The organism is Rhizobium sp. WYCCWR 11146 (assembly GCF_013591995.1).
In the GTDB taxonomy this organism is placed as follows: domain Bacteria; phylum Pseudomonadota; class Alphaproteobacteria; order Rhizobiales; family Rhizobiaceae; genus Rhizobium; species Rhizobium indicum.
In genome coordinates this window covers 129,136-171,672 of record NZ_JACCEY010000039.1, presented here as the reverse complement: position 1 = coordinate 171,672, position 42,537 = coordinate 129,136, and the positions used below count along the sequence as shown (strand labels likewise).

Sequence of the window (42,537 nt, the reverse complement as noted above, 5' to 3'; positions counted from 1 at the left end):
TTCGGAGGCCGATGAGACGCCTGCAAAAACAAAAACCGCGGTTGCCAGGGCAACCGCGGTTCAGAAGCAAATTCTGATCTTTAAATCAGGCGGCGGGGGCAACGATCGCGGGTTTGCGATAGGCCGGCTCGCCGGTGATTCCGAGAAGGAAATTGATCTGCGGACGCGCCTTGACGAGGTCGTCAATGGAGTATTCCGAAAGCACTGCAAAGAAGGCGTTGAGCGCCTTGCGCAGCGCCGAATTCAAACCGCAGCTGTCGACCAGCGGGCACTCGACCTCACCGTCATCCTCGAAGCATTCGGCCATGGCGAAGCTGTCTTCCGTCACCCGAACGACGTCGAAAAGACTAATGTCGGCGGCCGGTTTGCCCAAGCGCACGCCGCCGTTGCGACCGCGCACGGTTTCGACCAGACCCGCCTTGTTGAGCGGCTGGAGGATCTTGAAAAGAAAGAGCTCGGAAACGCCATAGGCCCTGGCGATTTCCGGAATCCGGCTCAAGTGTCCGTCGTTGGCAGCACAATACATCAACATGCGAACCGCATAGTTGGTCTGCTTCGTCAACCGCATGCCATTCTCCTGACTCGTCTGTTCAGACCTATATAGGCGGTTTGCTAGTTTTGAACAATTCCAAAATATGAAATTCGCATTCAGCTTATGAGGCCATTTGCCGCGACGTCAATCCCGCTTCAGGATCTCGACGTAATCCAGAATCGCCTGCTTGCGCTCGGGCGTGCCTGGATGAGTGGACAGCATGCTGGTGCGGGAGTGGTCGCCGAGCTTGGTCTCCAGCAGATCGAAAAATCTGGCGATCGCGACGGGATCCATGCCGGCCTTGCGCATCAGTTCGACCGAGCGCCGGTCGGCCTCAGCCTCGGCACCGCGAGAATAGGACAATGCGAGCAGGCCGCCGCCTTGCGTCAGGATGTCCTCGACGCCGGAGCCGATATCGCCGGCAATCAGCATGACGAGACCGGCGACGCCCGCGGCCCGATAGAGCTGCCTGAGGCTGTGCTTGTATTCGACATGGCCGATCTCGTGGGCGAGAACGCCTGTTATCATCTCGTCGTCGCCACCCGCCAATTCGATCAACTGGTCGGTGAGGACGATATTGCCGTCGGGAAGCGCGAAGGCATTGGGACCGATCAAACCGCCATTGCGAAAATTCAGGACATAGCGGTCGGCGCCGCCTTCGGCATTGGCCGCCACCTTTCGGAAGCGATCGGCGATTTCGGCCTGCCGGATCTCCTTTATGTGGCTTGGAGACAGCGCCGTCGTATCAAGCGTGTTGAGAGCGCCATAGGACATCATCTCAGAGACGACAGGCGGCGTCACGAAGATGGCGACTTCGACGAGCGCCGGCAGCGCATAACGATAGATTCCGACGGCAAGCAGAACGACCGCGACCGCGAAAACGAAGATGCGGGGATGAAACTCTTCAAGCCGATGCACCCATCCGCTTTTGCCGCCAGCGCGAAGAAAGGCATCGATTGCGTCATTGTCGGCGCTCTCGAAGACCGAACCGTCGGTAAAGACCGCACGCCGGGGGATCGATCCGACGCGCGCCGTAAAGGAGACCTTTCCGATGGCGCCATCGGAAAGAGCCGCATCTTCCGCGGTCACGGCGATGAGGCGCCCGCCCCGCGACAGCAGGCGGGCGGGAACGGCGGCGCTCGAATGCGGCGGATACCATTCCCCCGTCGCGATGGTTTCTCCGTCAGAAACCAAAATCAAGCCCTTCCATGCTGATATATTCCGAACCGACGGCAGTGCCGCTGGCTTCAAACTGCGCAAAGACCTCGCCGATCTCGCCTTCGATGCGGATCGCTGTGTGCTCGGTGACATAACGCGCCAGCCGAACCGCCGCCCAGGGGCGCATCAGGCCGAGGGTAAGCACCGTCACCACGACGTTCGATATGGCGATCCAGGCATAGCGTGCACGGGAAAGATCGCTCCGCAAGACATGCCGGCCGTCGATCCGTGTCGACGACCAGACGATGTTGTGGACAGCCGCCCGATAGATGAGACCGGCAAGGCCGTAGATGATGATGAGGCCGAAGACGACCAGATACATTCCCGACACCACCATGAAGATAAGTGGATCACTCTCAACCGAGCTGGCATCAGAAGCCTGTATCCCGACGACTATGATCGCAATCAAGGCAGAGAGCACGACCGCGCCCAGCACGACCATCACGGCCGGGATGACAAGCGCGCCGTAAAGCGCGCCGAGCTTGGGATCGGTATCGAAAGGCCGGTTGCCGTAGCGGAGATTGTTGAAAATGTAGCGGTTGAGCCAGCGGCTGGCGAAGGGCGCAAGCAAACCCAGCGACAGGACGGCGACGAGGCTTCCGAGCATGACGGAGACGAAGGCGCCGCCGGCGGAGCCGGTGAAATCAAATCGGACGTTGCGGTAGCTGGTCACGCGGGCGTTGAAACGAATGCCTCTTACGATCAGCCAGGGAAGTGCGATGAGCACAAGGATCGTGGTCACAAGCGAGAACAGCGGATGGATCGCCGCCAGAATGTTGACCACGACAAGGAAGGCGAAGACGATCAGGCGGCCGATGAATATCTGCATGCCGGTGGCGTGATATTCGAAACTGCGGTCGAGCAGGACGGTGTTGCCGTAGAAATAACGATTGCGCCGCACCTTCGCCCAGGCCGAATAGATGCCAAGCGTTACGATCGTCAGAAGAACGTTGACGATCCAGATGCCGAAATATTCCGATGCCGTGCCGGTGAACCTTGCACGCTCGAATGCGTTCGCCGCGGCGCCCGCGGACACTCGATTATCCATATTTTTGCTTCCCCCAAGCATAACAAGCCCACCGGCTCATGACGGGAATCACGCGACCGGCAGCTCATCTGAAAGCAAATCTGGCAAAAATCAACAACCTGGAATCGAAAAATCCGGGGGCTGAAAGGCCCCCGGATTGCAGATTGAAGATTGGAAACTTGTGAAGATTACTTCATCGTCGGCATGACGAATTCCGCGCCGCTCTTGATGCCGGAGGGCCAGCGGGCGGTGACGGTCTTGGTCTTCGTCCAGAACTTGATCGAATCCGTCCCGTGCTGGTTGAGGTCGCCGAAGCTCGATGCCTTCCAGCCGCCGAAGGAGTGGTAGGCGAGTGGAACCGGGATCGGAACGTTGATGCCGATCATGCCGATATTGATGCGCGAGGCAAAATCGCGGGCGGCATCGCCATCGCGGGTGTAGATCGCAACGCCGTTGCCGTATTCGTGCTTCATCGGCAACGACAGCGCTTCCTCATAGTTGTTGGCGCGAACGACGGAGAGGACAGGTCCGAAGATCTCGGTCTTGTAGATATCCATCTCAGGCGTGACGTGATCGAACAGGCAACCGCCGACGAAGTAGCCGTCTTCATAGCCCTGGAGTTTGAAATCGCGGCCGTCGACGACGAGCTTGGCGCCTTCCTCGATGCCGCGGTCGATCAGGCCGCGAACACGGGTATAGGCTTCCTTGGTGACGAGCGGGCCCATGTCGGCCTTGTCGTCGGTATAGGGGCCGATGCGCAGGGATTCAATCTTCGGCGCCAGCTTCTCGACGAGGCGGTTGGCGGTTTCTTCGCCGACCGGAACGGCAACCGAGATTGCCATGCAGCGCTCGCCGGCCGAACCGTAGCCTGCGCCCATCAGCGCATTGACGGCCTGATCCAGGTCTGCATCCGGCATGATGATCATGTGGTTCTTGGCGCCGCCGAAGCACTGGGCGCGCTTGCCGTTCATCGCCGCGGTGCCATAGACGTAGCGGGCGATCGGCGTCGAGCCGACGAAGGAGACGGCGCCGATATCGGGATCGGTGAGGATCGCGTCGACGGCGCCCTTGTCACCATTGACGACGTTGAGGATGCCGGCGGGCAGGCCGGCCTCGATCATCAGTTCGGCGAGGCGTATCGGCAGAGAGGGATCACGCTCGGAGGGCTTCAGGATGAAGGCGTTGCCGCAGGCGATTGCCGGTGCAAACATCCACATCGGGATCATGCCGGGGAAATTGAAGGGGGTAATGCCGGCGCCGATGCCGACCGGCTGGCGGATCGAATACATGTCGATCGCCGGGCCTGCGCCCTCGGTGAACTCGCCCTTGGCAAGATGGGGAATGCCGCAGACGAATTCGCAGACTTCGAGGCCGCGGATGACGTCGCCTTTGGCATCCTCGATCGTCTTGCCGTGTTCCTTGGAGAGGATTTCGGCAAGCTCGTCCATGTGCTTGTTCAGGAGTTCGACGAACTTGAAGAAGACGCGGGCGCGGCGCTGCGGATTGGTGGCAGCCCATTTCGGCTGCGCAGCCTTGGCGTTTTCGACGGCGGCACGCAGTTCCTCGACGCTTGCGAGTGCTACCGTCGCCTGCACTTCGCCCGTCGCCGGATTGAAGACGTTGCTTACGCGGCCGCTGGTGCCGGCAACCTGCTTGCCGCCGATGAAATGACCGATCTCACGCATGGGTGTTCCTCCTGTTTTTGGATGGCCGACAATCGCACTTCAATTTGCACAAATCAATGCGCTGATATAAGCAACCGTTGTGCGTAAATTATAGCCCTATCGTAGCATCAGGCGCTGCCGCTGCTTTCAAACTTGGTACGGCACGCCAACAAGTCAAACCCCAAGAGGAGGTCAAACCGATGAGCCGGAAACCCGTGGTCCGAATGGCGGAACTGGAGATCGATCCGGACACGCTTGAAACCTATCGCGCATTGCTCACGGAAGAAATCGAAGCATCCGTCGCGCTGGAAGACGGCGTCCTTTCCCTGAGCGCTGTTTCCATCAGGGACAACCCGAACCGGATCCGCATTCTTGAAGTCTATGCCGACCGGGAAGCATACGAGGCCCATCTGCAGACACCGCATTTCCTCAAATACAAGAACCAGACGGCGGGCATGGTGACATCGCTGACGCTTATCGAGGTCGATCCGATCGCCATGCGTGCCAAGCCATGAACTGGGACGATGTTCGTATTTTCCTCGCCGTCGCCCGCACCGGGCAGATCCTTGCCGCCTCGAAGCGTCTGGGGCTCAATCACGCAACGCTCTCGCGGCGACTGACTTCGCTCGAAGAGGCGCTGAAGACGCGGCTTTTCATCCGCCGCACGAATGGCTGCGAGCTGACGGCCGAAGGCGAAGTGTTCCTGGCATCCGCAGAGCGGATGGAAACGGAAATGCTCGCAGTACAGGCGAGCCTCGGCCACACCGATACGGCAATTGCCGGGACTGTGCGCGTCGGCGCGCCCGATGGGTTCGGCGTTTCCTTTCTTGCGCCGCGCATGGGCAGGTTGATCGAGCGCCATCCGGAACTGAAGATCCAACTCGTGCCGGTGCCCCGCTCTTTCTCGCTCTCGCTGCGCGAGGCCGATATCGCCATCACGCTGGAGCGGCCAGAGCAAGGTCGGCTCGTCTCCTCCAAGCTCACCGACTACACGCTCGGCCTTTATGCCTCGCGGGATTATCTGGCGTCACAGGGAGCACCTGCCGATATCGACGCGCTCAAGGCGCATCGCCGCATCGGCTATGTCGAAGACCTGATCTTCACCGCGTCACTGAATTTTTCGGGCGCAGTCATGCGAAGCTGGGATGCAGGCTTCGAGATTTCGACGGCGATCGGACAGACGGAGGCGGTACGAACAGGCGCCGGCATCGGCATCCTGCACGACTATATCGCCAGGCAGTATCCGGAACTCCAGCGCATTCTGCCGGAGGTTTCGATCCGGCGCGCCTATTGGACGACCTATCACGAAACGGCGCGCGACCTGCTACGCGTCCGGAGTGTCGCCGATTTCCTCCAGGAACTCGTCAGCGCCGAACGGAATATTTTTCTTTAGGTCTCGAAAGTGTGTTTTGCCGGTTCGTCGTTCTCGTCGGGATTGGGAACGGGTGCCTCGTCGGGCAGCCGGTCAGGCTCCGGTTCCTTGATCGGCGGCACCGGCTTCCAGCCGGGCCCGGGCATCGGCGGCTGGTCTGGAATGGGTTCGTTGGGCACGGACATGACCGCCTCCCTTTCGTGATTTCAGTTTACGTGACGTTCGGGGCTATTTGTCCGGCTTCAGCGATTCGGCAGCACGCATCGGCATGCTGTCGATGATGGCGAAGAGCTCGCCATCGGTAATTGGCTCGCTGGCCTTGAGCTTCACGGTGCCGTCCTTGCCAAGCAGGAAAGCGGCGAATTCGCCGACCTCCGGCGCATCGAGATCGCGGCGGATCGCTTCGCCGTCGAGGCCGTCAACCGCACCGAAGAGTGGCCGAACGCCAGCGCCGGAAACCTTGAGCACCACCAGATCACGCTCATCGAGCGCTGAGCGGTCGGCCAGCAGGTGATTTTCCTGCCGGGCGGCGCGGGAATTATCCCTGTCGGCGAAAACAACGAAGACGCGGTTCTTCCACTGGAACTGGGCGAGGCTTTCGACCGGCGCATAAGCGCTGTTGGTCTCGTCGATCTTCGTCGCGCCGTAGAGCAGGGTTTTCGACATGCATATTCTCCCGTTAATATGGAGAACGACCCGGTGCGGCATGGGTTCCATCGAAACGATAGGACCAGGTTTTCATTTTTGACGTGGGGGAGATGGTACGGTTGGGGGGTCTCGAACCTCCGACCTCAGGTGCCACAAACCTGCGCTCTAACCAACTGAGCTACAACCGCATAAATCGCGCTTGGCGCGACGGGGGTCACATACGAGGACTTGGAGATGAATTCAAGCCCCATTCCTCGTCAATATACAAAAAGGCTGGACGCGAGGTCCAGCCTTTTATCTCCGATCGGTAAGGACCGATCACGCAACCTTGAAGGAAGCCATGGCCTTTTCGGCGGCGTCCTTGGAGGGCTTTGCGAGCTTTTCGGCCACCTGCTTGGTGGTTTCCTGGATCGACTTCGCCTGCTCGACGGTGAGTTCGGCCTGCTTGCGGATGAACGAGGTCTGCAGCTCGAAGAATTCGGCCGGCGACTTGACGCCGAGCAGCGCTTCGAAGTGCGACAGCGAGTTCTCGGAATTGATGCGCAGGATGTCGATCGCCTTCAGGCCGATCTCGACGCTGCCGGCCTGTGCCGTCTGGACGGTGGCTTCGAGCGTCTTGCCGGCTTCCTCGCCAGCGGTCTTCAGCTTGGCATAGGCATCCTTCGACTGCTGAGCGCCCTTTTCGGCGAATTCACGGAAAGATTCCGTGAACTTGGATGGGTCGAAAGAAGCAATTGAAAAAACGTCGTCGGTCTTTATGGTAGCCATGGGTCGCATCCTTTGGGTTGAGGCAGCCGCTGCCTGCGATAGTTGGATGATGCTTATATAAGACATTTCATTGTGCATTGCAACAATTATTGTGCAGCGCACAAGACGTTAACCTTTCCGGCCGAAAACCCCCTCCTCTTCTGGACCGGCATGCGCCCCGCAGTTATTAATAAGCCGTTAATTTAAGAAGGCCGACAGCGACAAGGTTCGAACATGCCCGCAGTCCAATATCCGTTCATCGATATCGCCGTGCATGCACGGGTGCGGGAACGCTTTTCACGCGGCGAGGCCATGGTGCTGTTTTCGGCCGATCTTGCCCGCCTGCTCTGGGCGAATGGTGCAGGTGCGGAGCTTTTCGGCCATTCGGCAGTCTATGACCTGCTCGATCAGGGGGTCGACCGCACCGACATCACCTTCCGCCAGCTGGAAACCGCCGCGCGCCAGCTGACCGATATCGGTGACAACAGAAGCCTGATGATCCGCATCGCCAAGGGCTTCCAGCGTGCACAGGTGCAGGCGGCGGCCGAACTGATCCGCCTTTCCCAGGGCGAAAAGGCCATCCTGTTTTCGGTGCCGGTCTCGGCAAAGCCACTCGCGGCCGGCGCATCGGCCGCTCAGATGCTACAGGGACTTGATGATCCCGACACGCATATGGCGGTGATCGGCGCCAATGGCGAGGTCATCGCGGCTTCGCCGGGCTTTGCCTCGCTCGGGATCTCCGAGCAGACGGCAAAGACCTTGATCAACCTTGCCGGCGCGCATCCCGACCGATTGGTGAAACGACCTGTCGCCACCGCCAGAGGCAATCTTCCGGCCGCGGTCGGCAAGCTCAGCGACGATCCGGCGCTCAATCTGCTGTTTGCGGTGGAGACCGCGATCGGTCATCTCGACCCGCTGGACGCGCCCGCGCTCGATCCAGTCGATGCGCCCACGCTCGAGCCGGTCGATACGTCCGCACAGGAAGAAAGCGTGCCGCCGGCCGAAGTGCTTCAGGACGAACCTGTCGCCGCCGCAGGCTTCACCGAAATCATCGACGCGGTCTCGGGGATCGAAGAGGTCGAGGAGGCTATCGAGGAGATCGCCGGCGAAAGCGAACAGCCAGCCGAGACAGTCGCGGCATCCGCAGACGAGGCGATTGAAGAGACGAATCCTGCCGCGGATGCGGAGCCGGAGAGCGACGGCGGCATGATCGATCGCAGCGCGGATGAGACCACTGAGCCCGTCACGGTCGTCGAGGACGATTTGACCTCCATTGCGGAGACGGTGGAAACGGCGACGACGACGGAACCGCCTGTTGAAGCCAGCGAAACGCCGATCGAAGACGCGCCGGAAGTGGTCCACGAAGAGCCTGCCATCGAAACGCCTGTGGTCGCCGATGCCACCCCCGCCCCTCAACTTGAGGCTGAGCCCGGCTTCGTCTTCAGGCCGAACAGCCGCGCCACTCGCTTCGTCTGGAAGATCGACGCCGAAGGCCGGTTCAACGAAGTCAGCCACGAATTTGCCGAGGCCGTCGGTCCGCATGCGTCCGACATCATCGGCTCTGCCTTCGGCGATGTCGCCGCCCTCTTCAATCTCGATCCTGACGGCAAGCTTTCCGAGGCGCTCGCCCGCCGCGACACATGGTCGGGCAAGACGATCCTTTGGCCGGTCGAAGGCACCAGCCTCGTCGTTCCGGTCGATCTGGCGGCGCTGCCCACCTATACCCGCAACCGCGACTTCGATGGTTTCCGCGGCTTCGGTGTCGTGCGGCTTTCCGATGCGCAGGAAGATCCGCTGGCGCTCGGCCTGACGCTCGGCCCTGATGGTATCGGCCATGATGCAGCGAGCCTCGGCCCACCCGCCGAGACCAATGCCGAGGTGGTACGCGAAGCGGAGACAGCGCTCGAAAATCCCCTGATCGAACCCGCGCTGACGCAAGAGGTCGAGGATCAGCCGTCGCAGACGGAGCCAGCGCCGCAAGAGCCAGCGCCGGAAGAGCCAGCGCCGGAAGAGATTGCCACCGAGCAGGCGACCATCGGGACACCTGCCCAGGAAATTGCTGCAGAAAAAGTGGAAGGCAGCGCCGATGCCGGCGACGTTTCCGCCGCCGAGCCGGTAGCGGAACTTCCGCAAGAACCGCCGGCACTTCGCATTTCGGAAACGCCCAATCGCCGCTTCTCCGACAAGATCGTTCAGCTCCACAACAGCGGTGCCGGGCTGACGGCCGCCGAACACGCCAATTTCCGCGAGATCGCCAAACGCCTCGAAGCCTTCGGCGCCAACAAGAACGAGCCTGCCGCCCCGGCGCCGACGGAACCCAACGCCACCGAAACCTCCAGTTTCGAAGAGGCATCCGGACCCGAAGCGTTCGAGACCGAAACACCCACCACCGACCAGGCGGACATACCGTCGGTCGAGGAGATCGCGTCGCAGGAGGCGATCTTCGAGAATGCCGTCGAGGCGGAGCGCGAAGATGATGACGCCGCCGAAGAACCGGCTGTCATCGCCGAGGACGACGCAACGGAAGGGCTTGAGGAGACGGCCAGCCAGATCGAGGTTCTCACCAGCTTCATCCCGCCGCGCATCAAGATGACGGACGGGCTTTCGGTGGGAACGGTCGACCAACTGCCTGTTGCCGTGCTCATCCATATCGGCGATGCGCTGATCCATGCCAATCCGGAATTCATGCGGCTGACGGGCTACGGCACGCTCGACGCATTGCGCGAAGTGGGCGGCATCGAAGCCCTGCTTCAGCGTCGCGAACTCGAGGAGAAGGCCGCAGGCTCCGGCACCATGATGCTCGTCAAGGCCGATGATACGCTGGCGCCGGTGACCGCGCGGCTGCAATCGGTGCGCTGGGAAGACGCCAACGCCCTGATGCTGGCGCTGATGCCGGTGGAAGGCAAGGAAGATGGCCGCGGCGACGCAAACCGGTCCGATGGCCGATCCGAGGGCCGTTCCGAAGGCCGTTCCGAAGGCCGCCCCGAGCGGATGGTCGAGAAGGTCGCTAAACTCCAGGTCGAAGTGGAAGAATTGCGCTCGATCCTGGAAACGGCGACCGACGGCGTCGTCGTCATCGGCACGGAGGGCGACATCCGCTCGATGAACCGGTCGGCTAGCGCGCTTTTCAATTACGACGAACAGGAGACGCGCGGCAAACCCTTCGTCATGCTCTTTGCCCATGAGAGCCAGAAGGCAGTCATCGACTATCTGAACGGCCTCTCCGACCATGGCGTGGCAAGCGTGTTGAATGACGGGCGCGAAGTGATCGGCCGCGAGGCCGCCGGCGGTTTCGTGCCGCTGTTCATGACGATGGGCCAGCTCACCTCCTCCAATGGCTATTGCGCCGTCATCCGCGATATCACCCAATGGAAGCGCACCGAGGACGAGCTGCGCAACGCCAAGGGTGCGGCCGAAACCGCCAACGCCCACAAGACCGATTTCCTCGCCCGTGTCAGCCACGAGATCCGCACGCCCCTCAACGCCATCATCGGCTTTTCCGACATGATGGCCGGCGAGCGCTTCGGGCCGATCGGCCATCCGCGTTATATCGAATATGCCAACGACATCGGCCGCTCCGGCCGGCACGTGCTCGATATCGTCAACGACCTGCTCGACATTTCGAAGATCGAGGCGGGCGAGATGGATCTCGATTTTGCTGCCGTCGGCCTCAATGAGGCGGTCTCCGAGGCCGTGGCTCTGGTACAGCCGCAGGCGAACGGCCAGCGCGTCATCATCCGCACGGCGCTGTCGCATGCAGTGCCCGAGGTCGTGGCGGATCTGCGCTCGATCAAGCAGATCGCGCTCAACATCCTGTCGAACGCTATCCGCTTCACCCCGTCAGGCGGGCAGATCGTCGTTTCGACGTCCTATGAGGCGAATGGCAGCGTTGTGTTGAGGGTCCGCGATACCGGCATCGGCATGACGCGCAACGAGCTGGACCAGGCGATGAAGCCGTTCCGGCAGGTCTCCTCGACCCAATCGCGTCACCGCGGCGACGGCACCGGGCTCGGCCTGCCGCTGACCAAGGCGATGGTGGATGCCAACCGGGCGGTTTTCTCGATCAATTCGGCGCCGAACGAAGGCACGCTCGTCGAGATCACCTTCCCGTCGCAGCGGGTGCTGGCCGGTTGATAAAGAAAAGGCAGCCAGGAGGCCGCCTTTGAATTTGGTGCTGTTCAACAAGAGCTCAGTCGATCAACGTCATGTTTCGGAGGCCGGAAGGCCCCAGGCCGCATCGTTCATGTGCGGCCCCCAAGTTAGCTTCACCTTTGACAAACCTTTCTTAACGAAAGGTTTCCATGACAGGAAATTGATGAAGGGTGAAAGCTTGTAATCTACGATCGCTGTCAATCCTTCAGCTCGCTTAGCCCGGCGAAAAGCCCCAGCGCCTCTGGATTGGCAAGCGCTTCCTGGTTCTTCACCGGCCGGCCGTGAACGACCTCGCGCACGGCAAGCTCGACGATCTTGCCGGATTTGGTGCGGGGAATATCGGCAACCGCGATGATCTTCGCCGGCACGTGCCGCGGCGAGGCGCCGGTGCGGATGCGGGTCTTGATCGCCTTGATGAGATCCTCGGTCAACGTCACATCCGGGGCAAGGCGAACGAAGAGGATGACGCGCACGTCGTCGTCCCAGTCCTGGCCGATGCAGAGCGCCTCGACCACCTCCTCCATTTGCTCCACCTGATTGTAGATCTCGGCCGTGCCGATGCGAACGCCGCCAGGATTGAGCGTCGCATCCGAGCGGCCGTGGATGACAAGGCCGCCATGCTCCGTCCATTCGGCGAAATCGCCGTGGCACCAGACATTGTCGAACCGGTCGAAATAGGCGGCGCGATATTTGGCGCCATCGGGGTCGTTCCAGAACATCACCGGCATCGAGGGGAAGGCCTTGGTGCAGACCAGTTCACCCTTCTCTCCGCGCACCGGCTTGCCGTCATCGTTCCAGACGTCGACCGCAAGGCCGAGGCCGGCCCCCTGGATCTCGCCGCGCCAGACCGGCTGCAGCGGATTGCCGAGCACGAAGCAGGAGACGATATCGGTGCCGCCTGAGATCGAGGCGAGCTGTACGTCTTCCTTGATGCCCTCGTAGACGAAGGTGAACCCTTCCGGCGACAGCGGCGAACCGGTGGACGTCATCAGCCGCAGGCTGGAGAGATCGTGGCTGACGCGCGGCGTCAGCCCGCCTTTGCGCACCGCGTCGATATATTTCGCCGAGGTGCCGAAGATGGCGAATTTCTCGGCCTCGGCATAGTCGAACAGCACGTTGCCATCGGGGGCGAAGGGCGAGCCGTCGAACAGGCAGAGCGTCGCGCCGCTGGCGAGACCGCTGACCAGCCAGTTCCACATCATCCAGCCGCAGGTGGTGAAATAGAACAGCTTCTCGCCCGCCTGCAGGCCGCAATGCAGCCGTTGCTCCTTGAGGTGCTGCAGCAGCGTGCCGCCGGCCGAATGCACGATGCATTTCGGCACGCCTGTCGTGCCCGACGAAAAGAGAATGTAGAGCGGGTGCGAAAAGCCAAGCTGCGTGAACTCGACCTCCCTTGCCTCATAGGGCGCGACAAAGGCCTCAAGCGTTAAAGCCCCCGGCGTCTTACGCGCCACGGCCTCCGCGTCGCCGGCATAGTGGACGATGACCGTGGGCACACCCAGATTTTTTGCGACCGTGGCGACCTTGGCGCCGACATCCTGCAGCTTGCCGGAATACCAATAGGCATCGCAGGCGATGAACAGCCTTGGTTCAATCTGGCCGAAGCGGTCGAGCACACCCTGCTCGCCGAAATCAGGCGAACAGGACGACCAGATGGCGCCGATCGAGGCGGCGGCGAGCATGGCGGCGACAGTCTCCGGCATGTTCGGCATCATCGCGGCGACACGGTCGCCTTTGCCGATGCCGAGTGCTGCGAAGGCCTGCTGCAGCTTCGAGACCAGCACGCGCAGCCGGTCCCAAGACCAGCGGTCCTCGGCCTTGTCCTCGCCGCGGAAGATGATCGCATCGCCCTCACCGCGGCCCGACAGCAGGTTTTCGGCGAAGTTCAGCGTCGCATCGGGAAAGAAGCGGGCTTCCAGCATGCGGTCGCCATTGGCAAGCACCTCTGCGCCACGCTCTCCCTTGACGCCGCAGAAATCCCAGACGGTCGACCAGAAATTCTCCCGCTCGGCCACCGACCATGCATGCAGATCCTCAAAGCCTGAAAGAGAAAGCCCGAAATCGGCATTGCAGCGCTCCATGAAGGCATGGATCGGGCTTTTTGCAACGGCATCCGCCGAGGGCACCCAAAGTGGTCTGTTATCCTGCATTCAATCCTCCTCCCCAATGCCGTCCTTATATCATGCTGCATTGCATTATAAAGCGCGGAACCGACGCGATCCGACGCCCAGAGTATGATGTCGAAAAGTGTGAGCGATTTTCGGACGACATCATGCTCCAACTAGTTAATTGAAAGTGTTACAGCGTCCTTTGCGCGTCTGAAAAGACGCGCGGCGCTGTAGGGATTTGCATATGCCTGATATTTCCTATATCCGGCGAAATCAGCGCATAACGGGATGACCGGCTGAATTTGCCGGCGGAGATCATGAGCACGTCAAGACATCGCAGGTGGCGCAGGAAGATCGGACCCGTTTCGCGCTGGCTTCCGGCCTTCGCCCGCCTGTCGACGGTGTTCCTGCTGATCGCGCTGGCGCTTTTCGTGGCGCTCAGAGTTGCCGCCCCCTATCTCATCTCGACCGGTTTCGTGCGCTCCGGCATCGAGGACACGCTGTCCAAATGGACCGGCTACCATGCCGAGATCAAGGGAAGTCCGGTTCTCGAATTCTGGCCGACGCCACGCATCACGCTGAACCAGATCACCATCCGCCAACCGCGCGAAAGCGGTGACAAGCTGCTCGGCAGCATTGAAAGCCTGTCGGCCGATTTCAGCCTCATCGACGCGTTGAGAGGCCGGACAAGCTTCCACGAATTCCATTTGGTGCGCCCCAACCTGGCGCTGACGCGCGACGAGAAAGGCCTGATCGACTGGAGTTATGCCGGCCTGCTCGCACGGGCGATCAGCGGCGTACGTTACGAAAACGGAGCTGAGGTGCTCGATCCCGATCTCGATGCCGAGATCGGCGCGGTGACCGTCGAGGACGGCACGCTTGTGGTCACCGACATCAAGTCCGCCACGAACTATCATTTCGACAGCGTCACCGCCGATATCGCCTGGCCGAGACTATCCGGCGCGATCTCGGCGGTGGTCATCGCCCGTATCAACGGCGAGGACCTGAAGGTCGATTTCGCCTCGCGCCAGCCGCTGCTCGCCTTTGCCGGCAGGAATGCCGAGACACGGACGTCGCTCACATCAAACCTTTTGACCGCCCACTTCCAGGGCATTGCCAGCATCGCCAGCCTTTCGGCCTTTTCCGGCAATGTCACAGCCAGCATTCCCGATGTGCCCGCACTTCTGACATGGTCGGGCAGATCGATCCCCGGCATCGCAACCCTGAAGAGCGCCTCGCTGGAATCCGACATCATGTCGTCGGGCAACGGGCTGCGCTTCAACAATCTCAGCCTCTCGCTGAACGAAGCGAGCGCCACCGGGGTGATGGACCTTTTCACCCAACCCGGCAAACGACCGAAAATCGGCGGCACGCTCGCCTTCGATCAGATGAACCTCAAGCCCTTCCTCGACGCCTTCGCGCTCAGGCTCGCAGCCGGCGAGGCGGAGGAAATCTCCGCCGGCATAAGCGGACCGCTGCGGGTGCTGGATGTCGACGTCAGGCTTTCGGCGCGGCGCGCGCAGATGGGTCTCTTCGAGCTCTCCGATGTCGGCGCCAGCATGATCGTTGCCGGCGGCGAGGCGAAATTCGATATTGGCGACAGCCAGTTCGAAGGCGGTGAAATGACCGCGCATCTGGAAGCGACGCAGCGCGACTTCGACGGCGGCGGCAAGCTGCAGCTGTCGATCCGCAATGCCGATTTCGCAGCCCTTGCCGAGCGCCTGCAGCTGAAGGGTCCGCTGCCGCTTGCAACCGGATCGCTCGATCTCGACCTGCAGTCGCCGAAGGCGATCTGGACGACCGGTCTTGCCGATGTCACCGGCAGGCTGCACTTCTGGACGGGGGAAGGCACGATTCCCGGCATCGATGCCGCAGCACTTCGGACGCAGGCGGCCGAAAAGCCGTTCTTTCCGCTGAGCGCGGCAGCAGGCGGCGCCTTCGCCTTCAACCAGCTCAACCTTCAGGCCGATTTCGCCAATGGCTCGGCCGAGATGCACGACGCCCATATCGCCGGCGCCACACAGACGTTGACACTTTCCGGCGTCATCACCTATCAGTCGAACGGGCTGGCGCTTTCCGGATCGCTGGAGGCGACCGATCCGGCCAAGGCAGCGGAGCTGCCGCTTCTGCCGTTCTTCATCGGCGGCTCATGGCCAAACCCGGTGATCTCGCCGGTTCCGCTTTTCGGCAATACGCCCCGCGCGCAATAAAGCATGTCGCGCAATAATGTGCCGCGGCGCTTTAGGCTCAGGCGCCGGCGGCTGCCGCGCGTTCGTCCCGCTGGCGCTGGATTTCACGGCGCTTGGTGACGATCGAGGCGCAGATGACACCAACGGTGACGATCGCGATCAGGATCGTGCACACCGCATTGATCTCAGGCGTCACGCCGAGGCGCACCTGGCTGTAGATCCTCATCGGCAGCGTGGTGGCGCCCGGCCCCGATGTGAAACTGGCGATCACCAGATCGTCAAGCGACAGGGTGAAGGCAAGGATCCAGCCGGAGAGCACAGCCGGCGCGATGATCGGCAGGGTGATCTCGAAGAAAGTCCGCACCGGCGGCGCGCCGAGATCCTGCGCCGCTTCCTCGATCGATTGATCGAAGCTCAACAGGCGCGACTGCACGACGACGGCGACGAAGCACATGGTCAGCGTCGTATGCGCGAGCGTGATCGTCCAGAAGCCGCGGTCGAAGCCGATCGCGACGAAGAGCAACAGCAGCGACAGGCCGGTGATGACATCAGGCATGACGAGCGGCGCGTAGATCATGCCCGAAAACAGCATGCGACCGCGAAAGCGCGTGTAGCGCACCAGAGTCAGCGCCGCCATCGTGCCGAGGATGGTTGCGGCCGTTGCCGACAGCAGGCCGACACGGATCGTCACCCAGGCGGCGTCGAGCAGGCCCTGGTTCGAGAGCAGCGAGACATACCACTTGGTGGAGAAGCCGCCCCAGACGGTGACGAGCTTCGATTCGTTGAAGGAGAAGATCACCAGGAGCACGATCGGCAGGTAGAGAAAGGCAAAGCCGAGCGTGACGGAGATGATGTTGAAACGGGTCCATCTCAGCATGACTTATTTCCCCCGCTCTTCGGCCTTGGCCTGGGCGTTCTGGAAGAAGACGATCGGGATCACCAGGATCATCAGCAGGATCGTTGCTACCGCCGAGGAGACCGGCCAATCGCGGTTGGCGTTGAATTCGTTCCAGAGCGTCTTGCCGATCATCAGCGTCTGCGAACCGCCGAGCAGGTCGGGAATGACGAATTCACCGACGGCGGGAATGAAGACCAGCATGCAGCCGGCCACCACGCCGGGGATCGACAGCGGAAAGGTGACGCGCCAGAAGGCCTTGATCGGCGTGCAACCAAGATCCTGCGCCGCCTCGATCAGCGTACCGTCCATCTTTTCCAGAGCCGAATAGAGCGGCAGCACCATGAAGGGCAGATAGGAATAGACGATGCCGATATACACGGCGGTATTGGTGTTGAGGATGATCAGCGGGCTGTCGATGATGTGCAGCGACAGGAGAAGCTGGTTGAAAAGCCCTTCCGGCTTCAGGATCGCGATCCAGGAATAAACGCGGATCAGGAAGCTTGTCCAGAACGGCAGGATGACCAGCATCACCAGCGTCGGGCGGATGGTGCGCGGCGCCTGTGCCATGCCATAGGCAATCGGATAGGCGATCAGCAGCGTGAGGAAGGTGGAGATCCCGGCAATCACCACGCTCGAGACATAGGCATTGAAATAGAGCGAGTCCTCGGTGAGGTAGCTGTAATTGTCGAAGGAGAGCTCTCCGATCTTGCTCCAGAGCCCGGCCCAACCGTCGGCAAGCGAGAAGACGGGCTCGTAAGGCGGCATGGCGATTGCCGTCGTCGAGAGCGAAATGCGGAAAACGATGAAGAAGGGCGCCAGGAAGAAGAGCAGCAGCCAAGTATAGGGGATGGCGATGACGAGGCGATTGTAGAGGCCGGACGTGAGCTTGCCCATGATGTCAATCCTTCAGCAGAATGCCGGCGTTCTCATCGAAAGAGACCCAGACTTCCTGATCGTAGGTGAAGGGGTCGTCGACGGAGCGCTGCGCATTGAGGGACGAGGCCTTGACGACAGTGCCGCTCTGCAATTTTACATGGAAGACGGTCATGTCGCCGAGATAGGCGATGTCCCAGAGTTCACCCCTGGCGGCGTTGACCGAAGCGTTGGCGGGAGGCGTGCGCCCGACCCGCATCTTTTCCGGCCGGATGGCGAAGCCGACGGCGCTGCCGGCCGAAGGTGTCTCGGCGGCGGCGACGCGCACGCTGAATCCGCTGTCGATTGATATCTCGATGGTACCGTTGCCCGATGAGGCGACCTTGCCGTCGAAGATGTTCACGTCGCCGATGAAATCCGCGACGAAGCGGGAATTCGGCGCCTCGTAGATCTCCGCCGGCGTCGCCACCTGCACGACCTTGCCGTGGCTCATGACGGCGATGCGGTCGGCCATGGTCATCGCCTCTTCCTGGTCGTGGGTGACGACGACGAAGGTGAGGCCGAGGTTCTGCTGCAGGTCCATCAGTTCGAACTGGGTTTCCTCGCGCAGCTTCTTGTCGAGTGCGCCGAGCGGCTCGTCGAGCAGCAGCACCTTCGGGCGCTTGGCAAGCGAACGGGCCAAGGCCACGCGCTGGCGCTGGCCGCCGGAAAGCTGGTTCGGCTTGCGGGAGGCGAACTGCTCAAGCTTGACCAGCTTCAGCATCTGCGAGACACGCTCGGCCATCTCGTCCTTCGACATGCCGTCCTGCCTCAGGCCGAAAGCGATATTCTTCTCGACCGTCATGTGCGGGAAAAGCGCATAGGACTGGAACATCATGTTGACCGGCCGCCTGTAGGGCGGGGTGCCGGCCATGTCGGTGCCGTCGAGCACGATTTCGCCCGAGGTCGGCTGCTCGAAACCGGCGAGCATGCGCAGGAGCGTCGACTTGCCGCAACCCGACGCGCCGAGCAGCGCGAAGAACTCACGGTGATAGATGTTCAGCGACAGATCGTCGACGGCGGTAAAATCGCCAAAGCGCTTGGTGACATTCTTGAAAGCAATGAAGGGTTTTGCAGACGGATCGGTCCAAGGCGCAAAAGCGCGGCGGATATTGCCGAGAGACTTCATATTATTCCCCGAAATACAAGGTTCTGCCGGCCTCCACCCCGGCCGGTAATTGAAAGGCCCGGACGTTTCCGTCCGGGCCCAAGGCTGAATTACTGGCCGGTGACGACCTTCGTCCAGAGGCGCGTCCCCAGGCGCTGCGTTTTCGGATCCCACGGCTTGACCGTGAAGAGGTTCTTCATCACCTCCTCGGTCGGATAGATCGCCGGGTCTTCCAGAATCTCCTTGCTGACGAACTGCTGCGAAGCCTTGTTGCCGTTGGCATAGAAGGTGTGGTCGCTCGCCTTGGCGATGACCTCAGGCTTCATCATGTAGTTCAGGAACTCGTGGGCTTCCGCGACATGGGGTGCATCGGCGGGGATCGCCATCATGTCGAACCACATCTGGGCGCCCTGCGAGGGGATCGAATAATTGACTTCGACGCCGTTCTTGGCTTCGGCCGCACGGTCGCGAGCCTGCAGCATGTCGCCGGAATAGCCGAAGGCGATGCAGATGTCGCCGTTGGCAAGCGCATTGATGTATTCGGACGAGTGGAACTTGCGGATATTGGGGCGGACGGCCGTCAGCAGCTCTTCGGCCTTCTTGAAATCCTCAGCCTTTGTGGAGTTCGGGTCGAGGCCGAGATAACGGAACGCAGTGGAGATGACGTCCTTCGGTGTGTCGAGAACGTAGATGCCGCAATCCTTGAACTTTTCGGCGACCTTCGGATCGAAGATCACTTCCAGGCCGGGCTTGACATCGGGACCGAGGATTTCAGCGACCTTCTTGACGTTGTAGCCGATGCCGTCCGTGCCCCACATGTAATCGACCGCGTGTTCGTTACCGGCGTCATATTCGGCGGTGCGCTGCTGGATCACATCCCACATGTTGGAAATGTTCGGCAGTTTCGACTTGTCGAGCTTCTGGAAGACACCGGCCTGGATCTGGCGCTGCAGGAAGTCGGCAGTGGGAACGACGACGTCATAACCCGTGCCGCCGGCAAGCAGCTTGGTTTCCACGGTCTCGTTGGAATCGAAGGTGTCGTAGACGACCTTGATGCCGGTTTCTTTGGTGAAGTCGGTCAGGATGGAGTCGTCGATATAATCCGACCAGTTGTAGACGTTGACCACGCGCTCCTGCGCATAGGCCGGCGCGGCAGCAAGCAGTGCGGTAACGGCGGCGGCCGTCACGCATAGGATGGTTGACCTCATGACTTCTCCTGTTTGTTCAAAGATTCCGCACCCGGGGTATCTTTTCCCTCTGGTTTTCGACGCAGACTAAGAAGGAATTTCACAGCCCACAAGCGCAAAATCCTGCGCCCTCAATGATTTCACAATCACTGGAAATCGAAGGCGCTAAGGCCTGCCACCATCTCGTCGAGCCCGAGCGGTCTCGTCACCGGCGGCTCGGCCCGGGAAAGGCAGCCGCGGCGCTCGCAAAGGCGACAGGCCGGACCGATCGCGACCGGATCGAGCGCCATCGCCTGCCCGTAGACCACGCCCTCGCCAAGGGCAGCATCGCAGCCGATCAGGATCGCGGTGCGCCTGACCCTTTCGCCGAATTCGACGCTCGGTCCCTCCAGCGTGCGGGCGACCGTCAGGAAGGATGCACCGTCAGGCATGACGACCGTTTCGGCGAGGATCTGGCCCGGCTGCAGGAAGGCGGCATGGATATTGAGCTTCGGACAGCCGCCGCCGAAACGGGCCTGCGGAAAGCCCTGGGCGCCGGCCCTGCGCAGCCGGTGGCCGGCGGCATCGATTTCGATCAGGAAGAAGGGAATGGCGGCCGCGCCTGGGCGCTGCAGCATGGCAAGGCGTGCAGCCGCATGGCCGAAAGAGACGCCGAAGCGCGCACGCAGAATATCGATATCGTAGCGCGTCGCTTTCGCCGCCGAAAGAAAGGCCTCGTAGGGCATTGCAAGTGCCAGCGCGGCTATGCGGGCAAGCTCAAAACGGGCGATGCGGCGCGCCTCGGCGGAGGAGAGCGAGAGATCGGCGAGTTCGGCATCGATTGCCGGCAGCAAAGCGAGAGTCGCGGCCTCGATTGATATCTCATGCGCACGGTCGGCCTGTGACAAGCGCTCCGAGATGAAAAGCCGCATCGAATGGCGATCGAAACGGCGTCGCAGATCCGGCATGACATGGACGGGCAAGACACGCACCGCGATGCCGCGCTCGGAACGCAACCAATCCTTCAGCCCGGCGGCAAGATCGAGGCCGCCGGGGAGCGTTGCGGCAAAGGTTTCCGCCGCCGTCTCGATCCGTCCGAAATAACCAGACCGGCGCTCCAGCGTCTCGCGCACCTCGTCCAGCGGCAACCGGCCGGCGGCGACCGGCGCATGCCCTTCGGCGGCCATCAGCGCCGTCAGATCGGACAGCCTTGCGGCCTGCTCGCGATAGGCGCGATAAAGCTTGATCATGCCGCTTGCGGCATTGGGTGCCGCCTCGGCCACCTCCACCAACTCCTGATCACCCGGCAGCTCGCCCGACAGCAGCGGATCGGCAAAGACCTCCTTGAGCTGGCCGAGACTGCCGCCGGTCTGTCCCCGCAACTCTTCCAGATCGACCCTGTAGACGCTTGCAAGCTTGAGAAGGAGTTGCACCGTCAACGGCCGCTGGTTGCGCTCGATCAGGTTCAGATAGGACGGCGATATTTCAAGCGCTTCGGCCATGGCGGTCTGCGTCAGCGCCAGCGCATTGCGGATGCGCCTGACTTTCGGGCCTGCGAATATCTTCCGTTCCGCCATGTCACACCCTTTGACAGGAAGGAGCGCTCATATTTACAAAATTTTACAAATTCACAGCGCCGCTCTGTCAATCCTCCTCATCTTAACCTCTTTCCATCCAGGAAATCAAAGGTTTTTCTGGTCACAGCGCGTCATATTGTCAATCTTGTCACGCAGCACCTTTGTCGGGGCTTTTAGTGAGGAGAGCAGCATGACCGATTTTTACAAACTTGTCCCCAACACATCGGCTGGTCGTTTCGACGGCATCGAGAGACCCTACTCGGTCGATGACGTGCAGCGGCTGCGGGGCTCGGTGGCGCTGCGCCACACGCTGGCAGAAATGGGCGCGGACCGGTTGTGGCGGCTTCTGCATCAGGAGGATTTCGTCAATGCGCTCGGCGCACTTTCCGGCAACCAGGCCATGCAGATGGTACGCGCCGGGCTGAAGGCGATCTATCTCTCCGGCTGGCAGGTGGCGGCCGACGCCAATACCGCATCGGCGATGTATCCCGACCAGTCCCTCTATCCGGCCAATGCCGGTCCGGAACTTGCCAAACGCATCAATCGCACGCTGCAGCGCGCCGATCAGATCGAGACCGCGGAAGCCCAGGGACTTTCCGTCGAGACCTGGTTCGCGCCGATCGTTGCCGATGCGGAAGCAGGCTTCGGCGGACCGCTCAACGCCTTCGAAATCATGAAGGCCTATATCGAGGCGGGTGCCGCTGGCGTTCACTTCGAGGACCAGCTCGCCTCGGAGAAGAAATGCGGCCATCTCGGCGGCAAAGTGCTGATCCCGACGGCCGCCCATATCCGCAATCTCGACGCCGCGCGTCTTGCCGCCGACGTCATGGGCGTTGCGACGCTGGTGATCGCCCGCACCGACGCGGAAGCGGCAAAGCTGCTCACGTCAGACATCGACGAGCGCGACCAGCCCTTCGTCGACTATGATGCCGGGCGCACGGTTGAAGGTTTCTATCAGGTGCGAAACGGCATTGAGCCCTGTATCGCGCGCGCCGTCGCCTATGCGCCGCATTGCGATCTCATCTGGTGCGAGACCTCGAAGCCGGACCTCGATCAGGCGCGGCGCTTTGCCGAAGGCGTGCACAAGGTCCATCCCGGCAAGCTGCTCGCCTATAATTGCTCGCCTTCCTTCAACTGGAAGAAGAATCTCGACGAGGCGACGATCGCAAGGTTCCAGCGCGAACTCGGGGCGATGGGCTACAAGTTCCAGTTCATCACGCTCGCCGGCTTCCACCAGCTGAACTACGGCATGTACGAACTGGCGCGCGGCTACCGGCAGCGGCAGATGTCGGCCTATTCCGAGCTGCAGCAGGCGGAATTCGCCGCCGAGGCCAATGGCTATACCGCCACCAAACATCAGCGCGAGGTCGGCACTGGCTATTTCGACGCCGTCTCGCTCGCCATCACCGGCGGCCGGTCTTCGACCACGGCGATGCACGGCTCGACCGAACATGCGCAGTTCAAACCGGCTGCGGAATAACTCGAAGAGGAGGAGAAGATCATGGCATCCATTACACGCGTCAGGGAACGGGCCGAGGAGCAGGCAAGCAGCATGAGCGAGGATCAGCAGACGACGATCCGCATGCTCGCCAACGACCTGCACCGGCTGAACCAATCGGTCATGAAGGCCGTCGAGGCCGGCGTCTCGGTCGAACTGGTGCGCTCGGCCCGTCATCATGGCGGCGACGGCCACTGGGGCGACCTGCTGATCCCCGTCGTCGTCACCAACCGGCATTGACGAAGACCGGCCGCGGCGCTCTAGCCGCGGCTCGGTCGTTTTCCGGCAAAGAGATCGGCATAACTTTTGATGAGCTTGGTCATGCGGTCGGCGACAGTCCGGATCTCCGGTCGGTGGCGGTCCTCGGCATTCATGACGATCCATTGCCGGTGGCGCAATTCCGGCAACTCGCCGCCCTGCCGTTGCAATTCGGGATGGAGATCGCCGACGAAACAGGGAAGTACGGTCTTGCCGGCGCCGGCGCGCACCAGATCAGGCAGCGAACGCGGCCGATTGACGGTGGCGACGATCGCCGTCCCGGCATGGACGTGCGGCCAGCGCAGATAGGCCGATATCGCCTCCTCCTCAGCAACGGCAATCCAGCGCTCGTCGGTCTCGGCGGCGTTGCGCCTGATATAGACGGCATAGGCCACCTCCCCGAGCTGACGTGCGGCAAGATTGGCCTCCTCGGGCTCGAAGGCGCGAATACCGATATCGCTTTCACGATAGGCAAGGCTCGCTCGCGCCTCACCGATGGTGAGCGAAATGGCGAAGGCATCGCCCGGCATGCGGATTGCGGCGAAATTCTCGGTCAGCAGCCAGGCGAGCCAGGTGCCGGCGGCGACCCTGACGGTCGTGCCGCCCTCGCCGGATTGCCGCCACGCCGCCACCTTGCGGGCGGCGGCCTCCATCTCCTGCAGGTGATCGAGCAGCGCCTGGCCATCCTGGGTCAGACGATATCCGGTCTGGCTGCGCGAAAACAATGCGCGGCCGATTTCCTGCTCGAGATCGAGCATGCGCCGGCCGACGGTCGCAGGACTGAGCCCGCTTGCAGTGCTTGCCCCCGTCAGCCCGCCGAGCCGGGCCACCTGCAGGAAAAGCTGATAGGAATCCCAACTCGCGTTTTTCATTGATGAAAAACATAGCGGGATTTTTCCCGTTTATAAAGAGAAATTCGAAGCCTAGATCAGGTGATGTCTTACACAGGAAAGGACATTGTCATGATCGACATGATCACCATCGCAGGCACTATCGGCTATCGGCACTATCCCCAGCGAAGCGGTTGCAAGGCGGACGAGGACAGATTCTATGCCGAGTTCGGAAACAATCGCCTCATTGGCTTTATCGCCTGGCTGACGTCGCTCGACCTCCACCTCGGAAGACGGCGCAAGGCCGTAGCGCAATCCCGAAGCGGCTGCGGCTGCGCGGTTCAGGCGACTCTTCTTGTTCCGAGATGAGCCGGTGCCGATTCTGCGACGATGCGGAAGCGCTCGATCAGCGCCATCAGCGTATCGGCTTCGCCGGCAAGCAGGCGGCTTGCCTGCGTCGTCTCGGCAACCATCGCCGCGTTCTTCTGGGTCATCTGGTCCATGGCGTTGACCGAACCGTTGACCTCCTGCAGCGCGGCCGACTGATCGCGGCTGGCGGTGGCGATGGTTTCGACATGGCCGCTGATCGCGATGATCTCCTGGCTGATCGAGGCAAGGACGCTGCCGGTCTTCTGGACCAGTTCGGACCCTGCCGTCACTTCGCGGCTCGATGTCTCGATGAGCGACTTGATCTCGCGCGCCGCATCGGCCGAGCGCTGGGCGAGTTCGCGGACTTCCTGGGCGACGACGGCAAAACCCTTGCCCGCCTCGCCGGCCCGCGCCGCCTCGATGCCGGCATTCAGCGCCAGAAGATTGGTCTGGAAGGCGATGTCGTCGATCACCTCGATGATCTGCTCGATACGCTGCGAAGCCTGCTCGATGCGATCCATGGCGGCGACGGCATCGCCGACGACGGCGCCGGAATTGTCGGCCGTCTTCTTGGTCGCAGCCACGACATTGTTGGCTTCACGGGCACGCTCGGCGGAAGAACGAACCGTCACGGTGATCTCTTCCACCGCGGCAGCGGTCTCCTCGAGGTTGGCCGCCTGCGCCTCGGTGCGTTTCGAAAGCTCGCCGGCAGAGGCAGAGACGGCGCCGCTGTTGCGCTGGATCGTCGAGGCGCTGTCACGGATACCGGACAGCGTATCCTGGAGCCGCAAGAGGGAAGCGTTGAAATCGACGCGCAGCTGCTCCAGCCGGCCAACGAAGGGCGTGCCGATCGTCTGCGAGACATCGCCCTGCGACAGGCGTCCGAGGCCGGCGGCAAGCTGGTTGACGGCAAAGTCGATCTGGCCGTCGAGCGAGCGCTTGTCGGCGTCGTTCCTGGCGCGTTCGGCATCGCTCAATTCGCGCTGTTCGGCAGCCTGGGTTTCCAGGTCGCGTCTTGCGCGGGCACTGTCGCGGAAAAGCGCCAAGGCCCGGCCGATGTCGCCGAACTCATTCCTCTTTTCGACACACGGGATCGCCCCTTCGAGATCGCCCGCGGAAATCGAGTGGACGCTGGTCGTCAGCGCCTGCAAAGGCTTCACCGACAGGCGGATCGCATAGAAGGCGAGAACGCCGACGATCAGCATGACGATGGCGCCGACACCGAGAACCAGCATCTGCAGCTCATACATGCGCTGGTAATAGACCTCCATCGGAATGCCGATAAAGAGAATGCCAACATTGGCGTTGGAGGCGTTCTTGATGGGGAAATAACCGGTCATGAACTTGCGGCCGAAAAGCTCCGCCGGACCGTAATAAGCCTCACCCCTGGCGAGAACCGGCTGGGCCGGGTGCTCGGCTATCAGCTTGGTGCCGACGGCGCGGTCGCCGTTTTCCTTCTTGACGTTGGTGGATATGCGGACGTAGTCGCCGCCCTGCTTTTGGAAGATGGTCGCGACACCAGCGATCGACTGCGCCGTGCGGTCGACCAGCGAATGATCGGCAAGGGCCGGAATGGCGTCTTCGGTGACGGCAGAAAGCTGATTGTCCTTCAGCTCGATCTTTGCAGCCTGATCGGCAGCGCCGTAGAGGACAGCCATCGCACGGGCGGCATCCCTGGCATCGGAGACAGCCCCGTCCATGACATGGTGGCTCAGATTGTAATAGGTCACGCCGACGATGGCGGCCGTGCTGATCGCCAGCAGAAACAGCGTGATCGCAACGATCTGGCGTACGATCGACGTAGAGAAAAGGCGCAGCATTGAGACCCCCGGGAGATAGACCAAGGTTAAATTAGACTAAAAGCGTTAAGGAAGATTCTCCGTAAATCAGGGTTGTCGGAGGTATTCATCGGTCTCGTTTTCTGACGGATCATCTCTGCGTGATGGCCGCGCGGCCGCTCGCAATCCGACCAGATCGCGATTTCTGCGGAATAAATAGAAACGGCCCCGGAAAGTCCGGGGCCGTTCGAATAAACACGGGTCGGTCGATGATCAGGCGGCGCGGTAGAACGGCGCACCGGTGGCTTCGCCGTCGATCTTGAACTGCTGAATGAGCCTGCGCAGCGAACCGGCCTCGTCGGCCAGTTCACGGCTGGCGGCAGTCGTCTCCTCCACCATGGCGGCGTTCTGCTGGGTCATCTGGTCCATCTGATTGACTGTCGCGTTGACGCTCTGCAGCGCGCTGGACTGGTCGTGGCTGGCGCGGGCGATCATCTCGACATGCTGGCTGATCGTGACGATCTGGGCGCTGATCTTGGCGAGCACCGTGCCGGTCTCCTGCACGAATTGCGAGCCGGAATTGACCTCGTTGGTCGACTTGTTGATCAGCCCCTTGATCTCCTGCGCCGCGGCGGCGGAGCGCTGGGCCAGTTCGCGGACTTCCATCGCGACCACCGCAAAGCCCTTGCCGGCTTCACCGGCGCGCGCCGCCTCGATGCCGGCGTTGAGCGCCAGGAGGTTGGTCTGGAAGGCGATCTCGTCGATGACGCCGATGATCTGCTCGATCTGGCGCGAGGCACCTTCGATGCGGCTCATCGCGTCGATCGCATTGCTGACGACGACGGCGGAATCGTCGGCGCTGCGCTTGGCCTGGCGGACGATCTGGTCGGCATCCTTGGCGCGTTCGGCCGACGAGCGGACCGTGACGGTGATCTGATCGACGGCGGCAGCGGTCTCTTCGAGCGAGGCAGCCTGCTGTTCGGTGCGCTTGGAGAGGTCCTCGGCCGACTGGGCCATCTGGTTGCCGTTGCCCTGGATCAGTTCGACATTGTCGCGGATCTGGCTCATCGTCGCCTGCAGGCGCATCATCGAACCGTTGAAATCCTGGCGCAGCTGTTCGAGACGGCCGATGAAGGGCGTTTCGATCGTCGTCGAGATATCGCCCTGCGACATGCGTTCGAGGCCGGCTGCAAGCGCATTGACCGCGAATTCGATCTGACGATCCATCTCGCGCTTTTCGGCGTCGTTGCGCTGGCGCTCGTGTTCGGCGGCGGCGCGTTCCTCGTCGCTCTGCTCCTCGATGCGGATCTTCGAGATGGCGTTTTCCTTGAAGATGCCGAGCGCGCGGGCCATGTCGCCGATTTCATCGTGGCGCTGCTCGCCGGAGATGCTGGTATCCAGCGCCCCTTCGGCGATGCGGCGCATGGCGCCGGTGATATGGCTGATCGGGCGCTGCAGCGTCAGCACCAGGGCAATGCCGCCGAGGATCGACAAGAGGATGCCGAGACCGGTGGTCATGACGGAGATGCTGTTTGCCTGGGTGCGCTCGGTGCCGGCCGTCTGCTTCTGCAGCTCGGCGAAATCGGTCAGCTTTTTCCAGATCTGGTCGAGTTCCTGGCGGGCCGCGGCATAGGCGGTGACGCGCTGACCGATCGTGTCGACGATCTTCGAGCCGCCGCCGGAAATGACGTCGAGCGCCGGCTGGATCGCGCCGGATATGCCTTCGGCAAAGCCCATGCCCTTGGCGCTGGTGACCAGCACCTGCATGTCCTTGCCGAGCGTGCCGGCCTGCTGCTGCAGGCGCACGAGATTTTCCTTGCTGGAGTCGGCGAGAAAGTCGGAAAGAACGATCTGAAGCGAATAGACGGAATTTTCGAGACGCCTCGTATCCTGCAGGACCGAGTTGGCCTGGGCAATCCGGCCGTCGAGCGCGGCGAATTCCTGGGTCGCGTCACGCATCTTCTGCGTTGCGGTCAGCTGCGTATAGGTCGATGTCTGGCGGAAGCGCGAAATGAGACGGCCGAGTTCGGTGGCGGTCTCGTCGGTCGGATTGGGCGTCTGGACGATCGCCTTGATGCCGTCGATGGTCGCAGCCAGCGCGTCGATGACATTCTTCTGATTGCTCGGAACCGAGATGGCGATCAGACGCTGCGATTTGATGATCTCCGGCATCTGTTCGTTGATGAAGGCGATCTTGTCCTGCGGTGTCTGCGGCTTGCTGAAGCCGCTGGCGACGGTGCCGAGGAAATCGCCGCCCTTCAGCAGGCGGTCGGCCGTGCGAAGGGTGCTGGTGGCGGCGCTCTCGTCGCTCTGGACGGTGCTCTGCAACTGCTCGGCCTGGTAGGACACGGTGAAACGGGTGCTGATCACGCTCTTCTGGGCCGCGTCGATCTGCTCATGCAATGCCTGTTCCTGCTCGTGCAAGGCCCACAGCTTGTCGACGACGCCCGAAATTTCCTTGGTGCGGCGCGATGCCTCCGCAAGGCTGTCGCGGCCAGCGGCCTCGTTACCGACCTGGCTCAGCGTCTGGTCGAGCACGCCTTGCTGGGTCTTCAGATCCGCGCTCAGTTTGTCGCGCGCCTCAGGGCTGGTGACGCGCAGGAAATCATCCATCGAACCATAGAGATCCTTGAAGCCGCTGAGCGACTGCAGAACGCTGTTGGATATTTCCATGCGGCCCTGCAGAAGTCCCGAAGCGTAGAGACCGGTCAGGCCCACCGCCGAAATGGTGACAACGAAAGGCAGAACGAAGATCAGAACCTTCGTCTTGATCCTGAAGCGGGAAAGAATCTTATCAATCAACATGGCGTTCCGGGCCTTTCATACACCACTCCTCCCGCAGGCGGCCACATGGCGCCAGCCGGGTGCACATCGAGCTGTTCTTATTTTACATTGGGGAACCCGGAAGCCAGGCGGCAGTCATTGCCAGTTCATGTCCAAACAACTTGGAAATGCCCAAATATTCGCGGGCAATTGTGTCAGATTAGATATTAATTTTCGGATAAGCAGTGATGGCGGGTTAAGCCAAGGCAGTGAAATAGTTGCAAAATTATGGGCCGCGTCGTCGCGGTGAGGTGATCACCATGCCGGAACGTTTGCTCCAGGCCTGCGGACGCGATCAGATGAAGTGCGAGAGCAGCAGCGCGAGGCTGGCGGCGGTGGCGCCGGCTGCAAGCATCAGATAGCGCAGGGCGACCATTCGAGCGTTCGGCTTTGCCTCGGCAATTGCGATGGCGCGGGCGCGTCGTGCGTTTCTGTTCATGGTCGAAACCTCACTTCTCTCTGACACAACAACAATCCAACAAAACGGCTTGCCGGTAAAGCTTAATTTAGGAACGACCTTACAAACCGCCAATTGAGACAGGATGGCGCACCTCTATTAAGAAGTCTTGAATCGGCTTTTCTAGGCCCATTCGCCCGCGGCAAATCCGGAGGCCCAGGCCCACTGAAAATTATAGCCGCCGAGCCAGCCGGTGACGTCGACGCACTCGCCGATGAAATAAAGGCCGGGCACGGCTTTTGCTTCCATGCTGCGGGAATCGAGCGCTGCCGTGTCGATGCCGCCAAGCGTCACTTCGGCGGTGCGGTAGCCCTCCGAGCCGGACGGTTTGACCGCCCAGTTCTGGACGCCGGCGGCAAGACGCAGCAGCGCCTTGTCGGGCAGGTCAGCCATGTTGCCGGAGATTTTCTCGCGTTCGACGAGAAATTGTGCCAGCCGCTTCGGCAGGATATCGCCGAGTGCCGTCTGCGGCGACTGTCGGCCATTGAGCTGCTTTGCCGTCTTCAGATGGGCGGCGATGTCGATATCCGGTTCGATCGAGACCACCACCTCGTCGCCCTCGCGCCAATAGGAGGAAATCTGCAGGATGGCGGGGCCGCTCAGCCCGCGATGGGTAAAAAGCAGCGCTTCGCGGAAGCCGGTCCTGCCATGGCGGATTTCGGCCGGGGCGGCAATGCCGGCGAGCGACGCGATGCTTTCCAGCAGGCCGGGATCGAGCGTCAGCGGCACGAGGCCGGGTCGGGTTTCGAGCACGGGCAAGCCGAATTGTTCGGCGAGGCGATAGGCAAAGCCGGTGGCGCCCATCTTCGGGATCGACTTGCCGCCGGTGGCGACGATCAGCGACGATGCTTCACAGTGACCTTCGCTCGTCGATACCCGGAACCCGGCTTCGGTCTTTTCGACGCCTGACATCTCGGTGCCGAGATGCAGCACCGCGCCGGCCATGCGCATCTCCGCCAGCAGCATGCGGATGATATCTTTGGCGCTATCGTCGCAGAAAAGCTGGCCGAGCGTCTTTTCGTGCCAAGCGATGCCGTGGCGGTCGACCATGGCGATGAAATCGGCGGGCGTGAAACGGGCAAGCGCCGACTTGCAGAAATGCGGGTTGGCGGAGAGAAAATTCTTCGGGCCGGCATGGATATTGGTGAAATTGCAGCGGCCCCCGCCTGATATGCGGATCTTCTCGCCAGGCGCCCTGGCATGGTCGAGGATGACGACCGAGCGGCCGCGTTTTCCGGCACGGATGGCGGCCATCATGCCCGCCGCTCCGGCGCCGATGACGATAACGTCGCTTTTGCGCTGCAAACCCGTTTCCCCGATCAAACCCGCGTCTTCTTTTTCCATCAAAGGGCGAAAGTCAACGTTTGCCACCCCTCGCCAATTGGCAAAGTCTGGTTATGATGGCGTCACGATCAATACAAACCGGTGTGTCATGTCCCCAAAAAAGACGACGCTCAAGCCTGCCAGAAACGTACCCGCCTCGAAGAAAACTCCCCCGGAACCCGGATCCCTGCGTGGCGTTGCGAACTGGAAGGAAGCAGCGCGGTGGCTAAGGGACAGGGGCATCGAAGACATCGAATGCATCACGCCGGACCTTGCCGGCGTTGCGCGCGGCAAGATGATGCCGAGCTCGAAATTCACCTCGAACACCTCGCTGGCGCTGCCTTCGGCGATCTACCGGCACACGATTTCGGGCGAATATCCCGACGAGACGGAAAGCTTCCGCTACGAGCCGCGCGACAGCGACCTGAAGCTGATGCCCGATCTTTCGACGCTTTCCGTCGTGCCCTGGGAAACCGACCCGACGGCGCAGGTGATCTGCGACATCGTCGATTCGGACGGTGGCGAAGTGCCCTATACGCCGCGCAACGTGCTGAAGCGGATCATGAGCCTCTATCATGAGCGCGGCTGGAAACCGATCGTGGCACCGGAGATCGAATTCTATCTCGTCGCCAAGAACGACGATCCCGACTATCCGCTGCACCCGCCGAAAGGCCGGTCCGGCCGCTCGATCCTCGGCGGCCAGGGCTATTCGATCGCCGGCATCAACGAGTTCGACGAGCTGATCGACGACGTCTATCATTTCTCGGAGAAGCAGGGGTTGGAGATCGATACGCTAATCCATGAAGAGGGACCGGCGCAGCTTGAGATCAACCTGCGCCACGGCAATCCGATCGAACTTGCCGACCAGGTGTTTCTGTTCAAGCGGACGATCCGCGAGGCGGCGCTGAAACACGACATCTACGCGACCTTCATGGCCAAGCCGATGCAGGGCCAGCCGGGCTCGGCGATGCATATCCACCAGTCGGTGGTCGATATCGAGACCGGCATGAACATCTTCTCCAATCCCGATGGCTCGGCTTCGAAGGAATTCTTCCACTTCATCGGCGGCATGCAGAAATTCGTGCCGAGCGCGATGGCGATGCTGGCGCCCTACGTGAATTCCTACCGGCGCCTGCAGCCCGATATGTCCTGCCCGGTCAACAATGCCTGGGGTTACGACAACCGGACGACCGCCTTCCGTGTCCCGGTCTCCGATCCGCAGGCGCGGCGCGTGGAAAACCGGCTGCCGAGCTCGGACGCCAATCCCTATCTCGCGCTCGCCGCTTCGCTCGCCTCCGGCCTGCTCGGCATCATGAAGGAGATCGAGCCGACGGCGCCGACCGAGGATTCGGCCAATGAGGGTTCGATCGACCTGCCGCGCGGCCTGCTGGAAGCCGTGGCGCTGCTCGAGGACGAACCCGCCTTCGAGGAGATATTCGGCAAGCAGTTCATCGGCCTTTATGCCGGCGTCAAGCGCGGCGAGTTCGAAACCTTCATGCAGGTGATCAGCCCCTGGGAGCGGGAATTCCTTCTGCTCAACGTGTGAGGGAAGCATCATGGCATCGCAGGAGACGTGGCAGAGCCCGATCGCGCCCGGGCTGTCCTGGTATCAGGCAACCGTCGGGGACCGCCCCACCTACCCCGCTCTCGACGGCTCGAGAACATCAGACGTCGCCATAATCGGCGGCGGCTATACCGGCCTGCAGGCCGCTTATAATCTTGCCAAATCAGGCGTTTCGGTGGTCCTGATCGACGCCTGCCGCTTCGGCGACGGGGCGTCCGGGCGCAATGGCGGCCAACTCGGCACCGGTCAGCGATGGTGGCCGGAAGAACTTGAGGAGAAGGTCGGCTACGAACGCTCGAAGGCGCTGTTCGATCTTGCCGAGGCGGCCAAGCGCCATCTCATCGATTTCGCCCGCGAGCGTCAGATCGAGATCGACTATGTGCCCGGCCAGCTCAATGTCGCACACAAGGCGAGCTACAAACGCGACTACTATGAAAATGCTGAAATCGCCGCAGAGCGCTACGGCTATCCGCATCTCAGCTTCATGGACGAGGAGGAAACGCAAGAGAGGCTCGGTTCGAAGCGTTTCCATTGCGGCGTGCGCGATGTCGGCACCGGCCACATTCATCCGCTGAAACTGCTGGTCGGGCTGGCGCGGGTCGCTGCCAATGCCGGTGCTGAAATCTTCGAGATGACCAAAGCAACGGCGATCCGCCAAAGCGGCGGCAAGGTGACGATCGAAACCGAAAGGGGGACGATCACCGCTGAGCGCGCTCTGATCGCCTGCAACGGCCATATCGGCGACCTCGAACCGGTGACGGCGAGCCATGTGATGCCGATCCGCTCCTTCATTGGCGCGACTGCCCCACTCGACGGCCATCCCGATATACTGCCAGGCGGCGAGGCCGTGGCCGATTCGCGCTTCGTCGTGCGCTACTTCCGCAAATTCGGCGACGGCCGCCTGCTGTTCGGCGGGCGCGAGGCCTATACCTCGGACAATCCGCGCGACATTTCAGAGCACATCCGCCGGCAGATCGCCGAGATCTATCCCGACCTGAAGGACATCGAGATCACCCATGCCTGGGGCGGCAGCGTCGGCATCACCTTGCCGCGGCAGCCCTTCGTGCGCGAGGTCATGCCCGGCGTCATCTCGATCGGCGGTTATTCCGGCCATGGCGTCATGCTGTCAAACTACTGTGGCAAGCTCTATGCGGAAACGGTGCTTGGAAAATCCGGCGATCTCGATCTCTTCACATCGCTCGATATTCCAGCCTTTCCCGGCGGAGCCCGGATGCGCGCACCGTTGCTTTTCCTTGCCTTGTCGTGGTTTGCACTTCGCGACAAGTTTTAGTCCGATTGCGGATTTCCTCTTCCGGAAATTCGCTCTAAAACCAGTTCCTGAGAGATTCATTGCACTGCACACTGGCTTTTTTAAATCGATTAGATTAAAAGGGCCGCCAACCAGCCTGATTGAGAGACAAGCTCATGAGCAGCCAAATCATTCCCGTTGAGCCCTTTGATTACGTCGTTTTCGGCGGCAGCGGCGACCTTGCAGAACGCAAGCTTCTGCCCGCGCTGTATCATCGCCAGATCGAAGGCCAGTTCAGCGAACCGACCCGCGTGATCGGCGCCTCGCGCAGCCCGTTGACGCACGAGGAATACCGCAAATTCGCCAAGGACGCGCTGAATGAGCACCTGAAGAAGGGTGAGTATGACGAGGCGGAGGTGGAGAAATTCTGTGCCCGCCTCTACTACGTCTCGGTCGACGCCCGCACGGATGCCGGTTGGGATCAGCTGAAGAAGCTGCTTGACGAAGGCAAGGATCGTGTGCGCGCCTTCTACCTGGCGGTTGCGCCCGGCATCTTCGGCGACATTTCGCAGAAGATCCACGACCACAAGCTGATCACCAAGTCGACCCGCATCGTCGTCGAGAAGCCGATCGGCCGCGACCTCGCCTCGGCGCTGCAGCTCAACGACACGATCGGCCGCGCCTTCAAGGAAGAGCAGATCTTCCGCATCGACCATTATCTCGGCAAGGAGACGGTGCAGAACCTGATGGCGCTGCGTTTTGCCAACGCACTCTACGAGCCGCTGTGGAACGCCAACTACATCGACCACGTGCAGATCACCGTGGCTGAATCGGTCGGCCTCGAAGGCCGCGCCGGCTATTACGACACGGCGGGCGCACTGCGCGACATGGTGCAGAACCACATCCTGCAGCTGCTCTGCCTGACGGCGATGGAAGTACCCTCGTCGATGGATTCGGAAGCCGTGCGTGACGAGAAGCTGAAGGTGCTGCGCGCGCTGAAGCCGCTCAATGCCTCCAACGTCGAGCAGGCGACGGTCCGCGGCCAGTATCGCGCCGGCGCATCGGGCGCTGGCCCGGTCAAGGGTTACCTCGAAGAGCTCGAAGGCGGCGTCTCGAACACCGAGACCTTCGTCGCCATCAAGGCCGAGATCAACAACTGGCGCTGGGCCGGCGTTCCCTTCTATATAAGAACCGGCAAGCGCCTGACCGGGCGCATGTCCGAGATCGTCATCACCTTCAAGCCAATCCCGCACGCAATCTTCGACCAGGCGGCCGGACGCATCAACGCCAACCAGCTGATCATCCGCCTGCAGCCGGATGAGGGCGTCAAGCAGTCGCTGATGATCAAGGATCCGGGTCCAGGCGGCATGCGCCTGCGCAACGTCTCGCTCGACATGAGCTTCGCCCAGGCCTTCAACGTCCGCAATCCCGACGCCTACGAGCGCCTGCTGATGGACGTGATCCGCTCCAACCAGACGCTGTTCATGCGCCGCGACGAAGTGGAAGCCGCGTGGAAATGGGTGGATCCGATCCTCAAGGGTTGGGAAACGACCGGCCAGCAGGTGCAGGGCTATACGGCCGGCACCTGGGGACCGAGCCAGGCCATCGCGCTGATCGAGCGTGACGGCCGCACCTGGCATGACGAAATCTAGGACGAAATCGATGGCATCGACCCTGCATTCCTTCGCCAGCGCCGCAGACCTCGCCGGCAGTCTCGCCGACAAGGTCGCCGATACACTTTCGGCGGCGATTGCCGCCCGCGGAACGGCGTCCATCGCCGTTTCCGGCGGCTCCACGCCGAAGGTCTTCTTCCAGGCGCTTTCGACGCGCGACATCGCCTGGGACAAGGTGACGATCACGCTTGTGGACGAACGTTTCGTGCCGGCCGACAATCCGCGCTCGAACCATCTGCTGGTCGATGCCAATCTGCTGCAGAACAAGGCAAAGGCGGCACACTTCCTGCCGCTCTATCAGGATGCGGCCTCCGCGGAGGAGGCGGCAAGTCTCGCAACCGAGAAGACCAGGGTGATCAGTTCACCCTTCGACATCGTCATCCTCGGCATGGGCGGCGACGGACACACCGCCTCGTTCTTTCCCGGCGGCAGCAATCTTGCCAAGGCGATCGATGCATCGACGCCGCGCGGCATCATCACCATGGAAGCGGAAGGAGCCGGCGAGCCGCGCCTGACCTTCACCTTCTCCAGTCTTCAGGATGCCGCACTCCTGGTTCTCCATATTGAGGGCGAAGGCAAAAAAGACGTTCTCGCCAAGGCGGAAGGCAGCGGTGACGAGGCAGAAATGCCGATCCGCGCCGTTCTGCGCCGGGCCACTTCCCCGGTCGAGATCTACTGGGCTCCCTGATCCGCCGTCATCTCGACCGAGATTCAGGCCAGAGCCGCCGAAACAGATAGAGACAACGAACAAGGCAGGGATTTTCCATGTCCGCTCATGCACGCATTTCTGCGATCACCGATCGCATCGTCGAACGCTCGAAACCAACCCGCGAGCGCTACCTGGAACGCCTGCGCGCCGCCGCTTCCAAGGGTGTCGCGCGCTCGGTGCTTGGCTGCGCCAACCTTGCCCATGGCTTCGCGGTCTGTTCCCCCGCCGACAAGGATGCGCTCGCCGGCGACCGCATCCCCAATCTCGGCATCATCACCGCCTATAACGACATGCTCTCGGCCCACCAGCCGTTCGAGACCTATCCGGCGATCATCCGCGAGGCAGCAGCCGAAGCAGGCGGCGTGGCGCAGGTGGCCGGCGGCGTGCCGGCGATGTGCGACGGCGTCACCCAGGGACAGCCGGGCATGGAGCTATCGCTGTTCTCGCGTGACCTGATCGCCATGTCGGCGGGCGTCGGCCTGTCGCACAACATGTTCGATGCCGCCCTCTTCCTCGGCGTCTGCGACAAGATCGTGCCGGGCCTCGTGATCGCAGCCCTGTCTTTCGGCCACCTGCCGTCGATCTTCGTTCCGGCCGGTCCGATGACCACAGGCCTGCCGAACGACGAGAAGTCGCGCGTGCGCCAGCTCTTCGCCGAGGGCAAGGTCGGGCGCGCCGAACTGCTGGAGGCGGAATCGAGATCCTATCATGGCCCCGGCACCTGCACCTTCTACGGGACCGCCAATTCCAACCAGATGCTGATGGAGATCATGGGCTTCCACATGCCCGGCTCGTCCTTCATCAATCCCGGCACGCCGCTGCGCGAAGCGCTGACGCGCGAAGCCGCCAAGCGGGCGCTGGCGATCACCGCGCTCGGCAACGAATTCACGCCGGCAGGCGAGATGATCGACGAGCGCTCGGTCGTCAACGGTGTCGTCGGCCTGCATGCGACCGGCGGCTCGACCAATCATACGCTGCACCTCGTCGCCATGGCGCGGGCAGCCGGCATCCACCTCACCTGGCAGGACATTGCCGAGCTTTCGGAAATCGTCCCGCTGCTTGCCCGCGTCTATCCGAACGGGCTTGCCGACGTGAACCATTTCCAGGCAGCCGGCGGCATGGGTTTCCTCATCAAGGAACTCTTGAAACACGGCCTGGTGCATGACGACGTGCGCACCGTCTTCGGCCAGGGTCTCCAAGCCTATACGGTCGATGCCCGACTCGGTGAAAACGGCGCCGTCCTGCGCGAGCCGTCGCCGGAAAAAAGCGTCGATCCCAAAGTGCTTTCCAGCATCGAAACGCCGTTCCAGGCGAATGGCGGGCTGAAGATGCTGCGCGGCAATCTCGGCAAGGCGGTCATCAAAATCTCCGCCGTCAAGCCCGAGCGCCACATCATCGAGGCCCCGGCAATCATCTTTCACAGCCAGCAGGAGCTGCAGGACGCTTTCAAGGAAGGTAAGCTCAACCGCGATTTCATCGCCGTCGTGCGCTTCCAGGGCCCGAAGGCGAACGGCATGCCGGAACTGCACAAGCTGACGCCGCCGCTCGGCGTGCTGCAGGACCGCGGCTTCCGCGTGGCGCTGCTCACCGACGGGCGCATGTCCGGCGCTTCCGGCAAGGTGCCGGCGGCGATCCACGTCACGCCGGAAGCGGTCGACGGCGGTCCGATCGCCCGCATTCGCGAGGGCGACATCATTCGCCTCGACGCGATCAAGGGCACGCTCGAGCTGCTCGTCGATGCCGCGGATTTGGCCGAGCGCGAACCTGTCGTCGTCGATCTCTCCGACAATGAATTCGGCATGGGCCGCGAGCTCTTCGCGCCGTTCCGCCGCGCCGTCGGACCTTCGGACCAGGGTGCGAGCGTGCTCTTCCACCACTGAGCGTGATGGCTTGTGGCAAACAAAAACCCGCGGGGGGCGCGCAGCACCCCGCGGGTTTTCGATATCGGTGCAATGATACCCGTCAGGCGCGGATATCGAGAACGTAGTCGCGGTGCGCCGGATGGGTGCTGTAGACGAAGATCTTGTTCAGCTCCTTCTGCGTCAGCAGGCGCAAGAAGCGAACTTCCACTGTGTTGTTGGCGTTGACCTTCATCAGCAGGCAGCCGACCTTGGTGATCCGGGCATCCGGAATATCCAGATAGAACTGCTTCGGCAGGCTGAACTGGGTCAGGATCGCGAGCGTCGCGCTGCTCATCGAAATCCGGACAATATCGCAACGGCGCGAAGCCGCGTGCATGACGCCCTTTTCCGTATATTCGATGCGCGCGGCGTTCATAGTGTCCTCCATTTTGAACCGCGCCTCGCGGTCATACATGAAGGATTCTTCCTTGCTCAGGAAATGAGATTTTGGCTGTGACGGATTGGAAGCGGCCACCTGCTTATCCCCCTCATAAATTGACAGGGAAAAGGTAGCAGCCGATCTTTAACAGAAAGTGAGAATTCGGCCCGCCCCGCGCAATTCTTAGGACTATCACCCCAAAAATGGCCGCCTCATTTCCGGTAGGTATGGCCGGTTGCGTCAAAGAGATGCAACTTCTGCCTGTCGGCGGCAAACCGCATCCTCTGGCCCTTCTTCACATCGTAGATGCCGGGCAGTTTGACGACGATCGGCTCGCCCGGAACCAGGCCCTCGATATAAAGCAGCGTCACTTCACCGAGCGCTTCGACGATCGACACTTCACCTTCAAACAGGTAGTCGGCGCCATCGGCAACCCGGAGATCCTCCGGACGAACGCCGAAGCTTGCCTGCTTGCCCATTTCGGACGCATCGGTCGCCACATCCAGCGTCACCGACATGCCGCCGGTCAGCGTCACGGTCGTCTGGCTTCCGGTTCCGGCGACCGTCGCCGGAATGATGTTCATTGCCGGCGAGCCGATGAATTTCGCGACGAAGAGGTTTGCCGGGCGCTCGTAGAGGTCCAGCGGCGCGCCGACCTGCTCGATATTGCCGGCGGAGAGAACGACGATGCGGTCGGCGAGCGTCATCGCCTCGACCTGGTCATGGGTGACGTAGATCATCGTCGTATCGGCCATCTGTTCGTTCAGACGGGCGATCTCGATGCGGGTCGCGACGCGCAGCGCTGCATCGAGGTTGGACAGCGGCTCGTCGAACAGGAAGACCTTCGGATCGCGGCAGATGGCGCGGCCGATCGCCACGCGCTGGCGCTGGCCGCCGGAAAGCGCCTTCGGCAGACGACCGAGATATTGGGTCAGCTGCAGGCTCTCGGCCGCCGCTTTGACGCGACGATCGATTTCCTGCTTGCTTTCGCCGGCGATCTTCATGCCGAACGCCATGTTATCGAACACGGTCATATGCGGGTAGAGCGCATAGGACTGGAAGACCATGGCGATGCCGCGCTTGGAGGGCGGCACGTCATTGACGAGATGGCCGTCGATATACATCTCACCGCCGGTGATCGCCTCGAGACCGGCGATCATGCGCAGAAGCGTGGACTTGCCACAGCCGGACGGACCGACGAAGACGATGAATTCGCCCTGCTTGATATCAAGGTCGATACCGTGGAGAACGTCCACGGAACCGTAGGATTTGCGGATATCCTTCAGCGTCAGTCCAGTCATTTCTCTCTCCCTGTGTTCCCTGGGCCTGTGTTTCCTTAGGCCTATGTTCCTTAGGCAAGACGGGCGAAATACGCCCCCCAAGCCGGAATATCGATCTTGTCGCCATAGTTGTTGCTGGTAAAGCCGTGGCCCGTCAATGCCTGCCATTCTCCCGCAGGCAGAATGACGGCGGCCTCGGCCGGGCTCATGTTGAAGATGCAAAGCAGCTTTTCATTGCCGTATTCACGGGTGAAGACCAGGCTATCGCCCTGTTGTTCCTCGAATTCGATCTCGCCCTTGGCAAAAGCCGGGTGCAGCTTGCGGAAGGCGATGAAGCGGCGATAGTGCTCCAGCACGGAAGCTTCGTCGCCCAGCTGGACGCTGACGGCACGCAGGATATGCTCGACCGGCACCGGCAACCAGGGCTTGACCGTCGAGAAGCCGCCCTGGGCGACCTGGCTGTCCCAGACCATCGGCGTGCGGCAGCCATCGCGGCCCTTGAATTCCGGCCAGAACTGGATGCCATAGGGGTCCTGCAGATCCTGATAGGCGAGATCGGCCTCGGTCAGCGCCAGCTCCTCGCCCTGATAGAGGCAGACGGAGCCGCGCATGGTCATCAACAACGAGGCATAAAGCTTGGCAAAGGCGTCGTGATCGGCGACCAGCCCGCCCCAGCGGCTGACATGGCGCATGACGTCGTGATTGGAGAAGGCCCAGCAGGCCCAGCCATCGGGTGCGGCGGCTTCGAAATCCTGCATCACCTCCTCGACACGCTCCGGCGTCAGCGGATCAGGTGCCAGGAATTCGAAGGCGTAGCACATGTGCATCTTGTCGTTGCCGGAGGTGTATTCGCCGACGATTTCAAGGCCGCGCTGGCTGTCGCCGACTTCGCCGACGGCGGCGATCGCCGGGAACTCCTCGAGAACGGCGCGAAAGCGCTTCAGGAAAGCAAGGTTTTCGGGCCGGTTCTTATCATAGAGATGCTCCTGGAAATTATAGGGATTGACCGCCGGCGCCGTCGAGGCGTTGCGGCGTTCGGGCGCAAGCGCCGGATTGTCGCGCAGCTGCGTGTCATGAAAATAAAAATTGATGGTGTCGAGGCGGAAGCCGTCGACGCCGCGATTGAGCCAGAAGCGCACGACATCGAGCAGACGGTCCTGCACTTCCGGGTTATGCAGGTTCATGTCCGGCTGCGAGGTCAGAAAATTGTGCATGTAATATTGCATGCGCGTCGGATCCCACGCCCATGCCGAGCCGCCGAAGATCGACAGCCAGTTGTTCGGCGGCGTGCCGTCCGGTTTGGCGTCCGCCCAGACATACCAGTCGGCCTTGGCGTTGGTCTTGCTGGAGCGGCTTTGCACGAACCAGGGATGCTGATCCGAGCTGTGGGAGATGACGAGGTCAATCATCACGCGGATGCCGAGGCGATGGGCCTCGGCGATCATCGTGTCGAAATCCACCAGCGTGCCGAAGATCGAATCGACATTCTCGTAGTCGGAAACGTCATAACCGAAATCGCGCATCGGCGAGGTGAAGAAAGGCGAGATCCAGATCGCATCGACGCCAAGGCTTGCCACATGCGGCAGGCGGGCGGTGATGCCCTTGAGGTCGCCGATGCCGTCACCGTTCGAATCTTGGTAGGAGCGCGGATAGATCTGATAGATCACCGCGCCGCGCCACCAGTCTTTGTCAGGGGTCGAGATCGATTGGGAAGCCACGTTCATGGAATATCCTGTTTGAAGTCACGTTCGGGATTGGTCAGCCTCCCTTGACCGAACCGGCCAGCAGACCGCGCACCAGGTAACGCTGAAGCCCGAAGAAGACGAGCAGCGGCACGATGATGGTGACGAAGGCTGACGCCGTCAAAATCTCCCAATTGCCACCGCGCGAGCCGAGCAGCGCGTTCAGGCTGCCGGTCAGCACGATGTGGTCCTTGTCGGTGCCGAGGAAGACCATGGCGACGAGCAAGTCGTTCCACACCCACAGGAACTGGAAGATGGCGAAGGAGGCGAGTGCCGGGAAGGACAGTGGCAAAACGATGCGGACGAAGATCTCGAAATCACTCGCGCCGTCGACGCGGGCGGATTCGATGATCTCCTTCGGCAGGCCGGCGATATAGGCCCGCAAGAGATAGATGGCGAGCGGCATGCCGAAAGCGGTATGGGCAAGCCAGATGCCGGGATAGGTCTTCGACGGCTGGCCGAGCATGTTGCCGATCTCGTTGTAGAGGCGCAGCAGCGGGATCAGCGACATCTGCAGCGGCACGACGATGAGGCCAACGACGAGCGCAATCAGCAGCCCGCGGCCGGGAAATTCCATCCAGCTGAGCGCATAGGCGGCGAAAGCGGCAATCAGGATCGGGATGATCGTCGCCGGGATCGTCACGGTCAGCGAGTTGATGAAGGACTGGCCGATACCCTCGCCTCTTAGAACCGTATTGTAGTTCTGCAGCGTGAATTCCGGCGGCGCCGAGACGGATGCATAGATGCGCTTCGGGCGTTGGTCGGGCGAAAAGGCGGTGTTCTTCACATAGCGGTAGCTGCCGTCGCTGTTGATCTGCAGGGTTTCACCGTCGCCGAGATCGGCGGTCTCCCCGGCCTTAAAGGCGGCCGGCTGCTGTATGCGGTTGCCGAAGGCCTTCACCGCCCTGCCGGCCTGACCCTCCAGCACATTGCCCGAGATGACGTAGCTGGCGCCCTCTTGCTTTTGCTGGTCGGGTGTACCGAGGCGGACCGCGGCGGTCTGGGTCGAGCCGACGAAGGCCGTCCACCAGCCGGAGACGACGATCTGGTCCTTGTCGCGCAGCGCGCTGACGAAGATGCCGAGTGTCGGGATGAGCCAGATGATGACGATCAGCAGAACGGCTGCGTGAACAAAGAGACGGGCGGGGCCGATCTTGAAGTAGCTTCCGATAGCGGTCATCTCAGTGGCCCTTCAATTCGCGATTGGCGCGGCGCACGTTCCAAACCATGATCGGCGTGACGGCGAGCATGATGATGATGGCGATGACCGCACTTCGGCCGGAATCGCCGCCGCCGCGGAACATCCAGTCGAACATCAGGTTCGCCAGCACCATCGTCTGCCACTGGCCGTTGGTCATGGTCAGCACGATGTCGAAGACCTTGAGG

General features: G+C 61.7%; 35 protein-coding genes and 1 tRNA gene (1 of these 36 only partly in view). 12 read left to right on the top strand and 24 right to left on the bottom strand.

The features are described from left to right. Positions 1-85: 85 nt before the first annotated feature. The 4 genes from rirA to HX899_RS32960 all read right to left on the bottom strand — a co-directional run bounded on the left by rirA (position 86) and on the right by HX899_RS32960 (position 4,462). Positions 86-568: an iron-responsive transcriptional regulator RirA gene (gene rirA / locus HX899_RS32975; protein ID WP_003545647.1), complete on the bottom strand. Its 483-nt coding sequence runs from the start codon at positions 566-568 to the stop codon at positions 86-88. A 108-nt stretch (positions 569-676) separates the two neighbouring features. Next, entirely contained in the window at positions 677-1,726 is a 1,050-nt protein-coding gene (locus HX899_RS32970; protein WP_138388051.1) for a M48 family metallopeptidase, read from the bottom strand. Further along, on the bottom strand, positions 1,716-2,798 hold the full coding sequence (locus tag HX899_RS32965; protein ID WP_181294442.1) for a YjgN family protein: 1,083 nt from the start codon (positions 2,796-2,798) through the stop codon (positions 1,716-1,718). Before HX899_RS32965 ends, HX899_RS32970 begins: the two co-directional genes overlap by 11 nt. A gap of 167 nt (positions 2,799-2,965) precedes the next feature. Further along, a complete protein-coding gene (locus tag HX899_RS32960) occupies positions 2,966-4,462 on the bottom strand; it encodes a CoA-acylating methylmalonate-semialdehyde dehydrogenase (protein WP_181294441.1) in 1,497 nt (498 codons plus the stop codon). 179 nt (positions 4,463-4,641) lie between these two features. Between HX899_RS32960 and HX899_RS32955 the strand changes: the two genes are divergently transcribed. Both HX899_RS32955 and HX899_RS32950 read left to right on the top strand, forming a co-directional pair. Further along, entirely contained in the window at positions 4,642-4,956 is a 315-nt protein-coding gene (locus HX899_RS32955) for a putative quinol monooxygenase (protein ID WP_181294440.1), read from the top strand. Then, positions 4,953-5,834 (top strand): LysR family transcriptional regulator, encoded by an 882-nt coding sequence (locus tag HX899_RS32950; RefSeq protein ID WP_181294439.1) that lies wholly within the window; start codon positions 4,953-4,955, stop codon positions 5,832-5,834. The genes HX899_RS32955 and HX899_RS32950 overlap by 4 nt, the downstream gene beginning before the upstream one ends. Here HX899_RS32950 and HX899_RS32945 read toward each other — a convergent pair. The 4 genes from HX899_RS32945 to HX899_RS32930 all read right to left on the bottom strand — a co-directional run bounded on the left by HX899_RS32945 (position 5,831) and on the right by HX899_RS32930 (position 7,229). Then, the gene (locus tag HX899_RS32945; protein ID WP_017990318.1) at positions 5,831-5,998 is read right to left on the bottom strand and encodes a hypothetical protein; all 168 of its coding nucleotides are present in this window, start codon (positions 5,996-5,998) and stop codon (positions 5,831-5,833) included. The two genes, HX899_RS32950 and HX899_RS32945, sit on opposite strands and share 4 nt — an antisense overlap. Before the next feature lie 43 nt (positions 5,999-6,041). Next, positions 6,042-6,479 carry a DUF4174 domain-containing protein gene (locus tag HX899_RS32940; protein WP_181294438.1) on the bottom strand — a complete coding sequence of 146 codons (438 nt, stop codon included), beginning with the start codon at positions 6,477-6,479 and terminating at the stop codon, positions 6,042-6,044. Positions 6,480-6,572: 93 nt separating this feature from the next. Continuing rightward, a tRNA-His gene (locus HX899_RS32935) sits at positions 6,573-6,649 on the bottom strand. Between the two features lie 130 nt (positions 6,650-6,779). Next, entirely contained in the window at positions 6,780-7,229 is a 450-nt protein-coding gene (locus tag HX899_RS32930) for a phasin (RefSeq protein ID WP_003545621.1), read from the bottom strand. Positions 7,230-7,442: 213 nt separating this feature from the next. Here HX899_RS32930 and HX899_RS32925 point away from each other — a divergent pair, with 213 nt between their 5' ends. Next, a complete protein-coding gene (locus HX899_RS32925) occupies positions 7,443-11,342 on the top strand; it encodes a PAS domain-containing sensor histidine kinase (protein ID WP_181294437.1) in 3,900 nt (1,299 codons plus the stop codon). A 215-nt stretch (positions 11,343-11,557) separates the two neighbouring features. Here HX899_RS32925 and HX899_RS32920 read toward each other — a convergent pair whose 3' ends face one another. Next, complete coding sequence (locus tag HX899_RS32920) at positions 11,558-13,510, bottom strand: acetoacetate--CoA ligase (protein WP_180194704.1); 1,953 nt, start codon at positions 13,508-13,510, stop codon at positions 11,558-11,560. 275 nt (positions 13,511-13,785) lie between these two features. On the opposite strand from HX899_RS32920, the gene HX899_RS32915 reads away from it, so the two are divergent. Then, positions 13,786-15,678: an AsmA-like C-terminal region-containing protein gene (locus HX899_RS32915; RefSeq protein ID WP_180194703.1), complete on the top strand. Its 1,893-nt coding sequence runs from the start codon at positions 13,786-13,788 to the stop codon at positions 15,676-15,678. Between the two features lie 37 nt (positions 15,679-15,715). Here the strand turns inward: HX899_RS32915 and HX899_RS32910 are convergent, their stop codons facing one another. The 5 genes from HX899_RS32910 to HX899_RS32890 all read right to left on the bottom strand — a co-directional run bounded on the left by HX899_RS32910 (position 15,716) and on the right by HX899_RS32890 (position 21,318). After that, on the bottom strand, positions 15,716-16,534 hold the full coding sequence (locus HX899_RS32910; protein WP_138334326.1) for an ABC transporter permease: 819 nt from the start codon (positions 16,532-16,534) through the stop codon (positions 15,716-15,718). A 3-nt stretch (positions 16,535-16,537) separates the two neighbouring features. After that, on the bottom strand, positions 16,538-17,449 hold the full coding sequence (locus HX899_RS32905; protein WP_129417974.1) for an ABC transporter permease subunit: 912 nt from the start codon (positions 17,447-17,449) through the stop codon (positions 16,538-16,540). 4 nt (positions 17,450-17,453) lie between these two features. Continuing rightward, the gene (locus HX899_RS32900; RefSeq protein WP_138334327.1) at positions 17,454-18,596 is read right to left on the bottom strand and encodes an ABC transporter ATP-binding protein; all 1,143 of its coding nucleotides are present in this window, start codon (positions 18,594-18,596) and stop codon (positions 17,454-17,456) included. A gap of 89 nt (positions 18,597-18,685) precedes the next feature. Beyond that, positions 18,686-19,783 (bottom strand): polyamine ABC transporter substrate-binding protein, encoded by a 1,098-nt coding sequence (locus HX899_RS32895; protein ID WP_064652534.1) that lies wholly within the window; start codon positions 19,781-19,783, stop codon positions 18,686-18,688. Between the two features lie 125 nt (positions 19,784-19,908). Continuing rightward, on the bottom strand, positions 19,909-21,318 hold the full coding sequence (locus HX899_RS32890; RefSeq protein WP_180194702.1) for a short-chain fatty acyl-CoA regulator family protein: 1,410 nt from the start codon (positions 21,316-21,318) through the stop codon (positions 19,909-19,911). Between the two features lie 190 nt (positions 21,319-21,508). Here HX899_RS32890 and aceA point away from each other — a divergent pair, with 190 nt between their 5' ends. Together aceA and HX899_RS32880 are read left to right on the top strand one after the other, a co-directional pair. Continuing rightward, a complete protein-coding gene (gene aceA / locus HX899_RS32885; protein ID WP_181294436.1) occupies positions 21,509-22,798 on the top strand; it encodes an isocitrate lyase in 1,290 nt (429 codons plus the stop codon). A gap of 21 nt (positions 22,799-22,819) precedes the next feature. Beyond that, positions 22,820-23,056 carry a hypothetical protein gene (locus HX899_RS32880; RefSeq protein WP_003545603.1) on the top strand — a complete coding sequence of 79 codons (237 nt, stop codon included), beginning with the start codon at positions 22,820-22,822 and terminating at the stop codon, positions 23,054-23,056. A gap of 20 nt (positions 23,057-23,076) precedes the next feature. On the opposite strand, the gene HX899_RS32875 is transcribed toward HX899_RS32880, so the two are convergent. Next, entirely contained in the window at positions 23,077-23,946 is an 870-nt protein-coding gene (locus HX899_RS32875) for a LysR family transcriptional regulator (RefSeq protein WP_181294435.1), read from the bottom strand. A gap of 90 nt (positions 23,947-24,036) precedes the next feature. Here HX899_RS32875 and HX899_RS32870 point away from each other — a divergent pair, with 90 nt between their 5' ends. Further along, complete coding sequence (locus tag HX899_RS32870; protein WP_181294434.1) at positions 24,037-24,273, top strand: hypothetical protein; 237 nt, start codon at positions 24,037-24,039, stop codon at positions 24,271-24,273. Here HX899_RS32870 and HX899_RS32865 read toward each other — a convergent pair. The 4 genes from HX899_RS32865 to HX899_RS32850 form a co-directional block, all read right to left on the bottom strand. Then, positions 24,246-26,093, bottom strand: a complete 1,848-nt coding sequence (locus HX899_RS32865; protein ID WP_181294433.1) for a methyl-accepting chemotaxis protein — start codon at positions 26,091-26,093, stop codon at positions 24,246-24,248. The two genes, HX899_RS32870 and HX899_RS32865, sit on opposite strands and share 28 nt — an antisense overlap. A 231-nt stretch (positions 26,094-26,324) precedes the next feature. Beyond that, positions 26,325-28,856: a HAMP domain-containing methyl-accepting chemotaxis protein gene (locus HX899_RS32860; RefSeq protein WP_181294432.1), complete on the bottom strand. Its 2,532-nt coding sequence runs from the start codon at positions 28,854-28,856 to the stop codon at positions 26,325-26,327. 313 nt (positions 28,857-29,169) lie between these two features. Next, positions 29,170-29,313, bottom strand: a complete 144-nt coding sequence (locus HX899_RS32855) for a hypothetical protein (protein WP_012756101.1) — start codon at positions 29,311-29,313, stop codon at positions 29,170-29,172. 141 nt (positions 29,314-29,454) lie between these two features. After that, a complete protein-coding gene (locus tag HX899_RS32850) occupies positions 29,455-30,675 on the bottom strand; it encodes an NAD(P)/FAD-dependent oxidoreductase (protein WP_181294431.1) in 1,221 nt (406 codons plus the stop codon). Between the two features lie 88 nt (positions 30,676-30,763). Between HX899_RS32850 and HX899_RS32845 the strand changes: the two genes are divergently transcribed. From HX899_RS32845 to edd, 5 genes are all read left to right on the top strand, one after another. Further along, positions 30,764-32,200: a glutamine synthetase family protein gene (locus HX899_RS32845; protein ID WP_138334344.1), complete on the top strand. Its 1,437-nt coding sequence runs from the start codon at positions 30,764-30,766 to the stop codon at positions 32,198-32,200. Positions 32,201-32,210: 10 nt separating this feature from the next. Then, positions 32,211-33,509 (top strand): FAD-binding oxidoreductase, encoded by a 1,299-nt coding sequence (locus tag HX899_RS32840; protein WP_181294430.1) that lies wholly within the window; start codon positions 32,211-32,213, stop codon positions 33,507-33,509. 134 nt (positions 33,510-33,643) lie between these two features. Next, positions 33,644-35,119, top strand: coding sequence for a glucose-6-phosphate dehydrogenase (zwf, locus tag HX899_RS32835; RefSeq protein ID WP_181294429.1), 1,476 nt, complete (start codon positions 33,644-33,646; stop codon positions 35,117-35,119). 10 nt (positions 35,120-35,129) lie between these two features. Then, a complete protein-coding gene (pgl, locus tag HX899_RS32830) occupies positions 35,130-35,828 on the top strand; it encodes a 6-phosphogluconolactonase (RefSeq protein WP_181294428.1) in 699 nt (232 codons plus the stop codon). Positions 35,829-35,905: 77 nt separating this feature from the next. Further along, complete coding sequence (gene edd, locus HX899_RS32825) at positions 35,906-37,729, top strand: phosphogluconate dehydratase (RefSeq protein ID WP_181294427.1); 1,824 nt, start codon at positions 35,906-35,908, stop codon at positions 37,727-37,729. Positions 37,730-37,811: 82 nt separating this feature from the next. Here the strand turns inward: edd and HX899_RS32820 are convergent, their stop codons facing one another. The 5 genes from HX899_RS32820 to HX899_RS32800 form a co-directional block, all read right to left on the bottom strand. After that, the gene (locus tag HX899_RS32820; protein WP_003545591.1) at positions 37,812-38,165 is read right to left on the bottom strand and encodes a hypothetical protein; all 354 of its coding nucleotides are present in this window, start codon (positions 38,163-38,165) and stop codon (positions 37,812-37,814) included. Between the two features lie 176 nt (positions 38,166-38,341). Next, a complete protein-coding gene (locus HX899_RS32815; RefSeq protein WP_017992956.1) occupies positions 38,342-39,430 on the bottom strand; it encodes an ABC transporter ATP-binding protein in 1,089 nt (362 codons plus the stop codon). Between the two features lie 50 nt (positions 39,431-39,480). Then, positions 39,481-41,133, bottom strand: a complete 1,653-nt coding sequence (locus tag HX899_RS32810; protein ID WP_130700987.1) for an alpha-glucosidase — start codon at positions 41,131-41,133, stop codon at positions 39,481-39,483. 34 nt (positions 41,134-41,167) lie between these two features. Continuing rightward, positions 41,168-42,331: a carbohydrate ABC transporter permease gene (locus HX899_RS32805; RefSeq protein ID WP_138334350.1), complete on the bottom strand. Its 1,164-nt coding sequence runs from the start codon at positions 42,329-42,331 to the stop codon at positions 41,168-41,170. A gap of 1 nt (position 42,332) precedes the next feature. Then, a protein-coding gene (locus HX899_RS32800; RefSeq protein WP_181294426.1) for a carbohydrate ABC transporter permease crosses the window boundary here: on the bottom strand, positions 42,333-42,537 show its 3' end. The gene runs 809 nt beyond the window's last position; only the last 205 of its 1,014 coding nucleotides appear in the window; its start codon lies beyond the right edge, outside the window; its stop codon occupies positions 42,333-42,335.

Excerpts from the sequence above, each read along its gene's own strand:
- HX899_RS32820 (WP_003545591.1), bottom strand. The coding sequence starts at position 38,165 with ATGTATGACCGCGAGGCGCGGTTCAAAATGGAGGACACTATGAACGCC.
- HX899_RS32925 (WP_181294437.1), top strand. The coding sequence starts at position 7,443 with ATGCCCGCAGTCCAATATCCGTTCATCGATATCGCCGTGCATGCACGG.
- HX899_RS32810 (WP_130700987.1), bottom strand. The coding sequence starts at position 41,133 with ATGAACGTGGCTTCCCAATCGATCTCGACCCCTGACAAAGACTGGTGG.
- HX899_RS32860 (WP_181294432.1), bottom strand. The coding sequence starts at position 28,856 with ATGTTGATTGATAAGATTCTTTCCCGCTTCAGGATCAAGACGAAGGTT.
- HX899_RS32875 (WP_181294435.1), bottom strand. The coding sequence starts at position 23,946 with ATGAAAAACGCGAGTTGGGATTCCTATCAGCTTTTCCTGCAGGTGGCC.
- HX899_RS32945 (WP_017990318.1), bottom strand. The coding sequence starts at position 5,998 with ATGTCCGTGCCCAACGAACCCATTCCAGACCAGCCGCCGATGCCCGGG.
- HX899_RS32880 (WP_003545603.1), top strand. The coding sequence starts at position 22,820 with ATGGCATCCATTACACGCGTCAGGGAACGGGCCGAGGAGCAGGCAAGC.
- HX899_RS32870 (WP_181294434.1), top strand. The coding sequence starts at position 24,037 with ATGATCGACATGATCACCATCGCAGGCACTATCGGCTATCGGCACTAT.
- pgl (WP_181294428.1), top strand. The coding sequence starts at position 35,130 with ATGGCATCGACCCTGCATTCCTTCGCCAGCGCCGCAGACCTCGCCGGC.
- HX899_RS32845 (WP_138334344.1), top strand. The coding sequence starts at position 30,764 with ATGTCCCCAAAAAAGACGACGCTCAAGCCTGCCAGAAACGTACCCGCC.
- HX899_RS32850 (WP_181294431.1), bottom strand. The coding sequence starts at position 30,675 with ATGGAAAAAGAAGACGCGGGTTTGATCGGGGAAACGGGTTTGCAGCGC.
- HX899_RS32805 (WP_138334350.1), bottom strand. The coding sequence starts at position 42,331 with ATGACCGCTATCGGAAGCTACTTCAAGATCGGCCCCGCCCGTCTCTTT.
- HX899_RS32895 (WP_064652534.1), bottom strand. The coding sequence starts at position 19,783 with ATGAGGTCAACCATCCTATGCGTGACGGCCGCCGCCGTTACCGCACTG.
- HX899_RS32930 (WP_003545621.1), bottom strand. The coding sequence starts at position 7,229 with ATGGCTACCATAAAGACCGACGACGTTTTTTCAATTGCTTCTTTCGAC.
- HX899_RS32890 (WP_180194702.1), bottom strand. The coding sequence starts at position 21,318 with ATGGCGGAACGGAAGATATTCGCAGGCCCGAAAGTCAGGCGCATCCGC.
- HX899_RS32950 (WP_181294439.1), top strand. The coding sequence starts at position 4,953 with ATGAACTGGGACGATGTTCGTATTTTCCTCGCCGTCGCCCGCACCGGG.
- HX899_RS32815 (WP_017992956.1), bottom strand. The coding sequence starts at position 39,430 with ATGACTGGACTGACGCTGAAGGATATCCGCAAATCCTACGGTTCCGTG.
- HX899_RS32900 (WP_138334327.1), bottom strand. The coding sequence starts at position 18,596 with ATGAAGTCTCTCGGCAATATCCGCCGCGCTTTTGCGCCTTGGACCGAT.
- HX899_RS32865 (WP_181294433.1), bottom strand. The coding sequence starts at position 26,093 with ATGCTGCGCCTTTTCTCTACGTCGATCGTACGCCAGATCGTTGCGATC.
- HX899_RS32965 (WP_181294442.1), bottom strand. The coding sequence starts at position 2,798 with ATGGATAATCGAGTGTCCGCGGGCGCCGCGGCGAACGCATTCGAGCGT.
- edd (WP_181294427.1), top strand. The coding sequence starts at position 35,906 with ATGTCCGCTCATGCACGCATTTCTGCGATCACCGATCGCATCGTCGAA.
- HX899_RS32915 (WP_180194703.1), top strand. The coding sequence starts at position 13,786 with ATGAGCACGTCAAGACATCGCAGGTGGCGCAGGAAGATCGGACCCGTT.
- HX899_RS32905 (WP_129417974.1), bottom strand. The coding sequence starts at position 17,449 with ATGGGCAAGCTCACGTCCGGCCTCTACAATCGCCTCGTCATCGCCATC.
- HX899_RS32940 (WP_181294438.1), bottom strand. The coding sequence starts at position 6,479 with ATGTCGAAAACCCTGCTCTACGGCGCGACGAAGATCGACGAGACCAAC.
- HX899_RS32960 (WP_181294441.1), bottom strand. The coding sequence starts at position 4,462 with ATGCGTGAGATCGGTCATTTCATCGGCGGCAAGCAGGTTGCCGGCACC.
- rirA (WP_003545647.1), bottom strand. The coding sequence starts at position 568 with ATGCGGTTGACGAAGCAGACCAACTATGCGGTTCGCATGTTGATGTAT.
- HX899_RS32855 (WP_012756101.1), bottom strand. The coding sequence starts at position 29,313 with ATGAACAGAAACGCACGACGCGCCCGCGCCATCGCAATTGCCGAGGCA.
- aceA (WP_181294436.1), top strand. The coding sequence starts at position 21,509 with ATGACCGATTTTTACAAACTTGTCCCCAACACATCGGCTGGTCGTTTC.
- zwf (WP_181294429.1), top strand. The coding sequence starts at position 33,644 with ATGAGCAGCCAAATCATTCCCGTTGAGCCCTTTGATTACGTCGTTTTC.
- HX899_RS32920 (WP_180194704.1), bottom strand. The coding sequence starts at position 13,510 with ATGCAGGATAACAGACCACTTTGGGTGCCCTCGGCGGATGCCGTTGCA.
- HX899_RS32910 (WP_138334326.1), bottom strand. The coding sequence starts at position 16,534 with ATGCTGAGATGGACCCGTTTCAACATCATCTCCGTCACGCTCGGCTTT.
- HX899_RS32955 (WP_181294440.1), top strand. The coding sequence starts at position 4,642 with ATGAGCCGGAAACCCGTGGTCCGAATGGCGGAACTGGAGATCGATCCG.
- HX899_RS32840 (WP_181294430.1), top strand. The coding sequence starts at position 32,211 with ATGGCATCGCAGGAGACGTGGCAGAGCCCGATCGCGCCCGGGCTGTCC.